At 56.3% G+C, this 57671-nt stretch carries 53 protein-coding genes, 2 tRNA genes and 1 other RNA gene (1 of these 56 only partly in view); 34 read left to right on the top strand and 22 right to left on the bottom strand.

Annotation, left to right across the window (positions count from 1 at the left end; all coding sequences use genetic code 11):
- The 3 genes from IM267_RS07745 to IM267_RS07735 form a co-directional block, all read left to right on the top strand.
- Nucleotides 1–55 carry the end of a M23 family metallopeptidase gene (locus IM267_RS07745; protein ID WP_193033116.1) on the top strand. 1079 nt of this gene lie to the left of the window's left edge, so 55 of the gene's 1134 nt are visible here — the last part of the coding sequence; its start codon lies beyond the left edge, outside the window; it ends in the stop codon at nt 53–55.
- A gap of 204 nt (nt 56–259) precedes the next feature.
- Nucleotides 260–592 (top strand): preprotein translocase subunit SecG, encoded by a 333-nt coding sequence (gene secG / locus IM267_RS07740; RefSeq protein ID WP_193033115.1) that lies wholly within the window; start codon nt 260–262, stop codon nt 590–592.
- Nucleotides 593–601: 9 nt separating this feature from the next.
- Nucleotides 602–688 (top strand) — tRNA-Leu (locus IM267_RS07735).
- 153 nt (nt 689–841) lie between these two features.
- Here the strand turns inward: IM267_RS07735 and argG are convergent.
- Nucleotides 842–2188, bottom strand: a complete 1347-nt coding sequence (gene argG / locus IM267_RS07730; RefSeq protein ID WP_112791854.1) for an argininosuccinate synthase — start codon at nt 2186–2188, stop codon at nt 842–844.
- Between the two features lie 287 nt (nt 2189–2475).
- Between argG and IM267_RS07725 the strand changes: the two genes are divergently transcribed.
- The 12 genes from IM267_RS07725 (at nt 2476) to mtr (ending at nt 16180) form a co-directional block, all read left to right on the top strand.
- A tRNA-Met gene (locus tag IM267_RS07725) sits at nt 2476–2552 on the top strand.
- A 207-nt stretch (nt 2553–2759) separates the two neighbouring features.
- Nucleotides 2760–3212 (top strand): ribosome maturation factor RimP, encoded by a 453-nt coding sequence (gene rimP, locus IM267_RS07720; RefSeq protein ID WP_014833432.1) that lies wholly within the window; start codon nt 2760–2762, stop codon nt 3210–3212.
- 28 nt (nt 3213–3240) lie between these two features.
- On the top strand, nt 3241–4743 hold the full coding sequence (nusA, locus tag IM267_RS07715) for a transcription termination factor NusA (protein ID WP_014885374.1): 1503 nt from the start codon (nt 3241–3243) through the stop codon (nt 4741–4743).
- A gap of 24 nt (nt 4744–4767) precedes the next feature.
- Nucleotides 4768–7455: a translation initiation factor IF-2 gene (infB, locus tag IM267_RS07710; protein WP_063451047.1), complete on the top strand. Its 2688-nt coding sequence runs from the start codon at nt 4768–4770 to the stop codon at nt 7453–7455.
- A 106-nt stretch (nt 7456–7561) separates the two neighbouring features.
- Nucleotides 7562–7966 carry a 30S ribosome-binding factor RbfA gene (gene rbfA, locus IM267_RS07705; RefSeq protein WP_003861793.1) on the top strand — a complete coding sequence of 135 codons (405 nt, stop codon included), beginning with the start codon at nt 7562–7564 and terminating at the stop codon, nt 7964–7966.
- On the top strand, nt 7966–8916 hold the full coding sequence (truB, locus tag IM267_RS07700; RefSeq protein ID WP_193033114.1) for a tRNA pseudouridine(55) synthase TruB: 951 nt from the start codon (nt 7966–7968) through the stop codon (nt 8914–8916). Before rbfA ends, truB begins: the two co-directional genes overlap by 1 nt.
- Before the next feature lie 154 nt (nt 8917–9070).
- Nucleotides 9071–9340, top strand: coding sequence for a 30S ribosomal protein S15 (gene rpsO / locus IM267_RS07695; RefSeq protein ID WP_003861789.1), 270 nt, complete (start codon nt 9071–9073; stop codon nt 9338–9340).
- A gap of 242 nt (nt 9341–9582) precedes the next feature.
- Entirely contained in the window at nt 9583–11721 is a 2139-nt protein-coding gene (pnp, locus tag IM267_RS07690; protein ID WP_063451050.1) for a polyribonucleotide nucleotidyltransferase, read from the top strand.
- Nucleotides 11722–11831: 110 nt separating this feature from the next.
- Nucleotides 11832–12716, top strand: coding sequence for a lipoprotein NlpI (gene nlpI, locus IM267_RS07685; RefSeq protein ID WP_003861782.1), 885 nt, complete (start codon nt 11832–11834; stop codon nt 12714–12716).
- Between the two features lie 108 nt (nt 12717–12824).
- Nucleotides 12825–12905: a protein YrbN gene (gene yrbN, locus IM267_RS07680; protein ID WP_097397692.1), complete on the top strand. Its 81-nt coding sequence runs from the start codon at nt 12825–12827 to the stop codon at nt 12903–12905.
- Nucleotides 12898–14793: a DEAD/DEAH family ATP-dependent RNA helicase gene (locus IM267_RS07675; RefSeq protein WP_063451052.1), complete on the top strand. Its 1896-nt coding sequence runs from the start codon at nt 12898–12900 to the stop codon at nt 14791–14793. Before yrbN ends, IM267_RS07675 begins: the two co-directional genes overlap by 8 nt.
- A gap of 142 nt (nt 14794–14935) precedes the next feature.
- Entirely contained in the window at nt 14936–16180 is a 1245-nt protein-coding gene (mtr, locus tag IM267_RS07670; protein ID WP_064909999.1) for a tryptophan permease, read from the top strand.
- Nucleotides 16181–16264: 84 nt separating this feature from the next.
- Here the strand turns inward: mtr and IM267_RS07665 are convergent, their stop codons facing one another.
- The 3 genes from IM267_RS07665 to IM267_RS07655 all read right to left on the bottom strand — a co-directional run bounded on the left by IM267_RS07665 (nt 16265) and on the right by IM267_RS07655 (nt 19232).
- The gene (locus tag IM267_RS07665) at nt 16265–17272 is read right to left on the bottom strand and encodes a luciferase-like monooxygenase (RefSeq protein ID WP_193033113.1); all 1008 of its coding nucleotides are present in this window, start codon (nt 17270–17272) and stop codon (nt 16265–16267) included.
- Nucleotides 17273–17350: 78 nt separating this feature from the next.
- Nucleotides 17351–18229, bottom strand: coding sequence for a U32 family peptidase (locus IM267_RS07660; protein WP_193033112.1), 879 nt, complete (start codon nt 18227–18229; stop codon nt 17351–17353).
- 7 nt (nt 18230–18236) lie between these two features.
- Complete coding sequence (locus tag IM267_RS07655; RefSeq protein ID WP_193033111.1) at nt 18237–19232, bottom strand: peptidase U32 family protein; 996 nt, start codon at nt 19230–19232, stop codon at nt 18237–18239.
- A 221-nt stretch (nt 19233–19453) separates the two neighbouring features.
- On the opposite strand from IM267_RS07655, the gene IM267_RS07650 reads away from it, so the two are divergent.
- Nucleotides 19454–19978, top strand: coding sequence for an SCP2 domain-containing protein (locus tag IM267_RS07650; protein WP_131636448.1), 525 nt, complete (start codon nt 19454–19456; stop codon nt 19976–19978).
- The gene (locus tag IM267_RS07645) at nt 19972–20475 is read left to right on the top strand and encodes a GNAT family N-acetyltransferase (protein WP_193033110.1); all 504 of its coding nucleotides are present in this window, start codon (nt 19972–19974) and stop codon (nt 20473–20475) included. Before IM267_RS07650 ends, IM267_RS07645 begins: the two co-directional genes overlap by 7 nt.
- Here the strand turns inward: IM267_RS07645 and IM267_RS07640 are convergent.
- Nucleotides 20462–20791, bottom strand: a complete 330-nt coding sequence (locus tag IM267_RS07640) for a GIY-YIG nuclease family protein (RefSeq protein WP_107533965.1) — start codon at nt 20789–20791, stop codon at nt 20462–20464. The two genes, IM267_RS07645 and IM267_RS07640, sit on opposite strands and share 14 nt — an antisense overlap.
- A 14-nt stretch (nt 20792–20805) precedes the next feature.
- Here IM267_RS07640 and IM267_RS07635 point away from each other — a divergent pair, with 14 nt between their 5' ends.
- The gene (locus IM267_RS07635) at nt 20806–21240 is read left to right on the top strand and encodes a YhbP family protein (RefSeq protein WP_063451060.1); all 435 of its coding nucleotides are present in this window, start codon (nt 20806–20808) and stop codon (nt 21238–21240) included.
- On the opposite strand, the gene IM267_RS07630 is transcribed toward IM267_RS07635, so the two are convergent.
- Nucleotides 21220–21738 (bottom strand): type 1 glutamine amidotransferase domain-containing protein, encoded by a 519-nt coding sequence (locus IM267_RS07630; protein WP_028014537.1) that lies wholly within the window; start codon nt 21736–21738, stop codon nt 21220–21222. The genes IM267_RS07635 and IM267_RS07630 overlap by 21 nt on opposite strands.
- A 128-nt stretch (nt 21739–21866) precedes the next feature.
- Between IM267_RS07630 and IM267_RS07625 the strand changes: the two genes are divergently transcribed.
- Together IM267_RS07625 and IM267_RS07620 are read left to right on the top strand one after the other, a co-directional pair.
- On the top strand, nt 21867–22511 hold the full coding sequence (locus tag IM267_RS07625; RefSeq protein ID WP_064909987.1) for an NAD(P)H-binding protein: 645 nt from the start codon (nt 21867–21869) through the stop codon (nt 22509–22511).
- Nucleotides 22512–22551: 40 nt separating this feature from the next.
- Nucleotides 22552–23589, top strand: a complete 1038-nt coding sequence (locus IM267_RS07620) for a permease (protein ID WP_063451062.1) — start codon at nt 22552–22554, stop codon at nt 23587–23589.
- A gap of 50 nt (nt 23590–23639) precedes the next feature.
- Here IM267_RS07620 and dolP read toward each other — a convergent pair whose 3' ends face one another.
- From dolP to IM267_RS07600, 4 genes are read right to left on the bottom strand one after another with little or no spacing between them, the layout of a single operon-like run.
- Nucleotides 23640–24215, bottom strand: coding sequence for a division/outer membrane stress-associated lipid-binding lipoprotein (gene dolP / locus IM267_RS07615; RefSeq protein WP_006812102.1), 576 nt, complete (start codon nt 24213–24215; stop codon nt 23640–23642).
- Between the two features lie 9 nt (nt 24216–24224).
- Nucleotides 24225–24815: a DnaA initiator-associating protein DiaA gene (gene diaA, locus IM267_RS07610; protein WP_024559311.1), complete on the bottom strand. Its 591-nt coding sequence runs from the start codon at nt 24813–24815 to the stop codon at nt 24225–24227.
- Between the two features lie 21 nt (nt 24816–24836).
- On the bottom strand, nt 24837–25232 hold the full coding sequence (locus IM267_RS07605) for a YraN family protein (protein ID WP_193033109.1): 396 nt from the start codon (nt 25230–25232) through the stop codon (nt 24837–24839).
- Nucleotides 25190–27328, bottom strand: a complete 2139-nt coding sequence (locus IM267_RS07600; RefSeq protein ID WP_193033108.1) for a penicillin-binding protein activator — start codon at nt 27326–27328, stop codon at nt 25190–25192. Before IM267_RS07600 ends, IM267_RS07605 begins: the two co-directional genes overlap by 43 nt.
- A gap of 61 nt (nt 27329–27389) precedes the next feature.
- Between IM267_RS07600 and rsmI the strand changes: the two genes are divergently transcribed.
- Both rsmI and IM267_RS07590 read left to right on the top strand, forming a co-directional pair.
- Complete coding sequence (gene rsmI, locus IM267_RS07595) at nt 27390–28253, top strand: 16S rRNA (cytidine(1402)-2'-O)-methyltransferase (protein ID WP_000809144.1); 864 nt, start codon at nt 27390–27392, stop codon at nt 28251–28253.
- A gap of 5 nt (nt 28254–28258) precedes the next feature.
- On the top strand, nt 28259–29239 hold the full coding sequence (locus IM267_RS07590) for a Fic family protein (RefSeq protein ID WP_193033107.1): 981 nt from the start codon (nt 28259–28261) through the stop codon (nt 29237–29239).
- A gap of 19 nt (nt 29240–29258) precedes the next feature.
- Here IM267_RS07590 and IM267_RS07585 read toward each other — a convergent pair whose 3' ends face one another.
- From IM267_RS07585 to kbaZ, 11 genes are all read right to left on the bottom strand, one after another.
- Nucleotides 29259–31148: an enterotoxin gene (locus IM267_RS07585; RefSeq protein ID WP_193033106.1), complete on the bottom strand. Its 1890-nt coding sequence runs from the start codon at nt 31146–31148 to the stop codon at nt 29259–29261.
- 15 nt (nt 31149–31163) lie between these two features.
- Nucleotides 31164–32336, bottom strand: coding sequence for a PatB family C-S lyase (locus IM267_RS07580; RefSeq protein ID WP_193033105.1), 1173 nt, complete (start codon nt 32334–32336; stop codon nt 31164–31166).
- Nucleotides 32337–32348: 12 nt separating this feature from the next.
- Complete coding sequence (gene malX / locus IM267_RS07575) at nt 32349–33920, bottom strand: maltose/glucose-specific PTS transporter subunit IIBC (protein ID WP_193033104.1); 1572 nt, start codon at nt 33918–33920, stop codon at nt 32349–32351.
- 117 nt (nt 33921–34037) lie between these two features.
- Entirely contained in the window at nt 34038–34910 is an 873-nt protein-coding gene (gene kbaY / locus IM267_RS07570; RefSeq protein ID WP_063867598.1) for a tagatose-bisphosphate aldolase subunit KbaY, read from the bottom strand.
- 12 nt (nt 34911–34922) lie between these two features.
- Nucleotides 34923–36068, bottom strand: a complete 1146-nt coding sequence (locus IM267_RS07565) for an SIS domain-containing protein (protein WP_193033103.1) — start codon at nt 36066–36068, stop codon at nt 34923–34925.
- A 246-nt stretch (nt 36069–36314) separates the two neighbouring features.
- Complete coding sequence (nagA, locus tag IM267_RS07560) at nt 36315–37448, bottom strand: N-acetylglucosamine-6-phosphate deacetylase (RefSeq protein WP_193033102.1); 1134 nt, start codon at nt 37446–37448, stop codon at nt 36315–36317.
- Entirely contained in the window at nt 37445–37879 is a 435-nt protein-coding gene (agaF, locus tag IM267_RS07555) for a PTS galactosamine/N-acetylgalactosamine transporter subunit IIA (RefSeq protein WP_063867601.1), read from the bottom strand. Before agaF ends, nagA begins: the two co-directional genes overlap by 4 nt.
- 16 nt (nt 37880–37895) lie before the next feature.
- Complete coding sequence (gene agaE / locus IM267_RS07550; protein WP_063451074.1) at nt 37896–38774, bottom strand: PTS N-acetylgalactosamine transporter subunit IID; 879 nt, start codon at nt 38772–38774, stop codon at nt 37896–37898.
- Nucleotides 38764–39543: a PTS N-acetylgalactosamine transporter subunit IIC gene (gene agaW, locus IM267_RS07545; protein WP_063867602.1), complete on the bottom strand. Its 780-nt coding sequence runs from the start codon at nt 39541–39543 to the stop codon at nt 38764–38766. Before agaW ends, agaE begins: the two co-directional genes overlap by 11 nt.
- Nucleotides 39544–39553: 10 nt before the next feature.
- Nucleotides 39554–40027, bottom strand: a complete 474-nt coding sequence (gene agaV, locus IM267_RS07540) for a PTS N-acetylgalactosamine transporter subunit IIB (protein WP_063451076.1) — start codon at nt 40025–40027, stop codon at nt 39554–39556.
- Between the two features lie 19 nt (nt 40028–40046).
- Entirely contained in the window at nt 40047–41354 is a 1308-nt protein-coding gene (kbaZ, locus tag IM267_RS07535; RefSeq protein WP_193033125.1) for a tagatose-bisphosphate aldolase subunit KbaZ, read from the bottom strand.
- Nucleotides 41355–41593: 239 nt separating this feature from the next.
- On the opposite strand from kbaZ, the gene IM267_RS07530 reads away from it, so the two are divergent.
- Entirely contained in the window at nt 41594–42397 is an 804-nt protein-coding gene (locus IM267_RS07530) for a DeoR family transcriptional regulator (RefSeq protein ID WP_193033101.1), read from the top strand.
- Between the two features lie 58 nt (nt 42398–42455).
- Here the strand turns inward: IM267_RS07530 and garD are convergent, their stop codons facing one another.
- Nucleotides 42456–44027 carry a galactarate dehydratase gene (gene garD, locus IM267_RS07525; protein ID WP_193033100.1) on the bottom strand — a complete coding sequence of 524 codons (1572 nt, stop codon included), beginning with the start codon at nt 44025–44027 and terminating at the stop codon, nt 42456–42458.
- Between the two features lie 365 nt (nt 44028–44392).
- Here garD and garL point away from each other — a divergent pair, with 365 nt between their 5' ends.
- From garL to IM267_RS21210, 11 genes are all read left to right on the top strand, one after another.
- Nucleotides 44393–45163 (top strand): 2-dehydro-3-deoxyglucarate aldolase, encoded by a 771-nt coding sequence (gene garL / locus IM267_RS07520; protein ID WP_193033099.1) that lies wholly within the window; start codon nt 44393–44395, stop codon nt 45161–45163.
- Between the two features lie 21 nt (nt 45164–45184).
- Nucleotides 45185–46075: a 2-hydroxy-3-oxopropionate reductase gene (gene garR / locus IM267_RS07515; RefSeq protein ID WP_112791841.1), complete on the top strand. Its 891-nt coding sequence runs from the start codon at nt 45185–45187 to the stop codon at nt 46073–46075.
- A gap of 56 nt (nt 46076–46131) precedes the next feature.
- On the top strand, nt 46132–47277 hold the full coding sequence (gene garK, locus IM267_RS07510) for a glycerate 2-kinase (RefSeq protein ID WP_193033098.1): 1146 nt from the start codon (nt 46132–46134) through the stop codon (nt 47275–47277).
- A gap of 32 nt (nt 47278–47309) precedes the next feature.
- Nucleotides 47310–47686: RNase P RNA component class A (rnpB, locus tag IM267_RS07505), an RNA gene on the top strand.
- Nucleotides 47687–48358: 672 nt separating this feature from the next.
- The gene (gene tdcA, locus IM267_RS07500) at nt 48359–49279 is read left to right on the top strand and encodes a transcriptional regulator TdcA (RefSeq protein ID WP_193033124.1); all 921 of its coding nucleotides are present in this window, start codon (nt 48359–48361) and stop codon (nt 49277–49279) included.
- A gap of 96 nt (nt 49280–49375) precedes the next feature.
- Nucleotides 49376–50365, top strand: a complete 990-nt coding sequence (gene tdcB, locus IM267_RS07495; protein ID WP_063867937.1) for a bifunctional threonine ammonia-lyase/L-serine ammonia-lyase TdcB — start codon at nt 49376–49378, stop codon at nt 50363–50365.
- A gap of 10 nt (nt 50366–50375) precedes the next feature.
- Complete coding sequence (gene tdcC, locus IM267_RS07490) at nt 50376–51707, top strand: threonine/serine transporter TdcC (RefSeq protein WP_193033097.1); 1332 nt, start codon at nt 50376–50378, stop codon at nt 51705–51707.
- 29 nt (nt 51708–51736) lie between these two features.
- On the top strand, nt 51737–52945 hold the full coding sequence (gene tdcD / locus IM267_RS07485) for a propionate kinase (RefSeq protein WP_193033096.1): 1209 nt from the start codon (nt 51737–51739) through the stop codon (nt 52943–52945).
- 15 nt (nt 52946–52960) lie between these two features.
- Nucleotides 52961–55255 (top strand): formate C-acetyltransferase, encoded by a 2295-nt coding sequence (gene pflB / locus IM267_RS07480; protein ID WP_193033095.1) that lies wholly within the window; start codon nt 52961–52963, stop codon nt 55253–55255.
- Between the two features lie 272 nt (nt 55256–55527).
- Nucleotides 55528–56859, top strand: a complete 1332-nt coding sequence (locus IM267_RS07475; RefSeq protein WP_107533935.1) for an amino acid permease — start codon at nt 55528–55530, stop codon at nt 56857–56859.
- A 20-nt stretch (nt 56860–56879) separates the two neighbouring features.
- The coding region (locus tag IM267_RS21210; RefSeq protein WP_370551725.1) for a serine dehydratase subunit alpha family protein at nt 56880–57671 on the top strand (792 nt) is incomplete at its 3' end.

The following is a 57671-nucleotide window of genomic DNA, read 5'->3' as shown; positions in this document are numbered from 1 at the left end:
CGGTAAATATAAGCTCTCTAAGATCCAGACTGCTTCAGCGAGCGGGCAAAATTGACGTTTTTAGCTTCTTGTGCGCGGTATTTTGTTTAGATTAAATCCACTTTGCTGGTTTTTTCTTCACTTGATACAATGCACTTAAATTGCCCTTGCGAAGGTGATTCGCTTTGGTTAGTATTCACACCCGCTTCAGTAGGAAACAAAATCCTGCTAAATGGTCGAAGCATTGGTATGCGGCAAATCCGCAAGGAACAGGTTGATTATGTACGAAGCTCTTTTAGTTATTTTCCTTATTGTAGCCATCGCTCTCGTAGCGCTGATCATGCTGCAACAAGGTAAAGGCGCTGATATGGGAGCCTCCTTCGGAGCAGGCGCTTCCGGTACGCTGTTCGGTTCAAGTGGTTCTGCGAACTTTATGACCCGCACGACGGCGATTCTGGCTACGCTGTTCTTCATCATCAGTCTGGTGCTGGGCAATATCAACAGCAACAAGACCAGTAAAGGAAGCGAGTGGGAAAATCTGAGCGCGCCAGCCAAAACTGAGCAGACTCAGTCAGCTGCACCGGCTAAGCCAACCAGCGATATCCCGCAGTAAGTATTCCGTACCGAGGTGGTGGAATTGGTAGACACGCTACCTTGAGGTGGTAGTGCCCTAACGGGCTTGTGGGTTCGAGTCCCATCCTCGGTACCAATATTCCAGAAGAAAGACGTCGAAAGACGTCTTTTTTTTCGTCTGTATATTGTGGTGTCGGGCTAAATGGCGGGTGGCGCTGCGCTTACCCGCCCTACAAATACCAAATAAAAAAGGCGCCCATTGGGCGCCTTTTGCATGTCTGGCAGTCAGTTACTTCTTATCGCTGTGTTCCAGGTTCTCAACCTGAGGCAGGCCGTTACCTGAATTCGCAGAGAGCAGGCCATTCTCAACGTAATTGAACAGCTTCTCACGGGTATCGGTAATGTCCAGATTACGCATGGTCAGCTGGCCAATACGATCGTCCGGCGAGAAGACAGAATCACCTTTCTCCATGGTCAGACGCTCTGCTTTATAGGTCAGGTTATCAGACACGGTATTCAGGATGGAGTAATCATTGCCGCGACGCAGTTCCAGCGTCACTTCGCCGGTGATAGCACTCGCCACCCAACGTTGCAGGGCATCACGCAGCATCAGGGCCTGCGGATCGAACCAGCGACCCTGATACAGCAGTTTGCCCAGTTGGCGACCATGAGAATGATACTGCTCAATGGTGTCTTCGTTGTGAATGCCGGTCAGCAGACGCTCATAAGCGATGTGCAGCAGCGCCATCCCCGGAGCTTCGTAAATGCCACGGCTTTTCGCTTCGATGATACGGTTTTCGATCTGATCGCTCATGCCCAGACCGTGACGGCCGCCGATGCGGTTGGCTTCCAGCATCAGTTCAACATCGTCGGAGAAAGTTTTGCCGTTCAGGGCAACCGGATGACCACGTTCGAAACGCACGGTCACTTCTTCTGCCGGGATCTTCACGCTTTCGTCCCAGAACTTCACGCCCATAATCGGGTTAACAATTTTTACGCTGGAGTTGAGGAATTCCAGATCTTTCGCTTCGTGCGTCGCACCCAGCATGTTGGAGTCGGTTGAGTAGGCTTTCTCAACGGACATCTTATAGTCGAAGCCGCAGGCAATCATAAACTCGGACATTTCATGACGGCCACCCAGCTCGTCGATGAAGTCAGTATCCAGCCACGGCTTGTAAATCTGCAATTCAGCGTTGGTCAGCAGGCCGTAACGATAGAAACGTTCAATATCGTTGCCTTTATAGGTGCTACCGTCACCCCAGATGTTCACGCCGTCTTCTTTCATGGCGGCGACCAGCATGGTGCCGGTGACGGCACGTCCCAGCGGAGTAGTGTTGAAATAGGTCAGGCCGCCGGTGGTGTTATGAAATGCACCGCACTGGATAGCGGCAATGCCCTCGGCAACCAACTGCTTACGGCAGTCAATCAGACGTGCGTTCTCTGCGCCATATTCCATGGCACGACGAGGAATCGCGTCATAATCTTCCTCGTCCGGCTGACCCAGGTTCGCTGTATATGCATAAGGAACCGCTCCCTTCTGGCGCATCCACAGCAGTGCAGCGCTGGTATCCAGGCCGCCAGAAAAAGCGATGCCAATACGTTGTCCTACCGGGAGATGCTTGAGAATCGTCGTCATAGAATAAAACCCTGCTTGATTGACTGATGAGAGATCGCTTTCGTTCTCTTGTGCATTTTTATGCAAAATAAGTGAGTATTCATTTAATCATCTTTTGGCGAAGACCGGAAGAGATGCGTGCGTTTTTTGTAAAAATTTTGGTCTAAACGATCTGGCGGAAGCTGGGTTGACAGGTGGGGTCAACTATCAATATACTGAACGCCGATTTTACGTCCCGTCTTCGGTACCAAATCCCAGCATTATTTGCAAATTCTGTCCAAAACGCGTAGAATTTGCCACGTTTCAGGCGCGGGGTGGAGCAGCCTGGTAGCTCGTCGGGCTCATAACCCGAAGGTCGTCGGTTCAAATCCGGCCCCCGCAACCACTTTCCTATAAAGTTCTTTTTCAAATATACTGTGAAGACTTAGAGCCTTCGTAGCTGGATTTGAAAAAATTCTTTCGGAGGGTGCTCCAGGCCACAGTTGTGGCTATAGGGTTCAGTTATCTAAAGCCCCGATTTATCGGGGTTTTTTGTTATCTGACTACAGAATAACTGGGCTTTACGCCCTTTTTTTATGTCTTGGGGGTGGGCTTGTCCACATTAGAGCAAAAATTAACAGAGATGATTACTGCACCGGTCGAAGCACTGGGCTACGAACTGGTCGGCATCGAATTCGTTCGCGGCCGCACATCGACGCTGCGCATCTATATTGATAGTGAAGATGGCATCAATGTTGATGATTGTGCTGATGTTAGCCACCAGGTGAGTGCGGTTCTTGACGTTGAAGACCCAATTACCGTTGCGTACAACCTGGAAGTTTCCTCACCTGGCCTCGATCGCCCGATGTTCACGGCCGAGCACTATGTGCGCTTTACCGGTGAAGAAGTGGCTCTGGTTCTGCGTATGGCCGTACAGAACCGCCGTAAATGGCAGGGAATTATCAAAGCCGTTGATGGTGAAATGATCACGGTGACAGTCGAAGGCAAAGATGAAGTGTTCGCGCTGAGTAATATCCAGAAGGCGAACCTGGTTCCCCACTTTTAACAGTCTGGATTGAGGTGAAAAGCCCGCGATGAACAAAGAAATTTTGGCTGTTGTTGAAGCCGTCTCCAACGAGAAATCACTGCCGCGTGAGAAGATTTTCGAAGCGCTGGAAAGTGCACTGGCTACAGCAACCAAGAAAAAATACGAACAAGAGATCGATGTTCGCGTAGAAATCGATCGTAAAAGCGGTGACTTCGATACATTCCGTCGTTGGGTAATCGTTGAAGAAGTGACCCAGCCGACCAAAGAGATCACCCTGGAAGCGGCACGTTTTGAAGACGAAAGTCTGAACGTGGGTGACTACGTTGAAGATCAGATCGAATCTGTTACCTTCGACCGTATCACCACCCAGACCGCGAAGCAGGTTATCGTGCAGAAAGTGCGCGAAGCCGAGCGCGCGCTGGTTGTCGATCAGTTCCGCGATCAGGAAGGCGAAATCATCACCGGCGTGGTGAAGAAAGTGAACCGCGACAACATCTCTCTGGAGATCAAATCCGAAGGGATGCCGGGTAACGCTGAAGCCGTGATCCTGCGTGAAGACATGCTGCCGCGTGAAAACTTCCGCCCAGGCGACCGTATCCGTGGTGTGCTGTATGCCGTACGCCCTGAAGCGCGTGGTGCACAGCTGTTCGTGACCCGTTCTAAACCAGAAATGCTGGTTGAACTGTTCCGTATCGAAGTGCCGGAAATCGGCGAAGAAGTTATCGAAATCAAAGCGGCGGCCCGCGATCCGGGTTCCCGTGCGAAAATTGCGGTGAAAACCAACGACAAGCGTATCGACCCGGTCGGTGCTTGCGTCGGTATGCGCGGCGCACGCGTTCAGGCGGTTTCTACCGAACTGGGCGGCGAGCGCATTGATATCGTTCTGTGGGACGACAACCCGGCGCAGTTCGTGATCAACGCAATGGCTCCGGCTGATGTGGCGTCTATCGTTGTTGACGAAGACAAACACACCATGGATATCGCTGTAGAAGCGGGCAACCTGGCGCAGGCGATTGGCCGTAACGGTCAGAACGTACGTCTGGCGTCACAGCTGAGCGGCTGGGAACTCAACGTCATGACCGTTGATGACCTTCAGGCCAAGCATCAGGCTGAAGCCCACGCGGCGATCGATACCTTCACCAAATACCTGGACATTGACGAAGACTTCGCCACTGTGCTGGTTGAAGAAGGTTTCTCAACGCTGGAAGAACTGGCCTACGTGCCAATGAAAGAGCTGCTGGAAATTGACGGTCTGGATGAACCAACCGTTGAAGCCCTGCGTGAACGCGCTAAAAACGCACTGACCACCCTGGCGCTGGCTCAGGAAGAAAGCCTTGGCGATAAGAAGCCGGCTGATGACCTGCTGAATCTGGAAGGTCTTGATCGTGCGATTGCGTTCAAGCTGGCTGCCCGTGGTGTTTGTACGCTGGAAGATCTCGCTGAGCAAGGCGTTGATGACCTGGCTGATATCGAAGGTTTAACCGACGAGAAAGCCGGCGAACTCATCATGGCCGCACGTAATATTTGCTGGTTCGGCGACGAAGCGTAATAAACTGTAGCAGGAAGGAACAGCATGACTGATGTAACTGTAAAATCGCTGGCTGCTGAGATTCAGACCTCCGTGGACCGCCTGGTACAGCAATTTGCTGATGCAGGGATCCCGAAGTCCGCTGATGACTCGGTGACCGCGCAAGAAAAACAAACCTTGTTATCGCACCTGAACCGTGAACACGGCTCAACGCCTGACAAGTTAACGCTACAGCGTAAAACGCGTAGCACGTTGAATATCCCTGGTACCGGTGGCAAAAGCAAGTCGGTACAAATCGAAGTCCGCAAGACGCGCACCTTTGTAAAACGTGATCCGCAAGAGGCAGAACGCCTTGCCGCGGAAGAGCAGGCACAGCGTGAAGCGGAAGAACAAGCTCAGCGTGAGGCAGAAGCCACTGCCAAACGTGAAGCAGAATTAAAAGCTGAACGTGAGGCCGCAGAAAAAGCGAAACGCGACGCCGGTGAAAAAGCGAAGCGTGACGCTGCGGAAAAAGACAAAGTGAGCAATCAACAGACCGACGAAATGACCAAAACTGCCCAGGCTGAAAAAGCCCGCCGTGAAAATGAAGCTGCCGAGCTGAAGCGTAAAGCGGAAGAAGAAGCCCGCCGCAAGCTTGAAGAAGAAGCTCGCCGCGTCGCCGAAGAAGCGCGTCGCATGGCAGAAGAAAACGAGAAGAACGGCGTGAATACCGCTGAACCAACTGAAGACACCAGCGATTATCACGTCACTACCTCTCAGCATGCGCGTCAGGCAGAAGACGACAACGACCGTGAGGTTGAAGGTGGTCGTAGCCGTACCCGCAGTGCAAAAGCGGCGCGTCCTGCGAAAAAAGGTAACAAACACGCTGAATCTAAAGCTGACCGTGAAGAAGCACGTGCAGCGGTTCGCGGTGGAAAAGGCGGCAAGCGTAAAGGTTCCGCTCTCCAGCAGGGCTTCCAGAAGCCTGCTCAGGCCGTTAACCGTGACGTTGTGATCGGTGAAACCATCACCGTTGGCGAACTGGCTAACAAGATGGCGGTGAAAGGCTCTCAGGTCATCAAAGCGATGATGAAACTGGGCGCAATGGCCACCATCAACCAGGTCATCGACCAGGAAACCGCACAGCTGGTTGCCGAAGAGATGGGCCACAAAGTTATCCTGCGTCGTGAAAACGAGCTGGAAGAAGCCGTCATGAGCGACCGTGACACTGGCGCAGCGGCTGAACCGCGCGCACCGGTTGTGACCATCATGGGTCACGTTGACCACGGTAAAACCTCTCTGCTTGACTACATTCGTTCTACTAAGGTTGCCTCCGGCGAAGCGGGTGGTATTACCCAGCACATCGGTGCTTACCACGTAGAAACCGAAAACGGCATGATCACCTTCCTGGATACCCCAGGCCACGCAGCGTTTACCTCAATGCGTGCACGTGGTGCTCAGGCAACGGATATCGTTGTCCTGGTTGTTGCTGCCGACGATGGCGTGATGCCACAGACCATTGAAGCTATCCAGCACGCGAAAGCGGCGCAGGTGCCTCTGGTTGTTGCAGTCAACAAAATCGATAAGCCAGAAGCCGATATGGATCGCGTGAAGAACGAACTGTCCCAGTACGGCGTTATGCCGGAAGAGTGGGGCGGTGAAGCGCAGTTCATCCCTGTATCTGCAAAAGCGGGTACCGGTATCGACGACCTGCTGAACGCCATCCTGCTTCAGGCTGAAGTTCTGGAGCTGAAAGCGGTTCGTAAAGGTATGGCGAGCGGCGCGGTAATCGAATCCTTCCTGGATAAAGGTCGTGGTCCGGTTGCAACCGTTCTGGTTCGCGAAGGTACTCTGCACAAGGGCGACATCGTTCTGTGTGGCTTCGAATACGGTCGCGTTCGTGCGATGCGTAACGAACTGGGTCAGGAAGTGCTGGAAGCGGGTCCGTCCATTCCAGTGGAAATCCTCGGCCTGTCCGGCGTTCCTGCTGCTGGTGACGAAGTGACCGTCGTTCGTGACGAGAAGAAAGCGCGTGAAGTGGCTCTGTATCGTCAGGGTAAATTCCGTGAAGTGAAGCTGGCTCGTCAGCAGAAATCTAAACTCGAGAACATGTTCGCCAACATGACCGAAGGCGAAGTTCACGAAGTGAACATCGTTCTGAAAGCGGACGTTCAGGGCTCTGTGGAAGCGATCTCCGACTCCTTGCTGAAACTGTCTACCGACGAAGTGAAAGTGAAGATCATCGGTTCTGGCGTAGGTGGTATCACCGAAACCGACGCAACCCTGGCAGCCGCGTCCAACGCTATCCTGGTTGGCTTCAACGTTCGTGCAGATGCTTCTGCGCGTAAAGTAATTGATGCTGAAAGCCTGGATCTGCGTTACTACTCCGTCATCTATAACCTGATTGACGAAGTGAAAGCAGCGATGAGCGGCATGCTGTCTCCTGAGCTGAAACAGCAGATCATCGGTCTGGCTGAAGTACGTGACGTGTTCAAATCACCGAAATTCGGTGCGATCGCGGGCTGTATGGTTACCGAAGGGACCATCAAGCGTCACAACCCAATCCGCGTACTGCGTGACAACGTGGTTATCTACGAAGGCGAGCTGGAATCCCTGCGCCGCTTCAAAGATGACGTTAACGAAGTCCGTAACGGCATGGAATGTGGTATCGGCGTGAAGAACTACAACGACGTTCGCGTTGGCGATATGATCGAAGTGTTCGAGATCATCGAAATTCAGCGTACCATCGCGTAATCTTCTTCAACTGAAGATTAACTAGCGTAGGCCGGGTAAGCGAAGCGCCACCCGGCAATAATTTTAAAAAGGGGCTTAAGCCCCTTTTTTGTCTGGAGAATTTATTATGGCGAAAGAATTTGGTCGCCCTCAGCGCGTCGCGCAGGAGATGCAGAAAGAGATCGCTCTCATTCTGCAACGTGAAATCAAAGATCCACGCGTGGGAATGATGACCACCGTGTCTGGCGTGGAAATGTCCCGCGACCTGGCGTATGCCAAAGTGTTCGTGACGTTTCTCAATGACCAGGATGAAGACGCCGTGAAGAACGGCATTAAAGCGTTGCAGGAAGCCTCTGGTTTCATCCGCTCTCTGCTTGGCAAAGCGATGCGCCTGCGTATCGTGCCGGAGCTGACCTTCTTCTACGACAACTCGCTGGTCGAAGGTATGCGTATGTCCAACCTGGTGACCAGCGTGGTGAAACATGACGACGAGCGTCGTGTTAACCCGGCGGACGACAGCAAGGAGGACTGATGAGTCGTCCTCGTCGTCGCGGTCGTGACGTGCATGGCGTGCTGTTGCTGGATAAACCGCAGGGCGCATCCAGCAACGACGTGCTGCAAAAAGTGAAGCGTATTTATAACGCCAACCGCGCGGGGCACACCGGTGCGCTGGATCCGCTGGCAACCGGTATGCTGCCGATCTGTCTGGGGGAAGCGACAAAGTTTTCCCAATACCTGCTGGATTCCGATAAGCGCTACCGCGTGATTGCCAGACTGGGCCAGCGCACGGATACCTCCGATGCAGACGGTCAGGTGGTGGAAGAGCGCCCGGTAACCTTCAGCGCAGAGCAGCTGGAAGCCGCGCTGGAGAGCTTCCGTGGTGACACGATGCAGGTGCCGTCGATGTATTCGGCGCTGAAATATCAGGGCAAGAAGCTCTACGAATATGCGCGCCAGGGCATTGACGTTCCGCGCGAGGCCCGCCCGATTACCGTGTATGAGCTGCTGTTCATTCGCCACGAAGGTGACGAGCTGGAGCTGGAGGTCCACTGTTCGAAAGGGACCTACATTCGCACCATCATTGACGACCTCGGTGAAAAGCTGGGCTGCGGCGCGCACGTGATTTATCTGCGTCGTCTGGCCGTCAGCAAATATCCGGTCGAACGCATGGTGACGCTTGAGCATCTGCGCGCGCTGGTTGAACAGGCGGAAGCACAGGGAATTGCGCCGGCAGATCTGCTGGATCCGCTGTTGATGCCAATGGACAGCCCGGCAGTGGACTTCCCGATTGTTAATCTTCCTTTAACATCGTCCGTTTACTTTAAGAACGGAAACCCGGTCCGCACAACGGGGGCGCCGCTTGAGGGCCTGGTTCGCGTGACGGAAGGGGATGAAGGCAAGTTTATCGGAATGGGCGAAATGGACGGTGAAGGGCGCGTGGCGCCGCGTCGTCTGGTCGTCGACTATCCGGTCGAAGCATGACGGTGATAACGCCTCACCTTGCGATAAGCAGGGGAGACGAGTAGAATATCGCCGCTTAACGCCTGGTAAATTGTTTAACAATTTGCGGGGCGTACATGGGATAGCTGAATTAGAGATCGGCATCCTTACATTCTTTATACTTTGGAGTTTGAAAATGTCTCTAAGCGTTGAAGCTAAAGCTAAAATCGTTTCTGAGTTTGGTCGTGGTACTAACGACAGCGGTTCTACCGAAGTTCAGGTTGCACTGCTGACTGCACAGATTAACCACCTGCAAGGTCACTTTGCAGAGCACAAAAAAGATCACCACAGCCGTCGTGGTCTGCTGCGCATGGTTTCTCAGCGTCGTAAACTGCTCGACTACCTGAAGCGTAAAGATGTTGCACGCTACACCGCGCTGATCGAGCGTCTGGGTCTGCGTCGCTAATTCTTGCGAGTTTCAGAAAAGGGGGCCTGATGGCCCCTTTTTTCAACCAGACGGCAGCAATTCAATGGAAACTATTGTATTGTTGCTATAAATGATCTTCATTGCAGAGGTTCGCGCGGCTAATGAGAGGCTTCACCCAGGGGGGTGTCGGTTGTCATTAGTCGCGAGGATGCGAAGAAGGTCGGGTTAAATCGTCAGCACACCAGAGGTGTGCTGACAATCATTTGAGAAAGGACAGAATTTTGCTGAATCCGATCGTACGTAAATTCCAGTATGGCCAACATACCGTCACGCTGGAAACCGGCATGATGGCGCGTCAGGCGACTGCTGCCGTTATGGTAAGCATGGATGACACCGCGGTATTCGTTACCGTAGTTGGCCAGAAAAAAGCTAAACCAGGTCAGGACTTCTTCCCGCTGACCGTTAACTACCAGGAGCGTACCTACGCTGCCGGTAAAATCCCGGGTGGCTTCTTCCGCCGTGAAGGCCGTCCAAGCGAAGGCGAAACCCTGATTGCGCGTCTGATCGACCGCCCGGTTCGTCCGCTGTTCCCGGAAGGCTTCGTTAACGAAGTGCAGGTTATCGCCACCGTTGTTTCCGTTAACCCACAGGTTAACCCGGACATCGTTGCGATGATCGGTGCCTCTGCGGCCCTGTCACTGTCTGGTATTCCATTCAATGGCCCAATCGGTGCCGCACGTGTCGGTTACATCAACGACCAGTACGTGCTGAACCCAACTCAGGAAGAGCTGAAAGAGAGTAAGCTGGACCTGGTTGTCGCCGGTACTGAAGCGGCTGTGCTGATGGTTGAATCCGAAGCTGAACTGCTGAGCGAAGACCAGATGCTGGGCGCTGTGGTGTTCGGTCACGAGCAGCAGCAGGTTGTTATCCAGAACATCAACGACCTGGTGAAAGAAGCCGGTAAACCACGTTGGGACTGGCAGCCAGAAGCGGCCAACGACGCGCTGAATGCACGCGTTGCGGCACTGGCAGAATCTCGTCTGAGCGATGCATACCGCATCACCGACAAACAGGAGCGTTACGCTCAGGTTGATGCGATCAAATCTGAAGTAACCGCGACCCTGGTTGCCGAAGACGAAACGCTGGACGCTAACGAAATTGGCGAAATCCTGCACGCTATCGAGAAAAACGTTGTTCGTAGCCGCGTACTGGCAGGCGAGCCGCGTATCGATGGCCGTGAAAAAGACATGATTCGTGGTCTGGACGTGCGCACTGGCGTACTGCCGCGTACTCACGGTTCTGCGCTGTTCACCCGTGGTGAAACGCAGGCGCTGGTAACCGCGACCCTGGGTACCGCACGTGACGCACAGATCATCGATGAACTGATGGGCGAGCGCACTGACAGCTTCCTGTTCCACTACAACTTCCCTCCGTACTCTGTGGGCGAGACCGGTATGGTTGGCTCACCGAAGCGTCGTGAAATTGGTCACGGTCGTCTGGCGAAGCGCGGCGTGCTGGCAGTGATGCCAGAAGCAGACAAATTCCCGTACACCGTGCGCGTAGTGTCTGAAATCACCGAATCCAACGGTTCTTCTTCCATGGCTTCCGTGTGTGGTGCTTCTCTGGCGCTGATGGATGCAGGCGTGCCAATCAAAGCCGCCGTTGCGGGTATCGCAATGGGTCTGGTGAAAGAAGGCGACAACTTCGTTGTTCTGTCTGACATTCTGGGTGACGAAGACCACCTGGGCGATATGGACTTCAAAGTGGCGGGTTCCCGCGACGGTATCTCTGCCTTGCAGATGGATATCAAAATTGAAGGTATCACCAAAGAGATCATGCAGGTTGCTCTGAACCAGGCTAAAGGTGCGCGTCTGCACATCCTGGGCGTGATGGAACAGGCGATTAACGCGCCGCGTGGCGACATTTCTCAGTTCGCGCCACGTATCCACACCATCAAGATCAATCCAGACAAGATCAAAGACGTTATCGGTAAGGGCGGTTCTGTTATCCGCGCGCTGACCGAAGAGACTGGCACCACCATCGAAATCGAAGATGACGGTACTGTGAAGATCGCAGCAACCGACGGCGAGAAAGCGAAATTCGCTATCCGTCGCATCGAAGAGATCACCGCAGAAATCGAAGTGGGCCGTATCTATGCAGGTAAAGTGACCCGTATCGTTGACTTTGGTGCATTCGTTGCCATCGGCGGCGGTAAAGAAGGTCTGGTTCACATCTCTCAGATCGCTGACAAGCGCGTTGAGAAAGTGACCGACTACCTGCAAATGGGTCAGGAAGTACCGGTGAAAGTTCTGGAAGTTGACCGCCAGGGCCGTATCCGTCTGAGCATTAAAGAAGCAACCGAGCAGTCTCAGCCTGCTGCGGCGCCGGAAGCTCCGGCTGCTGAACAGCAAGGCGAGTAAGGTTGCCCTTTGCCCTCCGCGCTGGCGGAGGGCTTATTATCAGGCAGGACGCCTTGTTAAGCCGCCGGGGGACAGGACGTTCATCCAATAGTTGTCTTCGGGAGTGGGAAATGAAGCCTTTTTTGCGCTGGTGTTTCGTTGCGACAGCTTTAACGCTGGCAGGATGCAGCAACTCTGCCTGGCGTAAGAGCGAAGTCCTCGCAGTGCCATTGCAACCGACTTTGCAGCAGGAAGTGATTCTGGCACGCATGGAACAAATACTTGCCAGTCGGGCTTTAACCGATGACGAACGCGCACAGCTTTTATATGAGCGCGGAGTGTTGTATGATAGTCTCGGTCTGAGGGCACTGGCGCGAAATGATTTTTCACAAGCGCTGGCGATTCGACCTGATATGCCTGAAGTATTCAACTACTTAGGCATTTATTTAACGCAGGCAGGCAATTTTGATGCTGCCTATGAAGCGTTTGATTCTGTACTTGAGCTTGATCCAACTTACAACTACGCGCACTTGAATCGCGGTATCGCATTGTATTACGGCGGTCGTGATAAGTTAGCGCAAGATGATCTGCTGGCGTTTTATCAAGACGATCCTAATGATCCTTTCCGCAGCCTGTGGCTTTACATCGTTGAGCAGAAGCTTGATGAGAAGCAGGCCAAAGAAGCACTAAAACAGCGCTTCGAGAAATCGGATAAGGAACAGTGGGGATGGAACATTGTCGAGTTCTACCTGGGCAACATTAGCGAAGCAACGCTGATGGAACGCCTCAAGGCGGACGCAACGGATAACACCTCGCTCGCTGAGCATCTCAGTGAAACCAACTTCTATTTAGGTAAGTACTACCTAAGTCTGGGGGATATGGACAGCGCTACGGCACTGTTCAAATTAGCGGTTGCTAACAACGTACATAACTTCGTTGAGCACCGTTATGCATTGTTGGAATTATCGCTCTTGGGCCAGGAGCAAGACGACCTGGCAGAATCGGACCAGCAATAGCTGACGACATAAACATCAGCCCGTAATCTTTTTGATTGCCATCACCTTCACTGGTGAGGGCGTTGTTGTTCGTCAATACACCTAATTTGAGCCGGTTCACACTTTTCAATGAAAATTGCTAATCATTTTCACGATGAGCTAAGTAGACTGGCCGCCATTAATATCGAGGCACTTGTACTACATGGCTGAATTCGAAACCACTTTTGCAGATCTGGGCCTGAAGGCTCCTATCCTTGAAGCCCTTAACGATCTGGGTTACGAAAAACCATCTCCGATCCAGGCTGAGTGTATCCCACACCTGCTTTCTGGTCGTGACGTGCTGGGCATGGCCCAGACTGGTAGCGGTAAAACCGCAGCATTCTCGCTGCCGCTGCTGAACAACATTGATCCGGACCTGCGTGCACCGCAGATCCTCGTCCTGGCTCCAACCCGTGAACTGGCTGTTCAGGTTGCTGAAGCAATGACGGAATTCTCTAAACATATGCGCGGCGTAAACGTGGTAGCCCTGTACGGCGGCCAGCGTTATGACGTGCAGTTACGCGCCCTGCGCCAGGGCCCACAGATCGTTGTCGGTACGCCGGGCCGTCTGCTGGATCACCTGAAGCGCGGTACGCTGGATCTCTCTAAGCTGAGCGGTCTGGTACTGGATGAAGCCGATGAAATGCTGCGTATGGGCTTCATCGAAGACGTAGAAACCATCATGGCGCAGATCCCGGAAGGTCATCAGACCGCTCTGTTCTCTGCAACCATGCCAGAAGCGATCCGTCGGATTACTCGCCGCTTCATGAAAGAGCCGCAGGAAGTGCGCATTCAGTCCAGCGTGACCACTCGCCCGGACATCAGCCAGAGCTACTGGTCTGTATACGGCATGCGCAAAAACGAAGCGCTGGTGCGTTTCCTGGAAGCGGAAGATTTTGATGCGGCGATTATCTTCGTGCGTACCAAAAACGCGACCCTGGAAGTGGCTGAAGCCCTGGAGCGTAGCGGCTACAACAGCGCCGCGCTGAACGGCGACATGAACCAGGCCCTGCGCGAGCAGACCCTGGAGCGTCTGAAAGACGGTCGTCTGGATATCCTGATTGCAACCGACGTGGCAGCACGTGGTCTGGACGTTGAGCGTATCAGCCTGGTTGTAAACTACGATATCCCAATGGACTCCGAGTCTTACGTTCACCGCATCGGTCGTACCGGTCGTGCGGGTCGTGCAGGTCGTGCGCTGCTGTTCGTTGAGAACCGCGAGCGTCGTCTGCTGCGTAACATCGAACGCACCATGAAGCTGACCATTCCAGAAGCTGAGCTGCCAAACGCAGAACTGCTGGGCAAACGCCGCCTGGAAAAATTCGCCGCCAAAGTACAGCAGCAGCTGGAAAGCAGCGATCTGGATCAGTACCGTGCGCTGCTGTCGCAGATCCAGCCTGTCGCTGAAGGCGAAGAGCTGGATATGGAAACCCTGGCCGCAGCACTGCTGAAAATGGCGCAGGGCGAACGTAGCCTGATCGTGCCGCCAGATGCACCGATGCGTCCTAAGCGTGAGTTCCGTGACCGTGACGATCGTTTCGAACGTCGTGGCGACCGTAACGACCGTGGTCCGCGCGGCGACCGCCCAGAGCGTGGTGGTGAAGACCGTCCACGTCGCGAGCGTCGTGACGCAGGCGACATGGAACTGTATCGCATTGAAGTGGGCCGTGATGATGGTGTTGAAGTTCGTCACATCGTTGGCGCAATCGCGAACGAAGGCGACATTAGCAGCCGTTACATTGGTAACATCAAGCTGTTCGGTACCCACTCCACCATCGAACTGCCAAAAGGCATGCCGGGCGAAGTACTGCAACACTTTACTCGCACCCGCATCCTGAACAAGCCGATGAACATGCAGCTGCTGGGCGATGCACAGCCACGTCCTGACCGCGGCGGCGAACGTCGCGGCGGTGGTCGCGGTTTCGGTGGCGAGCGTCGTGAAGGCGGTCGCAGCGAAGGTCGCGGTGGTGAAGGCCGTCGTTTCTCCGGCGAGCGCCGTGAGAACCGTGGTCCACGCCGTGAAGAAGGCGCCAGCCGTCGTCGTTTCGGTGACGCGTAAGCCTTTCGCTTCTGACGTAAAGTAAAATATACAGCCCCGATAGTTGCTATCGGGGCTTTTTTTATTTCTTTTGTACTCTTGTACTGGTACAGTGCAGCACACTAACATGCAGAACCACATTTTTCACTGGAGAAAAGGCCGTATGGCAACACTAACCACCACCCAAACGTCACCTTCGCTGCTTGGCGGCGTGGTGATCATCGGCGGAACCATCATTGGTGCCGGGATGTTTTCCCTGCCTGTGGTCATGTCCGGTGCGTGGTTTTTCTGGTCGCTGGCGGCGCTGGTCTTCACCTGGTTCTGTATGCTCCATTCCGGGCTGATGATCCTTGAGGCCAACCTCAACTACCGCATCGGCTCCAGCTTTGACACCATCACCCGGGATCTGCTGGGCAAGGGCTGGAACCTGGTGAACGGCCTGTCCATCGCGTTTGTGCTCTACATTCTGACCTATGCGTACATTTCGGCGAGCGGGTCGATTTTGCATCACACCTTTTCGGAGATGTCGCTGAACGTTCCGGCGCGTCTGGCGGGGCTGTGCTTTGCGCTGGGCGTGGCGTTTATCGTCTGGATGAGCACCAAAGCGGTGAGCCGCATGACGGCGATCGTGCTGGGCGCCAAGGTCATCACCTTCTTCCTGACCTTCGGCAGCCTGCTGGGGCACGTCACGCCCGCCACGCTGTTTAACGTCGCGGAAGTGAACACCTCCTACACGCCGTATCTGCTGATGACCCTGCCGTTCTGTCTGGCGTCGTTCGGCTACCACGGCAACGTGCCGAGCCTGATGAAGTACTACGGCAAAGATCCGCGCACAATCGTGAAATGCCTGATTTACGGCACGCTGCTGGCGCTGGGGCTGTACGTGATTTGGCTGCTGGGGACGATGGGCAACATCCCGCGTCCGGAATTTATCGGCATTGCGCAGAAGGGCGGTAACATCGACGTGCTGGTGCAGGCCCTGAGCGGCGTACTGAACAGCCGCAGCCTGGATCTGCTGCTGGTGGTCTTCTCCAACTTTGCCGTGGCGAGCTCATTCCTCGGCGTGACGCTGGGCCTGTTTGACTACCTGGCGGATCTGTTTGGCTTTGATGATTCTGCGATGGGGCGCTTCAAAACCGCGCTGCTGACCTTCCTGCCACCGATTGTCGGCGGCCTGCTGTGGCCGAACGGGTTCCTGTATGCCATCGGCTATGCCGGACTGGCGGCCACCATCTGGGCGGCGATTGTGCCGGCGCTGCTGGCACGTAAATCACGTAAACGCTTCGGCAGCCCTAAATTTCGCGTCTGGGGCGGTAAACCGATGATTGCGCTGATCCTGGTCTTTGGGGTGGGTAACGCGGTGGTGCACGTGCTGTCGAGCTTTAACCTGTTGCCTGTGTACCAGTAAACACAAAGCCCGGTGGCGCTACGCTTACCGGGCCTACAGGGATGGCGTAGGCCGGATAAGGCGAAGCCGCCATCCGGCAAAGAACTACCCCACCAATTCTTCTTTCACCTGCATCGCCAGGTCAAACGAATGCAAACGCGCCTGGTGATCGAAAATCTGGCCGTTAACCATAATCTCATCCGCCTGCGTTTCCCGAAGCACTGCTTCCAGCCCGTGACGCACTTTTGCCTTATCACCCACCAGCGACATGCTCAGCGCCTGCTGCACGCCATACTGCTCGGAGGCCGACCACAGCTGATGCATATTTTCCACCGGCGGCGGCAACTGGCCCGTCTCGCCGCGGCGCAGCTTCACAAACGCCTGCTGCATAGAGGTAAACAGGAATTCCGCGTCGCGATTGCTGTCGGCGGCAACGATATTGATACACACCATCGCGTACGGCTTCTCCAGACGTTCAGACGGTTTGAAATTCGTGCGGTAGAGATGCAGCGCCTGATGCAGCATATCCGGTGCGAAGTGGGAAGCGAAGGCGAACGGCAGACCCAGCTGGGCGGCGAGCTGCGCGCTGTACAGGCTTGAACCTAACAGCCACACGGGGATCTTTTCCCCGTAGCCCGGCACCGGACGCACGTGCGGGTTCGGATCCCGTGCGTCGAACCAGTCCACCAGCTCCGCCACGTCGCGCGGGAAGTTATCGATATCGCCGCTCATGTGGCGACGCAGGGCGCGCATGGTCGGCTGGTCGCTGCCCGGCGCGCGGCCAAGGCCTAAATCAATACGGCCCGGATAGAGAGTGTTCAGCGTCCCGAACTGCTCGGCTATCACCAGCGGGGCGTGGTTCGGCAGCATTACGCCACCGGAGCCAAGGTGCAGAGTAGTGGTATTCGCTGCCAGATAGCCAATCAGCACCGAGGTGGCGGCGCTGGCGATGCCGACCATGTTGTGGTGCTCCGCCAGCCAGTAGCGGTGATAGCCCTGCTTTTCGGCTAGCTGAGCGAGATCGAGAGAGTGCGTGAAGGCTTCTCTTGCCGAGGAGCCTTGTGGGATCGGCGCCAGATCCAGCACCGAAAACGGAAGGGTTTTATCAGTCATAACAGCTCACTTTGTCGACGGTGAATCTTTAATACTGCATTAAAGTTTACTAACCGTTGTTAACAAAGTGAGCCTTTTTTACGCCTGAAGCTCCAGACCGGCGAGGCGTTTCCAGTAGCCATTACAGTCGCTGTTTGCCACAAGCGGCAGCGGCGACGCGCCGTTTTCATTGGCGCGGAAGGCGTCCAGCATCGCGAACACGCCGGTATCGAGCGGCGAAAGGCGCACCACGTCCACCAGCCCGTTCATCGACGCCAGCTCGTTGCCGAGGTTATAGACGTAACCGCTCATGGTCTGAATGCCGTTCAGAACAAACACCTGCTGATTCTCCTGCGACAGCATGCTGCGCCCGTTCGGGTACTTAATACAGCAGGTTTCGCATTCGTCTTTTGGACGATCTTCCGAGCGCGCGGTGAAGCAGCGGGCAGAGTAGGCCAGAGGCAGATGGCCGTAGCTCAGCACTTCCACTTCAAACTTGTTGCGAATGCCCAGTTCTTCACACTGAGTGAGCAGGTTAGCCAGCCAGTCGCGGGAGAGCTCCACCGGCATACACCAGCGGGTCATTCCCTGCTTGAGCAGCAGGCGCAGGGTCACCGCGTTATAGCAGTTCAGCGCATGCCCGGCGACAAACGGCAGCTTACGTTCGGCGCACATGTTCACCACGCCCAGGTCGCTCGCCTCCAGCAGAAACTCGCCGTTCTCCACGTAGCGTTTCAGCTCGCCCAGTTCAGAGGACGCCTGTACCAACGCCAGCGTCGAGAGCACCACCTGCTTACCGCTGCCGGCGAGGCTTTTCGCCATCTCCAGCCAGTCGCCCACTTTGGTGGCGCGGCGCTTGCTGCACACCGCTTCACCAAGGTAAATCACATCGGCGCTGCTGTTAGCCGCCTGCTGGTAAAAATCTTCCAGCGTCTCTTTTGGCCAGTAGTAAAGCACCGGCCCTAATGAATATTTCATGGGTATCTCACTGCCATTTACGGTGATACGCGCCGAGCGTGGTTTGCGTGCCTTCGGACATTGCGCCGAGCGTCTCCATCCAGGCCGCCTGGGGTGCGTAGTTCTGCGGGTCTGCCATGCAGCGGTCGATGGCCTGACGCCACACCTTCGCCACCTGGCTCACGTAGGCCGGGCTACGCTGGCGGCCTTCGATTTTCACCGAGGCAATATTGGCGGCCAGCAGTTCCGGCAGCAGCTCCAGCGTGTTGAGGCTGGTGGGCTCCTCCAGCGCGTGGTAGCGTTCGCCGTCCACCAGATAGCGGCCTTTGCACAGCGTCGGGTAGCCCGCGTTTTCACCGTCCTGATAGAGGTCGATTAACACATCGTTCAGGCGCGACTCCAGACCCTGCGGCGTCTGCTGCCAGCGAACGAAGCGGGCAGGTGAGCAGGCGCCGACGGTATTGGGCGATTCCCCGGTGAGATAGGAAGAAAGATAGCAGCGGCCTTCCGCCATGATGCACAGGCTGCCGAAGGCAAAAACCTCCAGCGGTACTGGCGTGACGCGCGCCAGCTGCTTAACCTGATGAATAGAGAGCACGCGCGGCAGCACCACGCGGGCCACGTCAAAGTGTTGATGATAAAAACGCACGGCCTCTTCATTGGTGGCCGATGCCTGAACAGAGACGTGGCGCTCAATATGCGGATAGCGTTCTGCCGCATACTCAAGCATGGCGAGGTCGGCCAGGATCAGCGCGTCGGCGCCCAGCTGGGCTGCCATATCCACGGCGCGCTGCCAGCGGGCATAGCCATCAGGATGGGCAAAGGTATTGATGGCGATGTGCAGCTTACGGCGGTGCTGGTGAACGAAGTTGACGGCTTCCTGAAGCTTTTTCTCCGTAAAGTTAAGACCCGCAAAATGGCGGGCGTTGGTATCATCCTTCAGCCCGATATAGACCGCATCGGCCCCATTTTCGATGGCCGCCTTAAGCGCCGGAAGGTTTCCGGCAGGGCAGAGCAGCTCCATAATTTATCCCGATGTTGTCGATCGCAGGGATCGTAAAAAATGTTAACGAGCTGGGATTTTAATTAACCCATACGCGACAATTTTTGATTTAAGGCAGCTAATGGCGTATTGATGGCACCAATAATGAGGTATACCGGACAACGGTTTGTTGATTTACGCCGCTATCTTCTTGCCGGGATATGGCAAAATAGCAGGATTATAGCTATCAGGGAGTAAAGCTCGTGCTGGATAAACTGCGTTCACGTCTCGTACAATTTGGCCCATCAATGCTGAGCGTGCCGGTCAAGCTGGCGCCATTCGCGCTTAAGCGCCAGGTGCTGGAACAGGTGCTGAGCTGGCAGTTCCGCCAGGCGCTACAGGACGGCGAGCTGGAGTTTCTGGAAGGCCGCTGGCTAAAGATTGAAGTGCGCGATATCGGGTTGCGCTGGTTTACGTCCGTTGAGAACGATCGGCTGATCGTGCGTGAGTCCGCCGAGGCGGATGTCAGCTTCAGCGCGGATGCCAGCGATCTGCTGATGATCGCCGCGCGCAAGCAGGATCCTGATACGCTGTTCTTCCAGCGTCGTCTGGTGATTGAAGGCGACACGGAGCTCGGTCTGTACGTGAAGAATTTAATGGATGCCATTGAGCTGGAGCAGATGCCGAAAGCGCTGCGTATGATGCTGATGCAAATGGCAGATTTCGTTGAGGCCGGGCTGAAAACCCCGCCCGACGGTAAACACACTTCAGTAGGTGAACCATGCTGATTCGAGTCGAAATTGGGATTGATGCACCGGGTATCGATGCGTTGTTACGCCGCTCTTTTGCAGGCGACGCCGAAGCCCAGCTGGTACACGATCTCCGCGAAGATGGCCTGATTACGCTGGGTCTGGTTGCCACCGACGATGAGGGGCAGGTGGTCGGCTACGTGGCGTTCAGTCCGGTGATTGTGCAGGGCGAAGAGTTACAGTGGGTCGGCATGGCGCCGCTGGCGGTGGACGAAAACTACCGTGGTCAGGGTCTGGCGCGCCAGCTGGTCTATGAAGGGCTGGATTCACTGAATGAATTTGGCTATGCCGCCGTCGTCGTTCTGGGCGATCCGGCCTTCTACGAACGTTTAGGCTTTGAGCCTGCGGCTAAATACGATCTGCGCTGCCACTGGTCGGGCACGGAAACGTCGTTCCTAGTGCATCCTCTGGCGGACGATGCGCTGGACGGCGTGAACGGTCTGGTGGAATACCACGACCACTTCAATCGCTTTTAATCAGGCTCGCGCGCAGCGCCTCAAAAGAGCCGTCTCCGGTAACGAGGCGCTCTTTCTGGCGCTTCGTCAGCTGCTTAATGCGGTATTCCAGCCTGAGCGCGAGGGATCTCTCGCCGACAGGGGCTGAAAAAGCCAGCTGCAATTCCCCTTTCCCCCGCAGGGCTTTCGCCCCTTTTCCCGTTTGATGCTGCAAAAAACGCCGCGCCACGTCGGTAGTGATCCCGGTGTAGAGAGCGTTATCAGCGGTTCGGACAAGATAGAGAAACCAGCACACGGTAAACGGATTCAGTATGTTAAGGTGAACGCACCATAGCATGAGAGAGAGCGAAAATGGAAACACTGGACGTCATTAACCGCTGGCTGGCAAAGCAGCACGTCGTGACCTGGTGCGTCTGTAAAGACGAGGAGATGTGGTGCGCGAACGCGTTCTATTACTACGATCCTGAGCGCGTGGCCTTTTACGTGATGAGCGAAGACAAAACGCGGCATGCCCGGATGACGGGCCAACAGGCGAAAGTGGCGGGCACGGTCAACGGCCAGCCCAAAACCGTCGCGCTGATCCGCGGGGTGCAGTTCAAAGGCGAAATTCGTCGCCTGGAAGGTGAAGAAAGCGACGCGCAGCGTAAACGCTATACGCGCCGTTTCCCGGTTGCCGCTGCGCTAAAAGCCCCGGTGTGGGAAATCCGCCTTGATGAGCTGAAATTTACCGACAACACCCTGGGCTTTGGCAAGAAGCTTCACTGGCTACGCGCCGAGCAGGCGTAGCGCTTCGCGATTAAACGCCGGAAGATCGTCCGGCGTACGGCTGGTGATCAGCTGGTCATTGTCGTTAACCACTTCCTGATCGTAAAACTCGGCGCCGGCGTTTTTCAGATCGATAACGATCGGCTTCACCGCGGTGAGCTTACGCCCGCGCACCACCTCTGCGCTGATCAGCAGCTGCGGGCCGTGGCAGATGGCAAAGACCGGCTTGCCGGTGCCGACGAAGTCACGGGTAAAGGTGACGAAACGCTCGTCCCCGCGCAGGGAATCCGGTGAATGGCCGCCCGGTAACAGCAGGGCGTCGAAATCTGACGGGCTGACGTTATCGATGGACTCGTCGATGGTCACGCTGGCTTCGCCCTTGTGGCCCTTCACGGTTTTACCCGCTTCTTTCTCAATGGTGATGACCTCGTGGCCTGCCTTGCGGAATGCCTCTGCTGGCGACGTAAATTCTGAATCTTCAAACTCGTCGGTAATCAAGACTGCGATTTTCTTACCCATGCTTCCTCCGTTGTTTTCGCTTCAGACTGTTTTTTTCCCGTTTGTGGTAAATACTTACCGGTAACAGACTTTTAAGTGTGGTAGAGCAGGCCCAGATCGCAAACGGACAATTCTGTAAAGGGGATAAGATGAGTCAGGTACTGATTACCGGCGCAACCGGGCTGGTGGGTGGACATCTGCTGCGGCTGCTGATCCAGGACCGGCATATCAACTATATTGCCGCCCCGACGCGCCGCCCGCTGTTGGACATCTCTGGCGTCTATAACCCGCACGATCCGCAGCTCACCGACGCGCTGGCGCAGGTGCAGGATCCCATTGATATCGCTTTTTGCTGCCTTGGCACCACCCGGCGGGAAGCGGGCACAAAGGAAGCGTTCGTCCATGCGGATTACACGCTGGTGGTGGATACCGCCCTGACGGCGAAAAAGCTGGGTGCAAAGCATTTCCTCGTGGTCAGCGCCCACGGGGCAAACGCCAGCTCGCCGTTTTTCTACAACAAGGTAAAGGGCAAAATGGAAGAGGCGCTGATTGCGCAGAAGTGGGAGCGCCTGACAATTGTCCGGCCTTCCATGCTGATGGGCCACCGCGACGAACGGCGTTTTAACGAGTCATTTTTCGCGCCGCTGTTTCGCATTCTGCCGGGCAACTGGAAGTCTATCGAAGCGCGGGACGTGGCGCAGGCGATGCTGAAAGAGGCGCTGGCTCCGTCACAGGAGGGGGTTAATATTATCCCTTCGGCAAAACTGCGTGAAATCGCGCAGGGCGAGGCGTAAACTTCCCCGGCTTATTAAATAACACCTTCCGGGGAATGGTATGACTGGTCAGTCTTCATCTCAGGCGGCAACACCCGTTCAGTGGTGGAAGCCCGCGCTTTTCTTTCTCGTGGTCATCATTGGCCTCTGGTATGTGAAATGGCAGCCGTACTACGGCAAAGCCTTCACCGCCGCCGACACCCACAGCATCGGTAAATCGATTCTCGCGCAGGCCGATTCCAGCCCGCTACGCGCGGCGTGGGATTACGCAATGGTCTATTTTCTTGCCGTCTGGAAAGCGGCGGTATTGGGCGTGCTGCTGGGCTCGTTGATTCAGGTACTCATCCCGCGCAACTGGCTGGTGAAAACCTTAGGACAGCCGCGCTTGCAGGGCACGCTGCTGGGAACGATTTTCTCCCTGCCGGGCATGATGTGCTCCTGCTGCGCTGCACCCGTGACGGCGGGTATGCGCCGTCAGCGTGTGTCGATGGGCGGCGCGCTTGCCTTCTGGATGGGTAACCCTTTGCTGAACCCGGCGACGCTGGTGTTTATGGGCTTCGTTCTCGGCTGGCACTTCGCGTTTATCCGCCTGGCGGCTGGCCTGCTGACGGTGGTGCTTGTCGCTACGCTGGTGCAGCACCTGGTGAAAGACAACGAGGCCGGGCCTTCTTCCGTTGAGCTGGACGTCAGCGAGCCGCAGGGCAATTTTTTTGCTCGCTGGGGCAAAGCGCTGTGGCAGCTTTTCTGGAGCACTATCCCGGTCTATATCCTGGCCGTGCTGGTGCTGGGAGCGGCGCGCGTCTGGCTGTTCCCGCATGCGGATGGCGCTATCGACAACACGCTGATGTGGGTGATTGCGATGGCGGTGGCCGGATGCCTGTTCGTGATCCCCACCGCGGCGGAAATCCCGATCATCCAGACCATGATGATGGCCGGTATGGGGACCGCCCCGGCGCTGGCGCTGCTCATCACGCTGCCGGCGGTGAGCTTGCCGTCGCTTATCATGCTGCGTAAGTCATTCCCGGCGAAAGCGCTGTGGCTGACGGCGGGGCTGGTGGCGTTAAGCGGCGTGATTGTGGGGAGTATGGCGCTTGTGTGAAAGAAAGCCCGGTGGCGCTAGCGCTTACCGGGCTTACTGCCAGGCGGGAATTACTTGATGTAGGTAAAGGCGGTGGTGACGTGCTTCACGCCGCTCACCCGGCTGGCGATATCCGCTGCCGCTTTCCCTTCACGTTCCGTCACCAGACCCAGCAGGAACACTTCGCCGTTCTCCGTGGTCACCTTCACGTTTGAGGATTTCACCTGGTCTGTACCCAACAGCTGGGAACGCACCTTGGTGGTGATCCAGGTATCAGATGACGCGGTGCCGAGACCAATCGGCTGGCCCTGGCGGATCTCGTTAAACACTTCCGCCGTCCCTTCTACGCCCATCGCGATCTGTTTGGCGCGGGAGGCGAGTTCAGGGTTTGGCGCCTGTCCTGCCAGCAGCACTTTGCCCTGATAGGCCGTCACGTTGATGCGTGCTTCCTTCTTGATCTGTTCATCTTTCGACAGCGCACTGTTCACGCGCAGCTCAAGCGTACCGTCATCCACCTGCGTCCCAACGGTACGCGGATCGGTCGCTGCTTTGGTGCCGACCGCTGCGGTACCGACGACAGCGGCAGCGATGCATCCCTGAAGCAGTAATGCAGACATTACGACTGCAAGGGCCGATAAAACCTTCATGAGAACTCCTTAATCATCCTGGTGAGGGAAAAGCGTGTTATCGATCAGATCGCATAAGCAGTTCACCGTGAGCATATGCATCTCCTGGATGCGTGCGCTACGGTGCGAAGGAATGCGGATCTCCACATCCTGCGGCCCCAGCAGGCCAGCCAGCTCACCGCCGTCGTAGCCGGTCAGGGCGACAATCGTCATGTCCCGGGTGACTGCCGCTTCAACCGCCTTAACGATATCCCGGCTGTTACCGCGCGTGGAGATTGCCAGCAGCACGTCTCCGGCATGGCCTAGGGCGCGCACCTGCTTGGCGTAAACTTCGTCATGCAGACGATCGTTGGCAATCGCAGTTAAGACCACGTTATCGGTGTTTAGTGCAATGGCAGGTAAGCTTGGGCGCTCGGTTTCGAAGCGATTGATCATGCTGGCAGCAAAATGCTGTGCGTTGGCGGCGGACGTGCCATTGCCACAACAGAGGATTTTGTTGCCGTTGAGCAGCGACTGAACCAGCGTCATCGCTGCACGAGAGATCGCGTCCGGAAGGGCTTCCGCCGCGGCAATCTGCGTTTGAATGCTTTCTGTGAAGCACACTTTAATTCGTTCGAGCACGGTATCCCTTTAAAATCTTATTTATGCGTCTTCGCCAAACGCGTTTTTAAGCCAGTCGATCGCATTTCCGGTGAAGGCTAACACATCGAAACGGCAATCCACAGTATCAAAACTCCCATTATGGCGGGCAAGCCACAAGTGGGCAGTCTGTAATAATTTTTGTTGTTTGGCGAGCGTCACGCTGGCGGCAGCACCGCCAAAACGGGACGACTGTCGGTAGCGTACTTCAACAAACACGATGGTTTGACCGTCTTTCATGATCAGGTCAATTTCGCCGCCGCGCCCGCGAACGTTGGCGGCGACAAAACGCAGTCCTTTGCCTTCAAGCCAGCGGCGCGCTTTTAACTCCCACGCGTCGCCGGTCTGCTTACGGCTTAACTGGCCGGGACGATCTGCCCCTGCTGGTATTTGAGCCATGATAACTTCCTGTTAATCACACAATCCTGATTGGCGGTCAGATCGCCGGTATTACCGTTAAGCTCAAAGCCCGGTACCTGACGCATCTGGGTAAAGTGGTTTGCCAGCGCCCAGGCATCGACGCCCATTGCGTACAGACGCGCCAGAGAATAATCATTGCGCACCGCGCCCAGCGCCTGTTGCATCAGCTGGGGGTTACTGCCTGCCAGCATAGGGATTTCGCTGTATTGCAGCCCATCCATTTCCAGACGGAAATCCGGGCCTGCGGTACCCTGCGCGCTGCGCGAGCTGGCGTAGAGCGTTGCGCCGCTCTGGCTGCCGTTACGCATGGCGATCATCGGTTTGATAAAGGCGATCTCTTCCGGCGTCGCGACGATATACGCCGAATCCACCTTACCGCCGCCGCTGATCTGCGCGTCGGTAGGTGGCGCCGGGATGGTCAGGTCACCGATGGTGACGCTCTGCTGCTGCGGCAGGCTGGCGGAGACCGGGCTACCATTAAGAGCAATACCTGCACCGCCGTTCACGCCCGCTCTCAGTTCGGACGCGGAGCCAAATTTCTGCTGCAACACCACGCCACCGCCCAGGGACTGCCACTCCTGCGCAAACGCGTTGGCGACGCGGTCGCCCAGCGCGCTGCGCGGGATCAGCAGCAGCGGCGCCTGTTTACCCTGCTCGTGAATATGACGCGCCGCATCGCGGGCCTCATCCTCCGGAGAGAGCGCGAAGTAACAGATGTTGGCGCGGTTCTGAACCTGCTCAGGCTGGTTAAGCGCCAGCACGTTCAGCGTGGTGTTGCTCTTCATCAGCGCTTCCACGTTGTTTTTCAGCAGCGGGCCGACAACGATGCTGGCCCCGTCCTGCTGAACCTGCGCCAGCACCTGATCGAGCGGCTGGGCGCTGGTGTCGTAAATTTTCAGTTCTGCGCCAGGGTTAGCGCTGGTGGTTGCCACAGCCTGCTGCTGGGCCGCTGGCTGCTGTTCCGGCTGCGCGGCTTGCGGCTGAGGCTGTTCTGCCGTGACGGGCGCCTGAGTTTCAGCCGGTGCCTGCGTCGCAGCAGGCGCTGGGGCAGCGGCTGGCGTCGTTGGGGCGGTAATCGGGTTCTGCATGGTGCCCTGTGCAGGGGGTTGCGCGGTGGTCAGGTCTTCGGTTTCAGCAGCCGACGGGCTGACAACGTCATTCACGTTTGCCGCCTGTGCAGCCTGTGCCGGAACCGCGCTGCCGCTGACGGCGGTAGTGCCGTTTTTGGCGGCTTCAAAACCTTGCTGAATGGCGCGTCCAAACACCGCTGCCTGGCCGTTTAACGGCAGCAGCAGGGCGATTTTGCTGGTGGAAGCGGGCTTAAAGTTTTGCACGTTCACCAGCTGCGTTGGCAGCATTTTTGCCCCCGGGTTTTGCGGGTAGCGCTTTTGCCAGTCGGCAATGCCAGCTTTCAGCATGTCCGGATCGCTGCGGTTGTTGAACCACATCTGTTGCAGATCCAGCCAGCCTTGCAGGACATTTTCATCGGCGTTGATCACCAGCGCCCTGGCCTGATCCTGGGTCATGGAGGCGAGCGCCTGCCAGGTGGCGTCAATATTTTTCTGCTTGTCCGCACCCGCGAGCAGAGGCTCCTGGGCAATCAGTGCGCGGAGTAGCGTCAGGGAAGGGCGACCCTGCTCAGCGGTGATACCGGCCTGCCAGAAACGGGCCTGCTGATTTTTATCCAGGGTGCTTAGATCGATGGTGCCGAGGATCTTCTTCGCGCCGTCGTCATCTTTCTGCGCGACCTTCAGTTCAGCCGACAGCAGGGTCTGCTCACGACGCTGCTCGTCGTTAAGCTCCTTCGGCAGCTGGCTGAAAAGCTCGGCGGCCTGCTGGGTTTTGCCTTCCTTCAGCAGTGCACGAATGGCGAGTAATTGCCAGTTGATCCTGGTATCATTTGTACTCTGCGACATTTGTTGCAGATAAAAGCCAGAATCAGCCTGAGCGGATCCCTGCATATGAGCAGTGCTCTGGTCGGGTGCCTGGGTGCCGCAGCCTGTAAAGATCAGGGCTGCCAGCAGGAGGGGCACGCTGTGCGCGGCTTTTTTTCGAAGAAACGTTAACGGTACCATACTGTATCCAGTGATTTTTTTACGCAATGCTCAATATTAAATCGGCAATACGGACGAGACAATGAAACAACACGAAACGGCAGATAATTCTCAAGGCCAGCTTTATATTGTACCTACTCCTATCGGGAATTTGTCTGATATTACCCAACGTGCACTCACTGTATTGCAAGCTGTTGATTTAATTGCTGCTGAAGATACCCGTCATACCGGTTTACTGCTGCAACACTTTGCCATTAACGCCCGTTTGTTTGCCCTGCACGATCACAATGAGCAACAAAAAGCCGAAACGCTGGTGGCGAAGCTTAAGGAAGGGCAGAACATCGCCCTGGTCTCTGATGCGGGTACGCCGCTTATTAACGATCCGGGTTACCATCTGGTGCGCACCTGTCGTGAAGCCGGGATACGCGTGGTGCCGCTGCCGGGGCCGTGTGCTGCTATTGCCGCATTAAGCGCGGCGGGTCTGCCGTCCGATCGTTTCTGCTACGAAGGTTTCCTGCCCGCCAAATCCAAAGGCCGCCGCGACGTGTTAAAGGATCTGGAAGCCGAACCGCGTACCTTGATTTTCTACGAATCCACGCACCGCCTGCTGGAAAGCCTGGAAGATATGGTGACCGTCTGGGGCGAAGGGCGCTACGTGGTGCTGGCGCGCGAGCTGACCAAAACGTGGGAAACCATTCACGGTGCGCCGGTCGGCGAGCTGCTGGCGTGGGTGAAAGAGGATGAAAACCGCCGCAAGGGCGAAATGGTGCTGATTGTCGAAGGGCATAAAGCACAGGAAGACGCCCTGCCTGCCGATGCGCTGCGTACGCTGGCCCTGCTACAGGCTGAACTTCCTCTGAAAAAAGCGGCTGCGCTGGCGGCAGAGATCCACGGCGTGAAGAAAAATGCGCTGTATAAATACGCGCTGGAGCAGCAGGGGGAGTAAGTGACATGAGCCGCTATCAGCCGCCATTTACTATCACGCCATTTATTCTTAATCAGGTTGTTGAGATTGGTGAACTATTGGGGCACTGGGCGGCTCATTCAGGCAGAACATCCCCCTTACTGCGCAAAGAGAACAGGATACGCACTATTCAGGCTTCCCTGGCCATCGAACATAACTCATTAACGACCGGACAGGTGACGGCAATCATGGATGGCAAACGCGTGCTTGCACCTGAAAAAGATATTCAGGAAGTACGCAATGCTATCCTGGCATATGAGAAATTGACCGAATGGAAGCCCTGGAAGCTCAACGACTTACTCAGTGCACACCGATTATTGATGATGGGTCTGGTCGATCACCCCGGAAAGCTCAGAAAGGGGGACGTAGGGGTGTACCGTGGAAACCAGTTAGTCCACATGGCCCCGCCAGCGTCACAAATGAACCGCCTTATCGACGATCTTCTTTCCTGGCTTAAGCAGACCGATCTTCACCCGTTGATTGCCAGCTCGGTATTTCACTACGAGTTCGAATTTATTCATCCCTTTTCGGATGGAAATGGACGCATGGGGCGGCTGTGGCAAACGTTGATCTTAAGCCAGTGGCGTGCAGAACTTGCATGGCTGCCCGTTGAAACACTCATTCACTTCCAGCAATCGCGCTATTACCAGATTTTAGGACAATGCGATCGGGCCAGTGATTGCACGGCATTCGTGGCGTTTATGTTACAAAATTTGGCCGAAGCTTTGCGGGAAGGCATCGACATGACATCCGTCATGTCGGAAAAAATGTCGGAAGAATTGTCGGAAAAGGAAAACACTATCCTTGAGCTGCTTACCGTTCAACCGCAAATGACTGCGGTGATGTTGGCCTCTGTATTAGGGGTGACTTCCCGCACCGCGGAACGTTATCTCCGTTCTTTGCAAACAAAGGGTAAATTGAAACGCCTGGGGGCAAGGAAAGGGGGAAGCTGGCAGGTCATGCCTTAACCTGCCAACTGAACACTTTTTATTTCCCAGGCATCGCCTCAAACACCAGCGTTTCCAGCGGTTGCAGGGTGATTACCATGGCGTTTTTATACACCTCCGGTACGGTTGAATTACTGCCGTACACGGCTTTGAGGGTAAACTGCGAACGCTCTCCAGCTGGGATCTCAAAATCTTTCGTTAAATCCAGATAGTAACGTTGCGGCTTATCCGACGGGTTGCGTAAGCCAAAAATCGCTTTGTCTTTGCTCCAGGAAGCCCAGCCGTAAACCTGAAGCGCAGTCGGGTCACCGCCAATCCAGTGAGTATCCACCAGCACGCTGGCATTCTCACGCGACCATTTTGCGGCCTGCGCCAGGGTATCCCACTTCGCCTTGTTGAGCATGGATGGCGTGATGTACAGTTCCTGCAATTGGGTGCCGGTTGCGAAGTAGCTCCACACCTGGTCGGCAAAATCGCTGTCCGTTTGCACCTTCTCCAGACCGTAATACGCATTCTCGGCGCTGACGATCCCGTGGTACATCAGCGAGTTCAGCGGGAACAGCGGGCCTTTGCGCACGATGGATCGCCAGGTTTCGGCATCGCGGTAGGTCATCCACTGCTGCACCGGCGTGCCGGGGCCGTACAGGTTGATATCATCGCCCTGACGCCAGATCGCGTCAGCGTAGAATAGCCAGGACGGGCTGGCGTCGGTGCCGGTTGTCAGGTTGATAAACAGGTTTGGGTTGGCGCTACGCATGTTATGCAGCAGGGCGATTGACGCGTCGAAATCTGAGGCAAACGGGCTCCCCTTGATATGCGAGTTGGCGTTGCCCATGCCGTCGAGCTTAAACGAGGTAATGTGCTCGTTTTCGATCAGCTTGATGATCCGATCGTTAAAGTTTTTAAAATAGTTCGGCCCTGACAGCGCCAGCTTCCCGTCTACGGTTTCAAATCCGTACTCTTTTGCATGCGAGACGCGAATATCGCGCGGCTTGTTGTAGCCGCCCCACGGTGAAAGCCACAGCCCAACCGAGCTGTGCAGGCTGTCGGCTTTCTCCCTGACCTTGCCGAAACCGTTGCTGAATGCCGGGCCAAACAGCCACCGTCCGGTGCGATCGTCCCAGCCATCGTCCAGCAGGAACGCGTCCAGCGCCACGCCGCGCCCGGCGATAAATTCCTTGTTCCATTCGTCCATCCGTCCCAGCACATCCTGCTCGGAGTACGGGGTAAAGAAGCCAATATCCATCCAGCTGTTGTAGTGCAGATAGGGCTTATACGGTCGCGGACGTACGGCATCAATAAACTGGTTCACGCTGCGGCGCAGCTGACCGGGTTCCGGGAAGGTGCCAAACCAGGTGGTGTAGCTGACCGGCGCTTCAGGCTGAATGGGCGTTTTCAGCTCGACGTTCAGGTTCGTGGTGGCTTCATAAGCGTAAGTATTTACAATCGGTTTGTCTGGCAGAATGAAGAACGAATCGGCCACGATCGGCGAGCTGTTGATCGCCCCGTCAACGTAAGGCGCCTGGGACTGCTTTTTCGTCGGGAAGAAGGTGATTTTCGCCACGTCCCGCGGCTGGCCGACCGCAGCGATGGTGTAATCGATACTGGCGTATTTATCCTTCACCAGGTTCAGCTTCACCGTCACGTTAAAATCCGGATGTGTAAAATCGACGACAATCGCGTTGTCCTGCTTTTCGACGTGCTTGATTTTAAAATCAGCGGTGTGGATTTTTGTTTCATCCGGCAGCGTCAGAAAGAACAGCTCCTGCGGCGCAAGCGGATGGTTAGCCCTGCTGTCCTTCACCACGGCCGCTGCGTTTGCATCATCAAACGAGAGGGCAATAGCGTCGTTGCTGAGCGCGTAGTTCGCTGCCGCCGCGCCGTGGGACACGCAAAGCCCCAGCAGCGAGAGTGTGAGCACTTTTTTCATCGGGTAAGATCCTTATCAGTAATGCTTCAGCATTCGGTTGATGGACTGCTCCAGCCAGTAGCGCTGGGTGCCGAAGTTAATCCGCAGGTAGTTTTCGCCGTTCTGGACGTAGTGGCTGCCGTCTTCAATGACCACGCCAGCCTGTTTTGCGAAATGTTGGGTGAGCGCCGTCGCGCTGCGATCGTCCGCGCTGATGTCTACCCAGGCGAGATACGACGACTCCGGATTCATCATCTTCCACGCCGGGAAGTGGGTCTGAATGGCATCCGCCAGGTAGCGGGCATTGCCGCGCAGATAACCGTTCAGCGCGTCGAGCCACGGCAGGCCGTGCTGATAGGCCAGAATAATCCCCCACACGCCGAAGATATTTGGCGAGGTAATGGAGTTCTTCTCAAGCTGCTGACGGAAGCGCTGGCGCAGCGAATCGTCTGGAATCATCGAGTAGGATGTTTTTAGCCCCCCCAGGTTGAACGCTTTATTCGGGGAGGTCAGCACAATCAGGTTATCCAGCGCGGCGCAGCCGGAGGTCAAACAGCTCACGAACGTGCCGTCGAGAATATGTTCCGCGTGCACCTCATCAACCACCAGAATGGTGCCGTAGCGTTTGCAGAGTTCGGAGACCTGGCGGATCTCATCCGCGCGCCAGATCCTGCCGGAGGGGTTATGCGGCGAGCAGAAGAACCACAGCGCGGGCCGGTGCGTTCTGAGCAGCGCTTCGGTCAGGTTAAAATCAAGCTGGTAGCGGTTATCTTCCACGCGCAGCGGGTTAGCGAGTACTTGCACGTCCTGTCGCTGCGTCGCCATGGCAAACGGATCGTAGACCGGGGTGTTCATCATCACGCAGTCGCCGGGTGTGCAGAACGTCTGAACCGTATAGTGCAGCGTGGACACGGTGCCGTAGGTCAGGGTGATCCATGACCTCTCCACCTCAACCTGATGACGGGTGCGCTGGAAGGCGATGACCGCATCGTAGAATTCGTCGAAGCACCAGGTATAACCGAAGGTGCCATGCTCCACGATGCGCTGGAAGCCTTCAGTCACGGCGGGTGGCGAGGTGAAGTCCATATCTGCTATCCACAGCGGGATAAATCCCTCCGGGACATCACCGAAACGCGAGCACACAAACGCATGATCCCATTTACGGCACTTATCGCTTTTACGCTCAATGATCCTGTCGAAATCAAACACAACGACCCCCTGTTAAATTAAGGCTTCAATGCCGGTTTTGACGCTCTGCACCTGCGGGCCGATGATCACCTGAACGCTGTGGGCATCAAGCACCACGACGGACAGGGCGCCCGCGGCCTTCAGCGCCTGCTGGTCGATAAGCCCCATATCTTTCACTACCAGACGCAAGCGGGTAATGCAGTTGTCGAGCGACTCAATATTCTCTTTGCCGCCAAGCGCACGAAGAATAAGCCCATGATCGTATTTCGATTTTCCACGTGCCCGGGTATTGGCTTCCACCGCCTGGAGCGCACCCTGTGCGTCAACCTCACGGCCCGGCGTTTTAATATCGTGTTTGAGGATGTACCAGCGGAAGACGAAGAAGTAGATAGCAAACCAGGCAATACCCACCGGGAACAGCAGATACCATTTGGTCGACGTTCCCTGCATGACGCCGAAGATCAGCAGGTCCAGAATGCCGCCGTCGGTGTTGCCGATGGTGACGCCGAGCAGCGCCATCACCAGCAGCGCCAGGCCCGACATAACGATATGGAAGGCATAAAGCACAGGGGCGATAAACAGGAACAGGAATTCAATCGGCTCCGAAATGCCGGTGACCACCGAAACCAGCACGCCGGAAAGCAGCAGCCCTTTAATCACCGGACGGTTTTCCGGGCGCGCGGTGCGGTAGATGGCATAGGCCACGGCAGGCAGGCCGAAGATAAAGGTCGGCATAAAACCTTGCGATAAAAATGCCGTAACGTGCGGGCTAAACGGCAGGCCGGCCTTCAGCTCGGCGTAGAAAATATTCAGCGCACCGGCCACCTCATGACCGTTGACCATCTCAACGCCGCCCGCCGGGGTGAAGCGCACCATCGCCAGCAGAATGTGATGCAGGCCAAACGGCTTGAGCAGCAGCACGCCCACGCCATACAGGAACGGCCCAAAAACGCTGGTGCTCTGGATAATATGACCAATCCCGGCAATGCCCATCGCCACATATTCCCACAACAGGGGGATGAACAAACCGACCAGCGACAGGGTGAGGGCGGTAATAATCGGGACAAAACGAATGCCGCTAAAGAAGGCAAAGGCGTCGTGCAGCACCGTGTCCTGAAAGCGTTCGTGCAGAAAGTAGGTGATGACCCCCACCACAATGCCGCCCAGCACACCCATCTCCAGCGTTTGAATGCCCAGCACGATGGATTGTCCCACCTGTCTCATGGTGGCGGCATCGGCAAGCTGGTGGGTGGCGGTCAGGTAATAGTTGATGCTCATGTTCATCAGCATGTAGCCAACGAATCCGGCAAAGGCGCCTACCGCTTTATTGCGTTTGGCAAGGCCCATCGGGATCGCCATGGCAAACATCAGCGGCAGGTAGGTAAAGGCAAACCCGCCGACCATGGCGATAAAACCAAAGGTCAGCTGCGTTAACTCGCCGCCCAGAAAAGGAAAATTTTTGATGGTGGAGGGGCTGGTAACGGAACTGCCAATACCCAGCAGCAGCCCCATAAAGGCAAGCAGGGACACCGGGAACATAAAGGTCTTTCCCAGGCTCTGGAAAAACGCCCACGCTTTCGATTTAAACGACTTTTCCTGTGTCATGTAGGGACTCCTCGGATTTTTTAGGATAATGGAAGGCGCTGTCCGGCTTAAGGACGCGCCTTCATATTTGCGAGGCTTATAGTTATTTTTTAGGTATTGATGTAATGCGCGATGGGATCAGGCTTCAGCCGGAAGCAGCAGTCGGTTTGCCGAGCCGCAAACGGTGATTTTGCTTCTGACCACCTCCTTCATGGCATCCATGCCGACCCGCATGTAGAAGCGCGGATCGTTGCCCTGCGGGTTTTCGGCAAACCAGGCTTTAACGGCGTCGGAGAAGGCGATTTTCAGTTCTGTTGCAACGTTCACTTTGCAGACGCCCAGCTCAATGGTGCGGCGCACGTCCTCATCCGGCACATCGCTCGCGCCGTGCAGCACCAGAGGCACCGTCACCACCTCGCGGATCTCGGCCAGCCGCTGGAAATCGATTTTTGGCCGTTTGGTATAGAGGCCGTGTGCGGTACCGATGGCAACGGCGAGGCTGTCCACCCCAGTCAGCTCGACAAAGCGTTTCGCTTCCTGCGGGTCGGTCAGAAACGCGCTTTCGGCGTCGACGCTCATGTCATCTTCCACCCCGCCCAGTCGTCCCAGCTCGGCCTCGACGCTACAGTCGTTGAGGTGGCAGAAATCGACGACCGACTTCACCAGCTTCACGTTTTGTTCAAACGGATAGTGGCTGCCGTCGATCATTGCGCTGCGTACGCCGGCATGGACTTTGCGGCGAATGTCGTCCAGCGATTCATGGTGATCGAGGTGGAGCGCCAGCGGCATGTCATAAGTGAGGGAATAGGCGCTGCACAAGGCGTAAATCTCTTCCAGCGCAATATGTTTAAACGTACCCGGCGTACCCGCGAGGATCACCGGCGAGCGCATTTCGCTACAGACTTCGAGGATCGCCTGGATCGTCTCGGCGTTGTGGATATTAAAGGCCGGAACGGCATAGCCCTTCGTCTGCGCGTCCTGCAAAAGGTATTTGGTAGAAATAATGCTCATGAGCCTGTCCTCTTAAGCCTGCCACGGATGAATAACAACGCCCTGGACCACACGGTTAACCGTACCGCTGGCGGACGGCGTATCCGGCGTATTGCCAACGTGCAGGGACTGGGTGAGTGCAAAGACCTGGGCGTACATCAGGAAGCAGAACGCCTGCTCCATATCGTTAAACGCACGGGAAGGCGGCAGCAGGATATGCGGGCCCGCTTCAATGACCGGATCCGTTTCGGCTGCAATGGCTACCACGCGCATGGCCTGACGATCGCGACGCAGCTCGGCGAGCAGATCCAGATCGTACCGACGGGTATACGGATGGCTGGAGACAAACACGACGACCAGCGTTTCGTTGTCTACCAGCGACTTAGGGCCGTGACGAAAACCCGCTGGCGAATCGTAGAATGCCGCCAGCTTGCCGGCGGTCAGCTCCAGCACCTTCAGCGCAGATTCCCGCGCGGCGCCCTGTAATCCGCCGCTGCCCAGATAAACGATGCGCTTCCACGGTTCGTTACCAAAAACGCCGTGGCTGAAATCGCCGAGCGACGTGAGGATCGCCTGACAGCGATCGGATACGTCGCGGAACGATTTGCTGTTGATCGTTTCCGGTGCGAATACCGCCAGGCAGCTCGCCATCATGGTGGTGATGCTGCTTGTCATCGCGAACCCGCGATCGTGCGTTTCAGCCGGCATGAGCAGAGCGAAGGCGTTATCGCTGTCGACGGCATTCTGGTACAGGCTGCCCGCTTCATTACAGGTGATCGACAGGTGGTAGCACTCCGGCACAAACTGGTTCGCCAGCTCAACGGCGGCGACGCTCTCCGGGCTGTTGCCGGAACGGGCAAAAGAGACCAGCAGCAGCGGGTGCGCAGGGCTGAAATAATCCATCGGATTGGTGACCAGATCGGTCGTTGGGATCGCGGTCATGTTTTTCCCTGTGCGGCTGGCAAGCCATGGCGCAATGATGTCACCGATAAAAGCGGACGTGCCCGCACCGGTCAGAACGATCCGCAGATCGGGCTTGCGCAACAGTGGCGTCAGAAAACCGTCGATCGACGCGCGCAGGTTATCGATATTGCTGAGCGAGCGAAGCCAGCTGGCTGGCTGCTGGCGGATCTCTTTTTCGGTCCAGGTGCCGGTGGTGGCGGTAGTGGTTTGTGGCATAACTCAGTCCTTAGTCGTGTGAATTCCACATCAGACGCTGGCAAACGTGTCGCTATCTTTCGTTTCGTTTCACTTGTTCACTTAAGCAGTTAAAGAAAATCTATAGAAAAGAAATCGAAAGTTCAATGGCGAAAAAGAAATAAAACGAAAAGTGTGATCGCGAAAGGAAAGGTAAAAATTAAGGAAAGGAAAAGAAAGGCCTTACGATCGCATTCCGTAAGGCCAACAGGGCAGACTGTGAAAGGGCTATAGCGAAAGCGCCTGACCCTGAAGCCAGATCTGCCGGAGGTGTAAACCTGCGTCCAGCGCAATAATGTTGGCGCGTTTGCCTGGCGCTAACGATCCCAGCAGGTGGTCCATACCGAGTAGGCGGGCAGGATGCAGCGAGGCCATATGAATAGCGTTCTCTGCGGGAACCCCCGTCTGCTCCACCATATGTCGCACGGCGGCATCCAGCGCGAGCGTGCTGCCCGCCAGTCCGCCGGAGGCCGTGCGGACAACGCCGCCCTGCATCTCGACATTTTCACCACATAGCGTATAGCGTCCGTCGGGCATCCCCGCCGCCTGCATGGCATCGGTGATCAGCACCGTGCGATCCTTCGCACAGCAACAACACAGCCGCATGGCTCCAGGGTGAACGTGGTGACCGTCGGCAATCAGCTCCAGCCACGCGCGTGGGTCCATCAGCCCGGCGCCAACCATGCCGGGCTCCCGGTGGTGTAACCCCGTCATGCCGTTGTAGCAGTGCACCAGCCCGGCTGCGCCTGCGTCGAATGCGGCAAGGGTCTGCGCGTATGTAGCGGCGCTGTGGCCCAGCATGACGCGTATCCCTTTCTGGCTGAGGTGATGGATCGCCTTCAGGGCGTGCGCTTTTTCCGGGGCCAGCGCCACAACCCGCAGCGTGTCCTGCGAAACCGCAATCAGCGCATCAAGTTCCGCAAGATCCAGTTCGCGAAACAGTTCTGGCGGGTGCGCCCCTTTATTCTGCGGCGTAAAGTACGGGCCTTCCAGATAGCTCCCCAGAACCTGCGCGCCGGGGCCACCGGCATGACAGCGTCGGGCAATACGCCTTAACGCGCCATGGATCGCCTCCAGCGGAGCGGTGACGGTGGTGGGTAAAAACGCCCCCACACCTTCACGGGCTTTATGCATGGCTAACCGGTCCAGCACGTCGGGTGCATCATCCATTACGTCCACTCCCGCGCCGCCGTGGACGTGGATATCGATATATGCCGGGCAAAGCAGGTCCGCCTCGCGAACGTTAACCCCTGCCGGTATCGGCTCGATGGCGGTGATGACGCCTCTTTCGATACGCAGCTGGTGGTCATCCAGCCAGCCCTGCCCGGTAAGCAGACGACGCGCGCGCAGCACCTGGCTCATATCCCTTCCCCGGCGGGCACGTCCTCGCGACAGCGGGCTAGCTCATCCACCAGGCTGGTCAGGCCGCGATGGCCGCACTCCAGCGCCTGCAAACGAAACGCTTCGCTGCTTAATCCGTCGCGATCCAGCACCATCTCCAGCAAAAGCTGGAGGTTGGTGCCGGCGATCACTTCGCTGCCGGGCCGCTGCATCGCGAGGGTAGAGGCCACACGAAACGGCGTCCCGCCGAGAAGATCGGTGAGAAACACAATATCGTGCTCTGCGTCCAGTTCAGTCACTGCCTGCTCAAGCTGCGCGGTCAGCCGCGCAGTGGTGGAACTTTCCGGAAAATCGATGGCGATAAACTGCGGCTGTTCGCCGAGGATCTGCTTCATCGCCTGTTCAAGCCCGCTGGCAAAGCCGCCGTGACCCGTCAAAATAATGCCTAACATCGCAACCTCTTTGCTTTTACAGGAAGTGACAGAATTTACCGACCACGCCCAGCACCACGGTGATACCAATCAGGCGCAGCGGGCTCCAGCCACGGCGTACCAGCCAGAACATGGTCAGGGTGTAGACCAGCGGCAAAAACGCAGGCATCAGCTTGTCGATCACGTCGGTTTGCAGTTTGACGACCGCATCACCGGCTTTAATCTCAAGTGTCGTATTCAGGCGCACATAGGTTGCCACCAGGGCACCAATTACCGTCATCCCGACAATGGACGCAGCATGGCCAACCTTTTTGGTGTTGGCCTTGATCAGCGGGATCGCGGCGACACCCATTCGGTAGGCATAGTGCGCCAGGCCAAAGCGCAGGCCGAGATGCACCACGTTGAACAGCACGATAAAAACCACCGCGCCAAGAATGGAGCCTTGCAGCGCCAGGCTGGCACCAATACCGCCGCAGATGGGTAACAGGGTCAGCCAGAACATGGCGTCACCAATGCCCCCGAGCGGCGCGCCGACAGCAATTTTCGTGCTCTGAATGCTGTTCACGTCCTGCTTTGATCGTTCCATCGCCAGAATAATGCCGATAACAAAGGTCACCAGGAACGGATGGGTGTTGAAGAAGCCCATATGGCCCTTCATGGCGCGCGCCAGGTCCCGTTTATTGGTGTGGATCTTTTTCAGCGCGGGCAGCAGCCCGTACAGCCAGCCGGAGGCCTGCATACGCTCGTAGTTGAACGAGGCCTGTAACAGCATGGAGCGCCAGGCCACGCGGTTAATGTCTTTTTTGGTCAGCTCCGCGCCAATGGTCTGGTCTTCATAGACGTTTTCATTCACGCCGCTCAGCAGCGTCTCTTCACTGACGGACGCACCCGGCAGGGTGGTGTGATTAGATGCCATCTTCAAATTCCTCTTTCTGGGCCGCGGGCGCCGTCGGTTCAGGCGACTTACGCAGCAGGTCGATCAGCGCCATCGCCAGCGCAGCCGCCGCAATCGCCAGCACCGGAAGCTTCAGCCAGGCCGCGGCGACAAAACCGATAATGAAGTAAGGGATGTAAACGTTTTTCATCATGATCTTCAGCAGCACGGCGAAGCCGATCGCTGGCATGATGCCGCCCGCGACGCCGAGACCGTCGATCAGACGCTCCGGCAGAATAGCAATGGCGGTTTTCGCGTGTTCGGCCCCAAAGTAGATGGGCAGAAACGCGCACAGGAAATAAAAAACGCCGAGCGCCAGCAGCGCCAGATAGTTGACTCGCTCAATGCCGTCGGTGTCCGCGTTGGCCGCCATGCGATCGCAGCGGGACATTACGCCGGACATCACGGAGAAGAGGAACGTAATACCCATCTGCACCGCCACGGCAAACGGTACGGCCACCCCAACGGCGACATCCGGCTTCACGCCCGTGGTAATGGCAAACGTGGTGCCAACGATGGTGCCGATAATCACGTTCGGCGGCTGCGCGCCCGCCAGCGGCGCCAGGCCCATCCAGACCAGTTCTAAGGTACCGCCGGTCAGAATACCGGTGTGCAGGTCGCCCAGTATCAGGCCAACCAGCGGCCCGAGCACCACCGGACGGTGCATGTGTGTTAAGCCGTTAAACATATCCAGGCCCGCGATAAAGGCGAGAAGCCCGAGCGCGAAAGCCTGCAACAGACTGATTTCCATTGTGAATCCCTCAGAGCAGTTTAAAGAGATCCAAAGCAGTCTCTGTTGGAACGCCCTGAACGAAGCATTCCACGCCGGCCGCCTTCAGGCCGTTAAACGCGGCGATATCGTTCGCGTCTACAGATACCGTTTTGGCAATTTGCTGTTTGCCACTGGCATAATGCATATTTCCGACGTTGATACGGGTGATGGGTACGCCGCCCTCTACCAGCGTTAAAAAATCAGCCGGTGATTTGCAGACCAGCAGAATTTTCTGGCGGTCGGCGGCGCGATGAATGTTGTCGATGACCTTTTGCAGAGACCAGAAACGCACGGCGATACCTTCCGCGAGCACCATTTCCATCAGGTTTTGCTGAACCGGATCGTCTGCAACCTCGTCATTTGCCACCAGCACCAGGTTTGCCCCCGCAAACCCCACCCACTGCACGCCCACCTGTCCGTGGATCAGGCGCTCATCAATGCGGCATAAGACAATGTTTGGCATAGCGTTTTCCTCTTTTTAATTATGCGTGTTGAGTCGTTACGCCTTCGCAGGCGGCATGGTACTGCTGGAGTATGTCCTGAATGTGGTCGAGGATGAGTTCCCGTGGCGTTGACGTGAGAGCGCCCTCGCGAACTTTGCTGTACTGCAAAGGCAGATACTGGCTGATCAGCGGCAGCGGGATCGGTTCATCCGCAAGGTTGCGTACCAGTCGCTCAAAGGCGTCGTCAATCTGGCTGTCTGGCCAGTAATAACGCACGCGGTCGGAGTAGCTGTAGCCGCGGGCCAGGCGTCGGGCGTTGCCATCACCGTGATAGTGGCTTTGCCAGTATTCCGGGCGATCGAGCATCACGTTTTCCAGGACGTGACGCAGCCCGGAGCAGGCTTTTGCCGGCAGCAGCTCTTCTTCAATGGCCGCCAGCGAGAACAGCGCTTCGCGCAGGGCAAAGGTCAGGGCAGGGCCGACTTTAAGAATGGCGAAGTGATCGTTCACCAGCTGGCGCAGCGCCTGCGGCGTCTGGTAATCGGTAGAATGTGCTTCAAATACCAGCGTGTCATAGGCTTCAACCATTTTGCTCAGCGCGACGGCCTTATGCGGCTGATAGTCACAAACGTGCGCATGATCGAACTCAACGCCGGGCTGAACCACCAGGCCAATAATGCGCGGCCAGATGTCGCTTAACCCTTCCTTCTCAAATGCGTGGCGGTGTGCCTCAAGCGTGGCGCGTGCCGCCTCTTGCGTGGTGACCTCAAGCTCGGTCAGCGTGTCGTGCGCGCCGCCGGGAACCGGAACTTCCGTGCCGATAACGTAGACCAGATCGGCTACACCAAATTGCTCAAGACAGGTTGTTTCGGCAATTTTTGCCAGACGCGCGGCGCGCCCGGCAACGATCGCATCGGTTAAAGGAACCGGATCGTCTTCGCAGGACATGCTGCAATCGAGATGGATCTTCTTGAACCCGGCAGCCACGTAGCTTTTGATGAGATCGTCGGCGTTCGCCATCGCCTGCAAAGCCGGCAGGTTTTGCCAGCGGTTAGGACCGAGATGATCGCCGCCAAGGATCAGCTGCGAGGTGGGGAAACCGAGAGATCCCGCCAGCGTGCAGACGAACCCATGAAAATCGGCGGGCGTCATACCGGTATAGCCGCCAAACTGATCCACCTGGTTTGAGGTGGCTTCAATCAGCAGAGGCGTCTGTTGAGAATGGGCGTAACGAATTGCAGCTTCAAGTACCAGTGGATGTGCGGAACAGACGGCATAAATCCCGTTTGTATTCCCCCGTTTATGTTGTTCCACCATTTCTGTCAGATGTTTCACTTTCCTCTCCATTTCGGATGGTGTTGGCATTCATCTTTCGTTTTGTTTCATTTGATACTGCATTATGGTGCGGTAAAAATAAAACGAAAGATAATAGTTTTCCGATCTGTTTCACAAAAGAAACATAATGAAAGGTTTCAGCGGCGGTTAAGCGTGCGTCAGCGCGCCTTACAGGGCTTGCATTCCCTTAAAAGAAAGGCGTTAATAAGCAAAACGAAATGAAACGAAAGTTTATTTACTAAGGAGCTCGTATGAGCAGCACCGATCCATCCGCAGAGAAGCGCATCACCGGCACCAGCGAAAGGCGAGAGCAGATCATTCAGCGGTTGCGGGCGCAGGGAAGCGTGCAGGTTAACGATCTTTCTCTTTTATACGGCGTGTCGACGGTGACGATCCGCAACGATCTGGCCTTTCTGGAAAAGCAGGGGGTTGCCGTTCGCGCTTACGGCGGCGCGCTGATTTGCGAAGGCAATATGCCCGGCGTGGAGCCGTCCGTTGAGGACAAAAGTTCCCTTAATACGGCAGTGAAGCGCAGCATCGCGCAGGCGGCGGCTGAGCTGGTGAAGCCGGGCCACCGGATTATTCTGGACTCGGGTACTACGACCTGTGAAATCGCCCGTATGCTGCGCCAGCACACCGACGTTATTGCCATGACCAACGGGATGAACGTGGCGAACGCGCTGCTGGAAGCGGAGGGAGTGGAGCTGCTGATGACCGGTGGACACTTGCGCCGTCAGTCGCAGTCTTTCTACGGCGACCAGGCGGAGCAGTCGTTACAGAATTACCATTTTGACCTGCTGTTCCTGGGCGTCGACGCCATCGATCTCGATCGGGGGGTGAGTACGCACAACGAGGATGAAGCCCGCCTGAATCGAAAAATGTGCGAGGTGGCAGAGCGCATTATCGTTGTGACCGACTCCAGCAAGTTTAACCGTTCAAGCCTGCATAAAATCATTGATACCCAGCGGATCGATATGATTATCGTCGATGAAGGTATTCCGGCGGAAAGCCTCGACGGGCTGCGGAAAAGCGGGATTGATGTGGTGCTGGTGTAGGGTTTTGTCCCCTCACCCTGTCCTCTCCCCTGTGGGGAGAGGGCAGAATGAGAGGCCATCACGTCACCGGCGCCGGATTAAACACCGCCAGCTGGTTATGCAATCCCCATTGATCAGAGAAGCTTTTCTTCCGCCCGCTCGCCACGTCCAGAATGAAGTGGAACAGCTTCCAGCCCACGTCCTCAATACTTTCTTCCCCGGTGGCGATGGTGCCGGCGTTGATATCCATTAAGTCATACCAGCGGTTTGCCAGCTCGGTGCGGGTCGCCATTTTGATCACCGGTACCGCCATCAGGCCGTACGGCGTGCCGCGCCCGGTGGTAAAGACCTGTACCGTAATGCCGGACGCCACCTGCTGGGTGCCGCAAACAAAATCACTGGCAGGCGTTGCCGCGTAAATAAGGCCGCGTTTGGTTGGCCGCTGGCCCGGAGAGAGCACTTCCACAATCGCACTCTGGCCAGATTTGGCAATTGATCCGAGGGCTTTTTCCACCACGTTCGCCAGGCCGCCTTTCTTGTTACCCGGAGACGGGTTTGCGCTGCGGTCGGTTTTGCCCATATCAAGATAGTTATCGTACCAGGCCATCTCCTCCAGCAGGCGTTTACCCACCTCCTCGTTGACGGCGCGCGGCGTAAGCAGGTGGATGGCGTCACGCACTTCGGTGACCTCGGAGAACATCACCGTGGCGCCGCAGCGCACGAACAAATCCGACGCGTAACCCACCGCCGGGTTGGCGGTGACGCCGGAAAACGCATCGCTGCCGCCGCACTGTGTTCCCACTACCAGCTCAGAGGCCGGGCAGGTTTCGCGTTGGCGTTTGTTCAGCGCTTCCAGATGGCGCTCCGCCACCTGAAGAATATCGTCGACCATGGAACGAAATCCAACGTGACGCTCGTCCTGGAGACGAACAATGCTGGCATCGTCTACCGGAATGGCTTTCACATCCTCAGTACCCTGCAACAGGCGTTCAGGCTGCAATTTCTCGCAGCCGAGGCCAATCACCATCACCTCGCCGCCAAAGTTTGGGTTGAGGGCGATATTGTGGATTGTGCGGATTGGCACGACCGCCGCGGGCGCGTTGATCGCCACGCCGCAGCCGTACAGGTGGTTAAGCCCCACCACGCCGTCAACGTTGGGGTATTTCGGCAGCAGATCGCGCTCAATAATTTTCACCACGTAATCCACGACGCCCGCCACGCAATGCACGCTGGTGGTGATGCCGAGCAGGTTTTTGGTTCCCACGCTGCCGTCCGCGTTGCGGTAACCTTCGAAGGTATAGCCCTCCAGCGGCGGCAACGGCTCAGGGACGCGGGTCGCCAGCGGCAACGTCTCCAGCGGCGGGGCCGCTGGCAGCTCAACCAGCGACTCTTCAACCCAGCTGCCCTGCGGGATAGGGCGTACCGCATAGCCGATGACTTCGCCGTAACGCACGATTTCGCCGTGCGTGGGGATATCGACCAGCGCGACCTTGTGCCCCTGCGGAACGTGCTCAATCAGCTCCAGCCCGTCCGGGAATCGGGTACCCGCTTTTAAGCCATTGTCGTTGACAATAATCGCCACGTTGTCGGTATCGTGCACTTTTATATAGAACGCCGTCGGCGACGCCTGTCGAATTTGAATATCGGCCATTGTTTACGCTTCTCCAGCAAAATATCTGATACTAAATATAGCCAGATGGTTAATTGTTTCTTATTGAAGAAATAAAGAATGTCAGGAGAGGAAAGGTGAGAATGTGATCGCGATCGCTCCCGAAACACTAATCGTTGATTCTGTGCATCAGCGCCCACTGCTTTGTGCATATGCTCAAGATAGCGTTCAAATTCCACTCGATAACTGAGCATTGAAACAATGTACTGCCGTCGGGCGGCGATTATACTGAATGACGATTTTATAACGCCAAAATTCAGTCAGAAAATAAATATAACCCTGACGCTGCGTCGGAATAAATAAAAATGATGCTGGCTAAAACTGCGGAATTAAAAAAGGTATAAGCGATGAGTAACGATATCTTCCCGAATAAGTTTAAAGCAGCCCTCGCGGCGCACCAGATCCAGATTGGCTGCTGGTCTGCGCTGGCAAACCCCATCAGCACGGAAGTGCTGGGCCTGGCCGGATTCGACTGGCTGGTGCTGGACGGCGAACATGCGCCAAACGATATCAGCACGTTTATTCCGCAGCTGATGGCGCTGAAAGGCAGCCACAGCGCGCCGGTGGTGCGTGTGCCCACCAACGAGCCGGTTATCATCAAGCGTTTACTGGATATCGGCTTCTACAACTTCCTGATCCCGTTTGTTGAAACGGAAGAAGAAGCGGTGCTGGCCGTAGCGGCGACCCGCTATCCGCCGGAAGGGATCCGCGGCGTGTCCGTTTCGCACCGCGCCAATATGTTTGGCACCGTGCCGGACTATTTCGCCCAGTCCAACAGGAACATCACCATCCTGGTTCAGATCGAGAGCCAGCAGGGTGTCGGTAACGTCGACGCCATTGCCGCGACCGAAGGCGTAGACGGTATTTTCGTCGGCCCGAGCGATCTGGCTGCCGCCTTTGGTCATCTGGGCAACGCCAGCCACCCGGACGTTCAGCGCGCGATCCAACACATTTTTGCCCGTGCCAAAGCCCACGATAAGCCGTGCGGCATTCTGGCGCCGGTGGAAGCTGACGCCCGCCGCTACCTGGAGTGGGGCGCAACGTTTGTTGCCGTCGGCAGCGACCTCGGCGTATTCCGCGCGGCCACGCAGAGATTAGCGGACGCTTTTAAAAAATAACCATCAATGAGGAAACAGATTATGACGCTGAAAGTGGGTTTTATTGGCCTGGGCATCATGGGCAAACCAATGAGCAAAAACCTCATCAAAGCAGGTTACTCGCTGGTGGTTCTCGACCGTAATTCAGACGCGGTGGCCGAGGTGATTGCGGCCGGCGCAGAAACGGCGACAACCGCAAAAGCGATCGCCGAGCAGTGCGATGTCATCATCACCATGCTGCCAAACTCTCCGCACGTGAAAGAGGTGGCGCTGGGTGAGAACGGCATTATCGACGGCGCGAAGCCGGGCCTGGTGGTGATCGACATGAGTTCTATCGCACCGCTGGCGAGCCGCGAAATCAGCGAGGCGCTGAAGGCGAAAGGCGTGGAGATGCTGGACGCACCGGTCAGCGGCGGCGAGCCCAAAGCCATCGACGGCACCCTGTCGGTGATGGTGGGCGGCGATAAAGCCGTCTTCGACAAATACTACGACCTGATGAAAGCAATGGCTGGCTCCGTGGTGCACACCGGTGACATCGGCGCGGGTAACGTCACCAAGCTGGCAAACCAGGTGATTGTGGCGCTGAACATCGCGGCCATGTCGGAGGCGCTGACGCTGGCCACCAAAGCGGGGGTGAATCCGGATCTGGTCTATCAGGCCATTCGCGGTGGTCTGGCGGGCAGCACCGTGCTGGATGCCAAGGCACCGATGGTGATGGATCGTAACTTTAAGCCGGGTTTTCGTATCGACCTCCACATTAAAGATCTGGCGAATGCGCTGGATACGTCACACGGCGTGGGGGCGCAGCTGCCGCTGACTGCCGCCGTCATGGAGATGATGCAGGCGCTGCGTGCGGACGGTCTTGGCACTGCCGATCACAGCGCGCTAGCGTGCTACTACGAAAAACTGGCGAAGGTCGAAATTACTCGCTAATGACGTCCTGCCCGGTGGCGCAACGCATACCGGGCCTACGGTCCAGGCTTACAACTATGAAAATCGTAATCGCGCCAGACTCTTATAAAGAAAGCCTGTCTGCTACCGAGGTTGCGCAGGCGATAGAAAAAGGATTTCGGGAAATCTTCCCCGATGCCCACTACGTTTCTGTCCCTGTTGCCGATGGCGGGGAGGGGACGGTTGAAGCGATGATCGCCGCCACGCAGGGTACCTGGCAGCAGGCAGTCGTCACCGGCCCGTTGGGTGAGAAGGTTAACGCCTGCTGGGGGATCTCTGGCGACGGGACGACCGCGTTTATCGAGATGGCCGCCGCCAGCGGCCTGGTGCTTGTTCCTCCCGCGCTGCGTAACCCGCTGGTCACAACGTCTCGCGGGACGGGGGAGCTGATCCTCAGCGCGCTGGATAAAGGCGCGCGCAATATCATTATCGGTATCGGCGGGAGCGCCACCAACGACGGGGGCGCCGGCATGATGCAGGCGCTGGGCGCGAGGTTTACGGATGCCAACGGGACGGAGATCGGCTACGGCGGCGGTAGCCTGATGGCGCTTAACCGTATTGATATTTCGGCGCTCGATCCGCGTCTTCAGGGATGCGCAATCCGCGTCGCCTGTGACGTGACGAATCCGCTGGTCGGTGAAAGCGGCGCGTCGCGTATCTTTGGCCCGCAAAAAGGCGCCACCGAGGAGATGATCCTCGAACTCGACGCCAATCTTAGCCACTATGCCGAGGTGATCAAAAAATCTTTGCGCATCGACGTGAACCCGGTTCCGGGGGCAGGAGCGGCGGGCGGCATGGGCGCGGCGCTGATGGCCTTTCTGGGGGCTGAGCTGAAAAGCGGCATTGAGATTGTCACTCAGGCGCTCAATCTTGAAGAACATATCCACGACTGCACCTGGGTACTGACGGGCGAAGGGCGCATCGACAGCCAGAGCATTAACGGTAAAGTGCCCGTCGGCGTGGCGAGCGTCGCCAAAAAATACCATAAGCCGGTGATAGGGATTGCCGGAAGTCTGACGCAGGACGTGGGCGTGGTACACCAGTACGGCATCGACGCGGTGTTCAGCGTACTGACCAGCATCGGCTCACTGGAAGAGGCGTTCCGGGGCGCGTATGACAACATTTACCGCGCCTCGCGCAATATCGCGGCCACATTGCAGGTAGGCATGCGTAGCCAGGGGTGACAGCGGCGCGCAAACCCTCTATACTGCGCGCCGAAGCTGACCAGACAGTCGCCGCTTCGTCGTCGTCCCTTTCGGGGGAGACGGGCGGAGGGGAGGAAAGTCCGGGCTCCACAGGGCAGGGTGCCAGGTAACGCCTGGGGGGGAAACCCACGACCAGTGCAACAGAGAGCAAACCGCCGATGGCCCGCGCAAGCGGGATCAGGTAAGGGTGAAAGGGTGCGGTAAGAGCGCACCGCGCGGCTGGTAACAGTCCGTGGCACGGTAAACTCCACCCGGAGCAAGGCCAAATAGGGGTTCACATGGTACGGCCCGTACTGAACCCGGGTAGGCTGCTTGAGCCAGTGAGCGATTGCTGGCCTAGATGAATGACTGTCCACGACAGAACCCGGCTTATCGGTCAGCTTCAACTTCTTACGAAACCCCGCTTCGGCGGGGTTTTTGCTTTCTGATGAGAACAGACCGGGTAAGCGCTGCGCCAGACGACATCAATTCTCAATTTTGCGACGCTAAGCACATTTCACTGTTTACTCCGCCACGCGCTCCTCTCATCCTCCGTAGATGATCGTAATCACGAAATTTAACGCTATAAAATAAGAAAATTTTAGTGTTGATTAGATGTTGCATTTGTTGGCTTGCTGAAAATAAATGTTTTTCTAATTGATAATCAAATATTGAATCTAAAAACATTCTTCTGGTGAATGTGTGATATATCCCACTCTTTATTCTGAAATAGTATTAATATTCCATGTAAAGTTGATAAACCACAAAAATGTTTTAAATTGGTAGTGTTGATTTATTAACCTTTAATTGCCTGAAAGATAGCCTTTATTAATATTTCTAAGGCAAAAAAATTCACGCGGGTTATTGCCATAAAATAAATTTATTACCTCGTAATTTGTTGATCAATATCAGCGTAATTGCGTATTTTAATTTGATTATGTTATTGATAGAAAAGGATTTAAATGGTTTTTGAAGTGGATGTGAATTGGGCGTTCCGGCGAATTGTGAGTAACAGCACATACCCCCTGAAACATTATTATGTAGAATCCGCTGCGTCATAGGGAAATAAGCGCAGAATATGATGAATACTATTATTCTACCGAAAACACAGCACCTCGTGGTATTTCAGGAAGTCATCAAAAGCGGCTCCATAGGTTCTGCTGCAAGACAACTGGGGCTGACGCAACCTGCCGTCAGCAAAATCATCAGCGACATCGAAACCTACTTCGGGGTAGAGGTGATGGTGCGTAAAAACACCGGCGTAAAACTCACTGCCGCCGGTCAGGTGCTGCTGTCATACGCTGAGTCGATCACCCGCGAAATGAAAAACATGGTGAGCGAAATCAACAGCCTCAGTTTTAGTACCGTCATGGACGTCTCCTTTGGCTACCCGTCGCTGATTGGCTTCACCTTCCTGTCTGAGATGATTAAAAAATTCAGGGAAGTGTTCCCGAAAGCGCGCGTCTCCATGTATGAAGCGCAGCTCTCTTCATTCCTGCCCGCCATTCGCGACGGTCGGCTGGATTTTGCCATCGGCACGCTGAGCGACGGAATGTTGCTTCAGGATCTTCACGTTGAGCCGCTGTTTGAATCCGAGTTTGTGCTGGTGGCGAGTAAATCACGAACGTGCACCGGCCCGACCAGACTGGCATCACTTACGCATGAGCAGTGGGTGATGCCGCAAACCGATATGGGCTACTACAACGAACTCCTGACTACCCTGCAAGACAACCACATCAGCATTGAAAACATCGTCCAGACCGATTCCGTCGTCACTATCTATAACCTTGTCCTTAATGCCGATTACCTGACGGTGATCCCCCGTGACATGATTGCGCCGTTCGGTTCGGACCAGTTTATCGTCCTGCCGGTGGAGGATGAATTACCCGTGGCGCGTTATGCCGCCGTGTGGTCGAAAAATTACAGTATTAAAAAATCGGCGTCAGTATTAGTTGAACTGGCAAAACAATATTCGTCGATGAATATCGATAAACGACGATAAAAATAATCACGCTTTAAAACACCCGGAGCGACGCTTTTTAACGCTCTGATACCCTGACTTTGCATGAAAACAATGAATTATTATAACGAGGATATTATGCACATTACCTACGATCTCCCGGTGACCATTGAAGATATTCAGGACGCCAGAAAACGCCTGGCGGGAAAAATTTATAAAACCGGCATGCCGCGCTCAAATTATCTCAGCGAACGCTGTAAGGGCGAGATATTTCTTAAGTTTGAAAATATGCAGCGTACCGGTTCGTTTAAAATACGCGGGGCGTTTAATAAGTTAAGTTCGCTGACGGATGCAGAAAAACGCAAAGGGGTGGTGGCCTGCTCCGCAGGTAACCACGCACAGGGGGTGTCACTCTCCTGCGCCATGCTCGGTATCGACGGCAAAGTGGTGATGCCGATGGGCGCGCCAAAATCCAAGGTCGCCGCCACGCGCGACTATTCGGCGGAAGTGGTACTGCACGGCGAGAACTTCAACGACACCATCGCTAAGGTGAGCGAAATCGTCGAGATGGAGGGGCGCATTTTTATTCCGCCTTATGACGATCCGAAAGTCATTGCCGGCCAGGGTACCATCGGCCTCGAAATTCTCGAAGATCTCTACGACGTGGATAACGTCATTGTCCCTATCGGCGGCGGCGGCTTAATTGCCGGTATTGCAACGGCGATTAAATCTATTAACCCGACAATCAATATTATCGGCGTGCAGTCTGAAAACGTTCACGGCATGGCGGCTTCCTGGCAGGCCGGAGAAATAACCAGCCATCGCGTTACCGGCACATTAGCCGACGGTTGCGACGTGTCTCGTCCGGGTAATTTAACCTTCGAAATTGTTCGTGAACTGGTCGATGACATTGTGCTGGTCAGCGAAGATGAAATTCGCAACAGCATGATTGCGCTTATTCAGCGAAATAAAGTGGTGACGGAAGGTGCGGGCGCGCTGGCCTGCGCGGCGTTATTAAGCGGCAAACTGGACCACTATATTCAGGGCCGTAAAACCGTCTGCATTATTTCCGGCGGCAATATCGATCTCTCCCGTGTTTCCCAAATTACCGGCTTCGTTGACGCATAAAGGATGACTTATGAGCAACACTGAAAGCATTACCGTTGGCCAGAAAAAAACGTCCACCTGGCGTAAATCGGATACCACCTGGACGCTGGGCCTGTTCGGGACCGCCATTGGTGCAGGCGTGCTGTTCTTCCCCATTCGCGCAGGGTTTGGCGGCCTGATCCCTATCCTGCTGATGCTGGTTCTCGCCTTCCCGATTGCATTCTACTGCCACCGCGCGCTGGCGCGCCTCTGTTTGTCCGGCAGTAACGTCTCCGGCAACATCACCGAAACGGTGGAAGAGCATTTCGGCAAAACCGGCGGGGTGGTGATCACCTTCCTCTACTTCTTTGCCATTTGCCCGCTGCTGTGGATCTACGGTGTAACCATTACCAACACCTTTATGACCTTCTGGGAAAACCAGCTCCAGCTGCCAGCCCTGAACCGCGGCGTGGTGGCGCTGTTCCTGCTGCTGCTGATGGCCTTTGTGATCTGGTTCGGGAAAGACCTGATGGTGAAGGTGATGAGCTACCTGGTGTTCCCGTTCATCGCCAGCCTGGTGCTGATTTCCCTGTCGCTGATCCCGTACTGGAACTCGGCGGTGATCGACCAGGTCAACCTGAGCGATATCGCCTTTACCGGTCATGACGGCATTCTGGTCACGGTGTGGCTGGGGATCTCCATCATGGTCTTCTCCTTTAACTTCTCGCCTATCGTCTCCTCGTTCGTGGTCTCCAAGCGCGAAGAGTACGAGCCGGAGTTCGGGAAAGAATTCACCGAGCAGAAATGTTCCAAAATCATCGGTCGCGCCAGCCTGCTGATGGTGGCAGTGGTGATGTTCTTTGCCTTTAGCTGCCTGTTTACGCTCTCTCCGCAGAACATGGCGGATGCCAAAGCGCAGAACATTCCGGTGCTCTCTTACCTGGCGAACCACTTTGCCTCGATGTCGGGCAGTAAATCCACGTTCGCCACGGTGCTGGAATACGGCGCCTCCATCATCGCGCTGGTCGCTATCTTTAAATCCTTCTTCGGCCACTACCTGGGCACGCTGGAGGGGTTGAACGGCCTGATCCTCAAGTTCGGCTACAAAGGCGATAAGAAGAGCGTCTCTGTCGGCAAACTGAACACCATCAGCATGATTTTCATCATGGGCTCCACCTGGATTGTGGCCTACGCCAACCCGAACATTCTCGACCTTATTGAAGCCATGGGAGCACCAATTATCGCCTCTCTGCTGTGCCTGCTGCCGATGTACGCGATTCGTAAAGCGCCCGCGCTGGCGAAATACAAAGGCCGGACCGAGAACATCTTCGTGACCGTGGTCGGCCTGCTGACCATTCTGAACATCGTCTACAAACTGTTTTAAGCCAAAGCTCAGGAAGAGCGGAGTAACACATGACTGAATTTCCGGTAGTACTGGTTATTAACTGCGGATCGTCCTCCGTTAAGTTTTCGGTGCTGGACGCAGCAGGCTGCGAGGCCCTGCTGACGGGCATTGCGGACGGCATCAACACTGAAAAAGCCTTTATTTCCGTGAACGGGGGTGAGCCGGTCAGACTGGCTCACCAGGACTACGAAGGGGCGCTGGCCGCCATCGCCCTCGAGCTGGAGAAGCGCGACCTGATGAGCAGCGTGGCCCTGATTGGCCACCGCATCGCTCACGGCGGCGATCTCTTCAGCGAGTCGACCCTCATCACGGAAGAGGTCATTGAGCAGATCCGCCTGGTTTCCCCGCTGGCGCCGCTGCATAACTACGCCAACCTGAGCGGCGTGGAAGCCGCAGAGCGCCTGTTCCCCGGCGTGCAGCAGGTGGCGGTGTTTGACACCAGCTTCCACCAGACCATGGCACCGCAGGCGTATCTGTACGGTCTGCCGTACCGCTATTTTGAAGAGCTGGGCGTTCGCCGCTACGGCTTCCACGGCACTTCTCACCGCTACGTGTCCGGGCAGGCGCACGCGCTCCTCGGGCTGACCCCCGAGGACAGCGGCCTGGTGATCGCCCACCTCGGCAATGGGGCGTCCATCTGCGCGGTGCGTAACGGCGAGAGCGTAGACACGTCCATGGGCATGACGCCGCTGGAAGGGCTGGTGATGGGTACGCGGTGCGGCGACGTGGATTTCGGCGCGATGGCGTGGATTGCCCAGCAGACCGGCCAGTCGTTCGAGGATCTGGAGCGCGTGGTCAATAAAGAGTCCGGGTTGCTCGGGATCTCCGGCATCTCCTCTGATTTGCGCGCGCTGGAGAAAGCCTGGCATGACGGCAACGAGCGGGCGCAGCTGGCGATAAAAACCTTTGTCCACCGCATAGCGCGGCATATCGCCGGTCACGCCGCGTCTCTGCACCGTCTGGATGGCGTGATCTTTACTGGCGGCATCGGTGAAAACTCCACGCTGATCCGCGCGCTGGTGGCGGAACACCTGAAGGTGTTTGGCATCGCGCTCGACGAGGCGAAAAACGCTCTGCCGGGCAGCGCGGGTGAGCGCGTCATCTCCACTGATACCTCCCGCGTGGCCTGCGCGGTTATCCCTACCAATGAAGAAAAAATGATCGCGCTGGACGCCCTCCGTCTTGGGAAGGTCACCCCGGCTGCGGCTTACGCCTGATAAAGCGAGAATCTGATGAAAGTAACAATCGATACGGGCGTCGCGCCCTACAGCGACGCATGGGCCGGGTTTCGCGGTGAAGAATGGAAAAATGCCGTTAACGTCCGCGATTTTATTCAGCATAACTACACCCCTTATGAAGGCGATGAAGCTTTCCTCGCGCAGGCGACGCCTGCAACGACGGCGCTGTGGCAGAAGGTGATGGTCGGCATTCGCCAGGAGAATGCCACCCACGCTCCGGTGGATTTTGACACCAACATCGCTACCACCATCACCGCTCACGGGCCGGGTTATATTGACCAGGCGCTGGAGACGATTGTCGGCCTGCAAACCGACAAGCCGCTCAAGCGCGCCCTGCATCCATACGGCGGGATCAACATGATCCGCAGCTCGTTCGACGCCTACGGTCGTGAGATGGATCCGCAGTTTGAATACCTGTTCACCGACCTGCGCAAAACCCACAACCAGGGCGTGTTTGACGTTTACTCCCCGGAGATGATGCGCTGCCGTAAATCTGGCGTGCTGACCGGTCTGCCGGACGGCTACGGGCGCGGGCGCATTATCGGCGATTACCGCCGCGTGGCGCTGTACGGCATCAGCTATCTGGTGCGCGAGCGTGAACTCCAGTTCGCCGATCTTCAGGGAAAACTGGAGCGCGGAGAAGATCTGGAGGCAACGATCCGCCTGCGCGAGGAGCTGGCGGAGCATAAGCGTGCGTTGCTCCAGATCCAGCAGATGGCGGCGAACTATGGCTTTGATATTTCACGTCCGGCGATGAACGCGCAGGAAGCGGTGCAGTGGGTCTACTTTGCCTACCTTGCCGCAGTGAAATCCCAGAACGGCGGGGCGATGTCGCTGGGGCGCACGGCCTCGTTCCTTGATATCTACATTGAGCGCGACATGCAGGCAGGAAGGCTGAACGAGATGCAGGCCCAGGAGCTGATCGACCACTTCATCATGAAGATCCGCATGGTGCGCTTCCTGCGCACGCCGGAGTTCGACACGCTCTTCTCCGGCGATCCGATCTGGGCCACGGAAGTGATCGGCGGCATGGGGCTGGATGGCCGCACGCTGGTGACCAAAAACAGCTTCCGCTACCTGCATACCCTGCACACCATGGGGCCTGCGCCGGAGCCAAACCTGACGATCCTCTGGTCCGAACAGCTGCCGATCGCCTTCAAAAAATACGCCGCGCAGGTGTCGATCGTCACCTCCTCGCTGCAATATGAGAACGACGATCTGATGCGCGCCGACTTCAACAGCGACGACTACGCCATCGCCTGCTGCGTCAGTCCAATGGTGATCGGCAAGCAGATGCAGTTCTTCGGCGCCCGCGCCAACCTGGCGAAAACGCTGCTGTACGCGATTAACGGCGGGGTGGATGAGAAGCTGAAGATCCAGGTCGGCCCGAAAACCGAGCCGCTGCTGGATGAGGTGCTGGATTACGACACCGTGATGGCGAGCCTGGATCACTTTATGGACTGGCTGGCGGTGCAGTACATCAGCGCGCTGAATCTCATTCACTATATGCATGATAAGTACAGCTACGAAGCCTCGCTGATGGCGCTCCACGATCGTGACGTCTATCGCACCATGGCCTGCGGCATCGCCGGGCTGTCGGTGGCGGCGGATTCCCTGTCGGCGATTAAATACGCCACGGTGAAACCGGTGCGCGACCATACCGGCCTGGCAGTCGATTTCGTGATTGAAGGCGACTATCCACAGTACGGCAATAATGACGATCGCGTGGACAGCATCGCCTGCGACCTGGTGGAGCGCTTTATGAAGAAGATCCAGGCGCTGCCGACGTATCGCAACGCGGTGCCGACGCAGTCGATCCTGACTATCACCTCCAACGTGGTCTACGGCCAGAAAACGGGCAACACGCCGGACGGACGCCGCGGCGGCATGCCGTTTGCGCCTGGCGCCAACCCGATGCACGGTCGCGACAGGAAAGGGGCGGTGGCGTCGTTAACCTCAGTTGCCAAGCTGCCGTTCACCTATGCGAAGGACGGGATCTCCTACACCTTCTCCATCGTGCCGCAGGCGCTGGGCAAGGATGAGCAGGTGCGCAAAACTAACCTTGTGGGGCTGCTGGACGGGTATTTCCATCACGAAGCGTCTATCGAAGGCGGGCAGCACCTGAACGTCAACGTCATGAACCGGGAGATGCTGCTGGATGCCATTGCCCATCCGGAGAACTACCCGAACCTGACCATCCGCGTTTCGGGCTATGCGGTGCGGTTTAACGCCCTGACGCGCGAGCAGCAGCAGGACGTGATTTCGAGGACGTTTACGCAGGCGATGTGATATAGATTGCCGTTAAGCCTCCTCATCTGGGGAGGCTTTTGATTTCGTGAACGCCGTCACTTTTAGAAAAATACCTCCGTGTTGAATTTCTCAACAGAAAAATTTCCTCCCAATACAGAAAACCCTCATTAAAGTTGTGACTTTTTTCTCCCGCGCTACGGATATGATCATCCCATACCAATAACACACACCTGCACTCTCTGACTCGCAATCGCTGGCGATCGAAACCACATAAAAACAATTACTTACCCTACAAAATAAGCGAGTGCCCAATGAATATGGCAACAAACAGCAGTGTGATTGTGAGTGATTCCCCTGCGGCAAGGCGGGCGGGAATGAGCGAAAGCGAATGGCGAGAGGCGATCAAATTCGACAGCACCGATACCGGCTGGGTCATCATGAGTATCGGGATGGCTATCGGCGCGGGGATCGTTTTTCTTCCGGTACAGGTTGGATTAATGGGGCTGTGGGTCTTTTTGCTCTCGTCGATAATTGGCTATCCGGCCATGTACCTCTTCCAGCGGTTATTTATTAATACGCTGGCGGAATCCCCGGAATGCAAAGACTACCCGAGCGTGATTAGCGGTTATTTAGGTAAAAACTGGGGCATCTTATTGGGTGCACTTTATTTCGTGATGCTGGTCATCTGGATGTTTGTTTATTCCACGGCCATCACCAACGACAGCGCATCTTATTTGCACACCTTCGGCGTCACCGAGGGGTTGCTGTCGGAAAATCCCTTCTACGGCTTATTCCTGATCTGCATTCTGGTCGCTATTTCTTCGCGCGGTGAAAAGCTGCTGTTTAAAGTCTCCAGCCTGATGGTGCTGACCAAATTATTTGTGGTGGCGGCGCTGGGGCTTTCGATGATCGGCCTCTGGCATTTAGCCAACGTCGGTATGCTGCCGCCGATGGGGCTGCTGATTAAAAACGCCATTATTACGCTGCCTTTCACCTTAACCTCCATTCTGTTTATCCAGACGTTAAGCCCGATGGTGATTTCCTATCGTTCGCGGGAAAAATCCGTTGAGGTGGCGCGTCATAAGGCGCTGCGGGCGATGAATATCGCCTTTGGCATACTGTTTGTGACGGTCTTCTTCTACGCCGTCTCTTTCACCCTGGCGATGGGGCACGACGAGGCGGTTAAAGCCTACGAGCAGAATATTTCCGCCCTGGCAATCGCGGCGCAGTTTATCAGCGGTGACGGCGCAGGCTGGGTCAAAATCGTCAGCGTGGTTCTCAATATCTTTGCCGTTATGACCGCCTTCTTCGGCGTCTATCTCGGCTTTCGTGAAGCGACGCAGGGCATCGTGATGAATATCCTGCGCCGCAAAATGCCGGCTGAACGTATTAATGAAAGCACCGTCCAGCGCGGGATCATGCTGTTCGCCATCCTGCTCGCCTGGAGCGCGATTGTGTTAAACGCGCCGGTGCTAAGCTTCACCTCCATCTGTAGCCCTATTTTCGGGATGGTGGGCTGCTTAATTCCGGCGTGGCTGGTCTACAAAGTGCCCGCCCTTCATAAATATAAAGGCGTGTCGCTGGTGATTATTGTGATCACCGGGCTGCTGCTTTGTGTTTCTCCTTTCCTCGCCTTCTCATGAGGTTAAATAAGGTCGTAACGATGTCTGAGCAAATTAATCCTTTATGGAACCATTTTATTCGCGCCGTGCAGGAGGAGGTAAAGCCTGCGCTGGGGTGTACCGAACCCGTCTCGCTGGCGCTGGCCTGTGCGATGGCTGCCGGAGAGCTTTCCGGTGAGGTGACGCGTATTGAGGCGTGGGTATCGCCAAACCTGATGAAAAACGGGCTTGGCGTAACGGTGCCCGGCACCGGCATGGTCGGTTTACCCATCGCGGCGGCGCTGGGGGCGACGGGCGGTAATGCCCACGCCGGGCTGGAGGTGTTGAAAGACGCTTCTGCCGAGGCGCTAACGCGCGCCAAAGCCATGCTCAAAGCAGGCCTGGTGCAGGTGAAATTGCAGGAGCCGTGCGATGAGATCCTCTATTCACGAGCCTGCGTGTACGCTGGAGACGCCTCGGCGATGGTGACTATCGCCGGCGGGCATACCCGGGTGGTGGAGGTGGTTTGTCAGGGCGAAACGCGCTTCAGGCTTGACGATCGGCAGACCGAGGTAAGTAACGATCCGCTGGCGGTACTGTCAAACACCACGCTCTCGCAGATCCTGGAGTTTGTGGAGCAGGTGCCGTTCGAGGCGATCCGCTTTATCCTGGAAGCAGGGCAATTGAATGACGCGCTTTCTCGTGAAGGGCTTAGCGGGAAGTGGGGGTTGCACGTTGGCGCGACGCTCAATAAACAGCGCGCACGCGGCTGGATGGGGCAGGATCTGGGTTCAGACATCGTTATCCGCACCAGTGCGGCTTCGGATGCCCGCATGGGCGGCGCGACGCTGCCG

Source organism: Enterobacter cloacae complex sp. P15RS (genome assembly GCF_014895905.1).
Taxonomy (GTDB): Bacteria; Pseudomonadota; Gammaproteobacteria; order Enterobacterales; family Enterobacteriaceae; genus Enterobacter; species Enterobacter quasihormaechei.
Note: the sequence above shows the minus strand (reverse complement) of the source record. Positions and strands in the feature narration are given on the sequence as shown.

Coding starts and splice junctions, on each gene's coding strand:
- IM267_RS07645 (WP_193033110.1), top strand. CDS start 19,972: ATGCTGATTCGAGTCGAAATTGGGATTGATGCACCGGGTATCGATGCG.
- garL (WP_193033099.1), top strand. CDS start 44,393: ATGAGTAACGATATCTTCCCGAATAAGTTTAAAGCAGCCCTCGCGGCG.
- dolP (WP_006812102.1), bottom strand. CDS start 24,215: ATGAAGGTTTTATCGGCCCTTGCAGTCGTAATGTCTGCATTACTGCTT.
- IM267_RS07565 (WP_193033103.1), bottom strand. CDS start 36,068: ATGCCACAAACCACTACCGCCACCACCGGCACCTGGACCGAAAAAGAG.
- garD (WP_193033100.1), bottom strand. CDS start 44,027: ATGGCCGATATTCAAATTCGACAGGCGTCGCCGACGGCGTTCTATATA.
- yrbN (WP_097397692.1), top strand. CDS start 12,825: ATGAAAATTGCTAATCATTTTCACGATGAGCTAAGTAGACTGGCCGCC.
- tdcD (WP_193033096.1), top strand. CDS start 51,737: ATGACTGAATTTCCGGTAGTACTGGTTATTAACTGCGGATCGTCCTCC.
- IM267_RS07585 (WP_193033106.1), bottom strand. CDS start 31,148: ATGAAAAAAGTGCTCACACTCTCGCTGCTGGGGCTTTGCGTGTCCCAC.
- IM267_RS07605 (WP_193033109.1), bottom strand. CDS start 25,232: ATGGCTCAAATACCAGCAGGGGCAGATCGTCCCGGCCAGTTAAGCCGT.
- truB (WP_193033114.1), top strand. CDS start 7,966: ATGAGTCGTCCTCGTCGTCGCGGTCGTGACGTGCATGGCGTGCTGTTG.
- argG (WP_112791854.1), bottom strand. CDS start 2,188: ATGACGACGATTCTCAAGCATCTCCCGGTAGGACAACGTATTGGCATC.
- IM267_RS07660 (WP_193033112.1), bottom strand. CDS start 18,229: ATGAAATATTCATTAGGGCCGGTGCTTTACTACTGGCCAAAAGAGACG.
- IM267_RS07640 (WP_107533965.1), bottom strand. CDS start 20,791: ATGCTATGGTGCGTTCACCTTAACATACTGAATCCGTTTACCGTGTGC.
- IM267_RS07665 (WP_193033113.1), bottom strand. CDS start 17,272: ATGACTGATAAAACCCTTCCGTTTTCGGTGCTGGATCTGGCGCCGATC.
- agaW (WP_063867602.1), bottom strand. CDS start 39,543: ATGGAAATCAGTCTGTTGCAGGCTTTCGCGCTCGGGCTTCTCGCCTTT.
- secG (WP_193033115.1), top strand. CDS start 260: ATGTACGAAGCTCTTTTAGTTATTTTCCTTATTGTAGCCATCGCTCTC.
- tdcB (WP_063867937.1), top strand. CDS start 49,376: ATGCACATTACCTACGATCTCCCGGTGACCATTGAAGATATTCAGGAC.
- nusA (WP_014885374.1), top strand. CDS start 3,241: ATGAACAAAGAAATTTTGGCTGTTGTTGAAGCCGTCTCCAACGAGAAA.
- nagA (WP_193033102.1), bottom strand. CDS start 37,448: ATGAGCCAGGTGCTGCGCGCGCGTCGTCTGCTTACCGGGCAGGGCTGG.
- pflB (WP_193033095.1), top strand. CDS start 52,961: ATGAAAGTAACAATCGATACGGGCGTCGCGCCCTACAGCGACGCATGG.
- agaE (WP_063451074.1), bottom strand. CDS start 38,774: ATGGCATCTAATCACACCACCCTGCCGGGTGCGTCCGTCAGTGAAGAG.
- rbfA (WP_003861793.1), top strand. CDS start 7,562: ATGGCGAAAGAATTTGGTCGCCCTCAGCGCGTCGCGCAGGAGATGCAG.
- rpsO (WP_003861789.1), top strand. CDS start 9,071: ATGTCTCTAAGCGTTGAAGCTAAAGCTAAAATCGTTTCTGAGTTTGGT.
- IM267_RS07635 (WP_063451060.1), top strand. CDS start 20,806: ATGGAAACACTGGACGTCATTAACCGCTGGCTGGCAAAGCAGCACGTC.
- IM267_RS07600 (WP_193033108.1), bottom strand. CDS start 27,328: ATGGTACCGTTAACGTTTCTTCGAAAAAAAGCCGCGCACAGCGTGCCC.
- agaF (WP_063867601.1), bottom strand. CDS start 37,879: ATGTTAGGCATTATTTTGACGGGTCACGGCGGCTTTGCCAGCGGGCTT.
- kbaZ (WP_193033125.1), bottom strand. CDS start 41,354: ATGGAGAGGAAAGTGAAACATCTGACAGAAATGGTGGAACAACATAAA.
- tdcC (WP_193033097.1), top strand. CDS start 50,376: ATGAGCAACACTGAAAGCATTACCGTTGGCCAGAAAAAAACGTCCACC.
- IM267_RS07530 (WP_193033101.1), top strand. CDS start 41,594: ATGAGCAGCACCGATCCATCCGCAGAGAAGCGCATCACCGGCACCAGC.
- agaV (WP_063451076.1), bottom strand. CDS start 40,027: ATGCCAAACATTGTCTTATGCCGCATTGATGAGCGCCTGATCCACGGA.
- nlpI (WP_003861782.1), top strand. CDS start 11,832: ATGAAGCCTTTTTTGCGCTGGTGTTTCGTTGCGACAGCTTTAACGCTG.
- IM267_RS07655 (WP_193033111.1), bottom strand. CDS start 19,232: ATGGAGCTGCTCTGCCCTGCCGGAAACCTTCCGGCGCTTAAGGCGGCC.
- garK (WP_193033098.1), top strand. CDS start 46,132: ATGAAAATCGTAATCGCGCCAGACTCTTATAAAGAAAGCCTGTCTGCT.
- IM267_RS07630 (WP_028014537.1), bottom strand. CDS start 21,738: ATGGGTAAGAAAATCGCAGTCTTGATTACCGACGAGTTTGAAGATTCA.
- infB (WP_063451047.1), top strand. CDS start 4,768: ATGACTGATGTAACTGTAAAATCGCTGGCTGCTGAGATTCAGACCTCC.
- malX (WP_193033104.1), bottom strand. CDS start 33,920: ATGACACAGGAAAAGTCGTTTAAATCGAAAGCGTGGGCGTTTTTCCAG.
- mtr (WP_064909999.1), top strand. CDS start 14,936: ATGGCAACACTAACCACCACCCAAACGTCACCTTCGCTGCTTGGCGGC.
- IM267_RS07675 (WP_063451052.1), top strand. CDS start 12,898: ATGGCTGAATTCGAAACCACTTTTGCAGATCTGGGCCTGAAGGCTCCT.
- garR (WP_112791841.1), top strand. CDS start 45,185: ATGACGCTGAAAGTGGGTTTTATTGGCCTGGGCATCATGGGCAAACCA.
- IM267_RS07625 (WP_064909987.1), top strand. CDS start 21,867: ATGAGTCAGGTACTGATTACCGGCGCAACCGGGCTGGTGGGTGGACAT.
- rsmI (WP_000809144.1), top strand. CDS start 27,390: ATGAAACAACACGAAACGGCAGATAATTCTCAAGGCCAGCTTTATATT.
- IM267_RS07590 (WP_193033107.1), top strand. CDS start 28,259: ATGAGCCGCTATCAGCCGCCATTTACTATCACGCCATTTATTCTTAAT.
- tdcA (WP_193033124.1), top strand. CDS start 48,359: ATGAATACTATTATTCTACCGAAAACACAGCACCTCGTGGTATTTCAG.
- IM267_RS07475 (WP_107533935.1), top strand. CDS start 55,528: ATGAATATGGCAACAAACAGCAGTGTGATTGTGAGTGATTCCCCTGCG.
- IM267_RS07620 (WP_063451062.1), top strand. CDS start 22,552: ATGACTGGTCAGTCTTCATCTCAGGCGGCAACACCCGTTCAGTGGTGG.
- kbaY (WP_063867598.1), bottom strand. CDS start 34,910: ATGAGCATTATTTCTACCAAATACCTTTTGCAGGACGCGCAGACGAAG.